The 48,631-nt window shown below is 71.8% G+C and carries 38 protein-coding genes; 13 read left to right on the top strand and 25 right to left on the bottom strand.

The window, feature by feature from the left end; translation table 11 throughout:
- Positions 1-129 precede the first annotated feature (129 nt).
- The 6 genes from ACFCZF_RS16175 to ACFCZF_RS16150 all read right to left on the bottom strand — a co-directional run bounded on the left by ACFCZF_RS16175 (position 130) and on the right by ACFCZF_RS16150 (position 6,338).
- On the bottom strand, positions 130-816 hold the full coding sequence (locus ACFCZF_RS16175) for an N-acetylmannosamine-6-phosphate 2-epimerase (protein WP_376672188.1): 687 nt from the start codon (positions 814-816) through the stop codon (positions 130-132).
- Complete coding sequence (locus ACFCZF_RS16170; RefSeq protein ID WP_376672187.1) at positions 813-1,760, bottom strand: ROK family protein; 948 nt, start codon at positions 1,758-1,760, stop codon at positions 813-815. The genes ACFCZF_RS16175 and ACFCZF_RS16170 overlap by 4 nt, the downstream gene beginning before the upstream one ends.
- The gene (locus tag ACFCZF_RS16165; protein WP_376672186.1) at positions 1,757-2,716 is read right to left on the bottom strand and encodes a dihydrodipicolinate synthase family protein; all 960 of its coding nucleotides are present in this window, start codon (positions 2,714-2,716) and stop codon (positions 1,757-1,759) included. Before ACFCZF_RS16165 ends, ACFCZF_RS16170 begins: the two co-directional genes overlap by 4 nt.
- A 98-nt stretch (positions 2,717-2,814) precedes the next feature.
- Complete coding sequence (locus ACFCZF_RS16160) at positions 2,815-4,296, bottom strand: exo-alpha-sialidase (RefSeq protein ID WP_376672185.1); 1,482 nt, start codon at positions 4,294-4,296, stop codon at positions 2,815-2,817.
- Positions 4,297-4,322: 26 nt separating this feature from the next.
- Positions 4,323-5,345, bottom strand: a complete 1,023-nt coding sequence (locus ACFCZF_RS16155; RefSeq protein ID WP_376672184.1) for an acetylxylan esterase — start codon at positions 5,343-5,345, stop codon at positions 4,323-4,325.
- 240 nt (positions 5,346-5,585) lie between these two features.
- Positions 5,586-6,338 (bottom strand): FadR/GntR family transcriptional regulator, encoded by a 753-nt coding sequence (locus tag ACFCZF_RS16150; protein ID WP_375921889.1) that lies wholly within the window; start codon positions 6,336-6,338, stop codon positions 5,586-5,588.
- Positions 6,339-6,524: 186 nt separating this feature from the next.
- Here ACFCZF_RS16150 and ACFCZF_RS16145 point away from each other — a divergent pair, with 186 nt between their 5' ends.
- The 6 genes from ACFCZF_RS16145 (at position 6,525) to ACFCZF_RS16120 (ending at position 15,209) form a co-directional block, all read left to right on the top strand.
- The gene (locus ACFCZF_RS16145; protein WP_376672183.1) at positions 6,525-8,078 is read left to right on the top strand and encodes an ABC transporter substrate-binding protein; all 1,554 of its coding nucleotides are present in this window, start codon (positions 6,525-6,527) and stop codon (positions 8,076-8,078) included.
- Between the two features lie 109 nt (positions 8,079-8,187).
- Positions 8,188-9,138 carry an ABC transporter permease gene (locus tag ACFCZF_RS16140; protein WP_376672182.1) on the top strand — a complete coding sequence of 317 codons (951 nt, stop codon included), beginning with the start codon at positions 8,188-8,190 and terminating at the stop codon, positions 9,136-9,138.
- Entirely contained in the window at positions 9,138-11,153 is a 2,016-nt protein-coding gene (locus ACFCZF_RS16135) for a dipeptide/oligopeptide/nickel ABC transporter permease/ATP-binding protein (RefSeq protein ID WP_376672181.1), read from the top strand. The genes ACFCZF_RS16140 and ACFCZF_RS16135 overlap by 1 nt, the downstream gene beginning before the upstream one ends.
- A complete protein-coding gene (locus ACFCZF_RS16130) occupies positions 11,150-12,169 on the top strand; it encodes an oligopeptide/dipeptide ABC transporter ATP-binding protein (protein WP_376672180.1) in 1,020 nt (339 codons plus the stop codon). The genes ACFCZF_RS16135 and ACFCZF_RS16130 overlap by 4 nt, the downstream gene beginning before the upstream one ends.
- Positions 12,170-12,264: 95 nt before the next feature.
- The gene (locus ACFCZF_RS16125) at positions 12,265-14,529 is read left to right on the top strand and encodes a hypothetical protein (protein ID WP_376672179.1); all 2,265 of its coding nucleotides are present in this window, start codon (positions 12,265-12,267) and stop codon (positions 14,527-14,529) included.
- The gene (locus ACFCZF_RS16120; protein WP_376672178.1) at positions 14,526-15,209 is read left to right on the top strand and encodes a DUF6215 domain-containing protein; all 684 of its coding nucleotides are present in this window, start codon (positions 14,526-14,528) and stop codon (positions 15,207-15,209) included. The genes ACFCZF_RS16125 and ACFCZF_RS16120 overlap by 4 nt, the downstream gene beginning before the upstream one ends.
- A 2-nt stretch (positions 15,210-15,211) precedes the next feature.
- Here the strand turns inward: ACFCZF_RS16120 and ACFCZF_RS16115 are convergent, their stop codons facing one another.
- The 4 genes from ACFCZF_RS16115 to ACFCZF_RS16100 form a co-directional block, all read right to left on the bottom strand.
- Positions 15,212-18,595: a CARDB domain-containing protein gene (locus ACFCZF_RS16115; RefSeq protein WP_376672177.1), complete on the bottom strand. Its 3,384-nt coding sequence runs from the start codon at positions 18,593-18,595 to the stop codon at positions 15,212-15,214.
- A 368-nt stretch (positions 18,596-18,963) separates the two neighbouring features.
- Complete coding sequence (argG, locus tag ACFCZF_RS16110; RefSeq protein ID WP_121750549.1) at positions 18,964-20,409, bottom strand: argininosuccinate synthase; 1,446 nt, start codon at positions 20,407-20,409, stop codon at positions 18,964-18,966.
- A 46-nt stretch (positions 20,410-20,455) separates the two neighbouring features.
- Positions 20,456-21,934 (bottom strand): NAD-dependent succinate-semialdehyde dehydrogenase, encoded by a 1,479-nt coding sequence (locus tag ACFCZF_RS16105; RefSeq protein WP_376672176.1) that lies wholly within the window; start codon positions 21,932-21,934, stop codon positions 20,456-20,458.
- A 20-nt stretch (positions 21,935-21,954) separates the two neighbouring features.
- The gene (locus tag ACFCZF_RS16100) at positions 21,955-23,223 is read right to left on the bottom strand and encodes an aspartate aminotransferase family protein (protein WP_376672175.1); all 1,269 of its coding nucleotides are present in this window, start codon (positions 23,221-23,223) and stop codon (positions 21,955-21,957) included.
- 222 nt (positions 23,224-23,445) lie between these two features.
- Here ACFCZF_RS16100 and ACFCZF_RS16095 point away from each other — a divergent pair, with 222 nt between their 5' ends.
- Positions 23,446-25,083, top strand: coding sequence for a PucR family transcriptional regulator (locus ACFCZF_RS16095; RefSeq protein WP_376672174.1), 1,638 nt, complete (start codon positions 23,446-23,448; stop codon positions 25,081-25,083).
- Between the two features lie 5 nt (positions 25,084-25,088).
- Here the strand turns inward: ACFCZF_RS16095 and ACFCZF_RS16090 are convergent, their stop codons facing one another.
- The gene (locus ACFCZF_RS16090; RefSeq protein WP_376672173.1) at positions 25,089-25,703 is read right to left on the bottom strand and encodes a DUF6629 family protein; all 615 of its coding nucleotides are present in this window, start codon (positions 25,701-25,703) and stop codon (positions 25,089-25,091) included.
- A gap of 204 nt (positions 25,704-25,907) precedes the next feature.
- Between ACFCZF_RS16090 and ACFCZF_RS16085 the strand changes: the two genes are divergently transcribed.
- A complete protein-coding gene (locus ACFCZF_RS16085) occupies positions 25,908-26,588 on the top strand; it encodes a GPP34 family phosphoprotein (protein WP_376672172.1) in 681 nt (226 codons plus the stop codon).
- Between the two features lie 9 nt (positions 26,589-26,597).
- On the opposite strand, the gene ACFCZF_RS16080 is transcribed toward ACFCZF_RS16085, so the two are convergent.
- Together ACFCZF_RS16080 and ACFCZF_RS16075 are read right to left on the bottom strand one after the other, a co-directional pair.
- The gene (locus ACFCZF_RS16080) at positions 26,598-27,602 is read right to left on the bottom strand and encodes a phosphotransferase family protein (RefSeq protein WP_376672171.1); all 1,005 of its coding nucleotides are present in this window, start codon (positions 27,600-27,602) and stop codon (positions 26,598-26,600) included.
- 28 nt (positions 27,603-27,630) lie between these two features.
- Positions 27,631-28,608: an LLM class flavin-dependent oxidoreductase gene (locus tag ACFCZF_RS16075; protein WP_376672170.1), complete on the bottom strand. Its 978-nt coding sequence runs from the start codon at positions 28,606-28,608 to the stop codon at positions 27,631-27,633.
- Between the two features lie 64 nt (positions 28,609-28,672).
- Here ACFCZF_RS16075 and ACFCZF_RS16070 point away from each other — a divergent pair, with 64 nt between their 5' ends.
- Positions 28,673-28,945: a helix-turn-helix transcriptional regulator gene (locus ACFCZF_RS16070; RefSeq protein ID WP_376672169.1), complete on the top strand. Its 273-nt coding sequence runs from the start codon at positions 28,673-28,675 to the stop codon at positions 28,943-28,945.
- Complete coding sequence (locus ACFCZF_RS16065) at positions 28,942-29,409, top strand: hypothetical protein (protein ID WP_376672168.1); 468 nt, start codon at positions 28,942-28,944, stop codon at positions 29,407-29,409. Before ACFCZF_RS16070 ends, ACFCZF_RS16065 begins: the two co-directional genes overlap by 4 nt.
- 100 nt (positions 29,410-29,509) lie before the next feature.
- On the opposite strand, the gene ACFCZF_RS16060 is transcribed toward ACFCZF_RS16065, so the two are convergent.
- Positions 29,510-29,689: a hypothetical protein gene (locus tag ACFCZF_RS16060; RefSeq protein ID WP_375925592.1), complete on the bottom strand. Its 180-nt coding sequence runs from the start codon at positions 29,687-29,689 to the stop codon at positions 29,510-29,512.
- Between the two features lie 197 nt (positions 29,690-29,886).
- Between ACFCZF_RS16060 and ACFCZF_RS16055 the strand changes: the two genes are divergently transcribed.
- Together ACFCZF_RS16055 and ACFCZF_RS16050 are read left to right on the top strand one after the other, a co-directional pair.
- Positions 29,887-31,209 (top strand): M16 family metallopeptidase, encoded by a 1,323-nt coding sequence (locus ACFCZF_RS16055; protein WP_376672167.1) that lies wholly within the window; start codon positions 29,887-29,889, stop codon positions 31,207-31,209.
- A gap of 11 nt (positions 31,210-31,220) precedes the next feature.
- Positions 31,221-32,543: a M16 family metallopeptidase gene (locus tag ACFCZF_RS16050; RefSeq protein ID WP_376672166.1), complete on the top strand. Its 1,323-nt coding sequence runs from the start codon at positions 31,221-31,223 to the stop codon at positions 32,541-32,543.
- 310 nt (positions 32,544-32,853) lie between these two features.
- Here the strand turns inward: ACFCZF_RS16050 and ACFCZF_RS16045 are convergent, their stop codons facing one another.
- From ACFCZF_RS16045 to ACFCZF_RS15995, 11 genes are all read right to left on the bottom strand, one after another.
- Positions 32,854-34,158, bottom strand: a complete 1,305-nt coding sequence (locus tag ACFCZF_RS16045) for an ABC transporter permease (RefSeq protein ID WP_376672165.1) — start codon at positions 34,156-34,158, stop codon at positions 32,854-32,856.
- Positions 34,155-35,153: an ABC transporter ATP-binding protein gene (locus ACFCZF_RS16040; RefSeq protein WP_376672164.1), complete on the bottom strand. Its 999-nt coding sequence runs from the start codon at positions 35,151-35,153 to the stop codon at positions 34,155-34,157. The genes ACFCZF_RS16045 and ACFCZF_RS16040 overlap by 4 nt, the downstream gene beginning before the upstream one ends.
- Positions 35,154-35,224: 71 nt before the next feature.
- Complete coding sequence (locus tag ACFCZF_RS16035; protein ID WP_376672163.1) at positions 35,225-36,025, bottom strand: class I SAM-dependent methyltransferase; 801 nt, start codon at positions 36,023-36,025, stop codon at positions 35,225-35,227.
- An 18-nt stretch (positions 36,026-36,043) separates the two neighbouring features.
- On the bottom strand, positions 36,044-36,703 hold the full coding sequence (locus tag ACFCZF_RS16030; RefSeq protein WP_376672162.1) for a flavoprotein: 660 nt from the start codon (positions 36,701-36,703) through the stop codon (positions 36,044-36,046).
- Entirely contained in the window at positions 36,700-38,541 is a 1,842-nt protein-coding gene (locus tag ACFCZF_RS16025; protein WP_376672161.1) for an ABC transporter ATP-binding protein, read from the bottom strand. The genes ACFCZF_RS16030 and ACFCZF_RS16025 overlap by 4 nt, the downstream gene beginning before the upstream one ends.
- Positions 38,542-38,603: 62 nt before the next feature.
- Positions 38,604-39,734: a T3SS effector HopA1 family protein gene (locus tag ACFCZF_RS16020; protein ID WP_376672160.1), complete on the bottom strand. Its 1,131-nt coding sequence runs from the start codon at positions 39,732-39,734 to the stop codon at positions 38,604-38,606.
- On the bottom strand, positions 39,731-40,903 hold the full coding sequence (gene lxmK / locus ACFCZF_RS16015) for a class V lanthionine synthetase subunit LxmK (RefSeq protein ID WP_376672159.1): 1,173 nt from the start codon (positions 40,901-40,903) through the stop codon (positions 39,731-39,733). Before lxmK ends, ACFCZF_RS16020 begins: the two co-directional genes overlap by 4 nt.
- A gap of 933 nt (positions 40,904-41,836) precedes the next feature.
- Entirely contained in the window at positions 41,837-44,218 is a 2,382-nt protein-coding gene (locus ACFCZF_RS16010) for a glycoside hydrolase family 3 N-terminal domain-containing protein (RefSeq protein ID WP_376672158.1), read from the bottom strand.
- Positions 44,215-45,033, bottom strand: a complete 819-nt coding sequence (locus ACFCZF_RS16005) for a carbohydrate ABC transporter permease (RefSeq protein ID WP_376672157.1) — start codon at positions 45,031-45,033, stop codon at positions 44,215-44,217. The genes ACFCZF_RS16010 and ACFCZF_RS16005 overlap by 4 nt, the downstream gene beginning before the upstream one ends.
- Entirely contained in the window at positions 45,030-45,986 is a 957-nt protein-coding gene (locus ACFCZF_RS16000) for a carbohydrate ABC transporter permease (protein ID WP_376672156.1), read from the bottom strand. The genes ACFCZF_RS16005 and ACFCZF_RS16000 overlap by 4 nt, the downstream gene beginning before the upstream one ends.
- 10 nt (positions 45,987-45,996) lie before the next feature.
- Positions 45,997-47,301, bottom strand: coding sequence for an ABC transporter substrate-binding protein (locus tag ACFCZF_RS15995; RefSeq protein ID WP_376672155.1), 1,305 nt, complete (start codon positions 47,299-47,301; stop codon positions 45,997-45,999).
- A gap of 137 nt (positions 47,302-47,438) precedes the next feature.
- Between ACFCZF_RS15995 and ACFCZF_RS15990 the strand changes: the two genes are divergently transcribed.
- Positions 47,439-48,494 (top strand): LacI family DNA-binding transcriptional regulator, encoded by a 1,056-nt coding sequence (locus ACFCZF_RS15990; RefSeq protein ID WP_376672154.1) that lies wholly within the window; start codon positions 47,439-47,441, stop codon positions 48,492-48,494.
- Positions 48,495-48,631 lie beyond the last annotated feature (137 nt).

The raw sequence follows: 48,631 nt of genomic DNA, 5'->3' as shown, positions 1-48,631 counted from the left end.
GTCGGACAAAACCTTCCTCGGTTGGGGCCCCCCCCTTCTCCCTCCCTCTTTCTCCCTGCCAAGAGGAGGGGGGGGGGGCGGGGGGGGTTGGTGGCCCCTCCCCCCCCCCCCCCCTTCCCCCGTGCCGGGTCAGAGCGCGAGACCTTCCACGAAGAGCTTGGTCAGGGCGGTCGGCGCCGTGATGGCGGTGCCCACGACGACGCTCGACGCGCCCGCGGCCAGCGCCTCGGCGGCCTGGGCCGGTGTCGCGATCCGGCCCTCGGCGACCACCGGAACCCGGACGGCGGCGGCGAGTTCGGCGACGAGCCGCAGGTCGGGCGCGGTCTGCCGCGGGGAGCCCGGGACGTAGCCGGACAGCGTTGTGGACACGAGGTCGGCGCCCTGCGCGGCGGCCTCCCTGCCTTCCTCCAGGGTCGAGACGTCGGCCATGACCTGGGCACCGGCCGCGTGGACCGCCGCGACGAGGTCGGCGAAGGTGCTGCCGTCGGGGCGTGGCCGGACGGTGGCGTCGGCCGCGACCACGGCAGCGCCCGCCTCCACGAGGGCGAGGGCGTGACGCACGCTCGGCGTGATGTAGACGCCTGTGTCGCCGTCCTTCCACAGTCCGATCACCGGCAGTTCCACGGCGGCGACGGTGGCCGCGACGACCTCGGGTTCGTTGACGCGGACGGCCGCGGCGCCGCCGGCCCGCGCGGCCCGGGCCATGCGGACCAGTGTGTCGGTGTGGCGCATCGGGTCGCCGGGAGGTGCCTGGCAGGAAACGATCAGACGGCCTTCCAGGGCGTCGGCCAGGGCCAGGGACGGGGGCGGGGTCATGACGGTACTCCGGTGGTGTGGGGCTGGTGCAGGGGCAGGGTGCGAGGCAGCACGGCCGCCCCGAGGACCGCGGCGTCGGCGCCTGAGCGCGGCGGCTGTGGGCGCAACGCACGCAGTGGGGGCATGAGTTCGGCGGCGAAGGCCGTGCACAGGGCGTCCCAGTACAGGGGGCCGATCCGGGGCACGCCGCCGGCGACGACGACGCGGTGCGGGCCGAGCGCGTTGGCGAGGCCGCCGAGGGCACGGCCGGTCGCCCGGGCGCCGAGCGTGATGGCCGACGTGGCGTGCGGGTCGCCGTGGGCGGCGCGTTCGGCGACGGTCTGCAGGCGGTCGGCCGGCTCCCCGCCGAGCCGCGCGCAGTGGGCGGTGATGGCGGGTCCGGCCGCGATCGCCTCCAGGTGGCCGATGGCCCCGCAGGTGCAGGGCAGCCCGTCCGCCTCGGGGCTCGGCAGATGTCCGAGGTGTCCGGCGATTCCGGCGGCGCCGTGCAGCACGCGTCCCGAGGCGGCGACGGCACCGCCGACGCCGGTGCCGACGGCGGCGTAGATCAGGGTGCCGTCGTCGCCCAGGTCGGCCAGTTCCGTCGCGGCGGCGGCGCGTACGTCGTTGTCGCAGGCCACCGGGAGCCCCGTGCGGGTGGCGAGGCCGGCGGCCAGGGCGGTGCCGGCCCAGCCGCGGATCGTGTCGGTGGCGCTGGTGACGGTCCCGGCGGCGGGGTCGATCACCCCGGCCGCGGCGACGCCGATCGCCACGGTGCCGTGGGTCCGCACCGCGCGGGCGGCCACGGCCAGGGCGTCCAGCACCGCCTCGGCGCCCTCCGTCGCCGGGGTGGGCAGGGTGTGCCGGGCCCGGACGGTGCCGTCGGCCCCGACCAGGGCGGCGGCGATCTTCGTGCCGCCCAGGTCGAGGCCGATCACCGGCGCGTCGAGGTGCGGTCCGGTCATCGGACCGGCAGCAACCCGGCGCCGCGCAGGTGCCGCTCGACGTGGGCGACCGGGGCGTCGCCCAGCTGGATCTGCGGGGCGGCGGTGGTGCCGTGCGCGATGACTCCGAGCAGCCGCAGTGCGTGCTTGAAGGCGCCGATGGCGGAGGAGTTGCGGCCCATCTCGTCCTCCGGGCCCGCGTCGACCAGGCCGAACAGCTCGACGAGCCGCTCCTGTTCCTTGGCGGCGCCGTCCGGGTCGCCGCCGCGTACGGCGTCGTAGAGGCGCACGTAGCCGGCGGGGTCCACGTTGCCGAGGCCGGGGACGACGCCGTCGGCGCCGGCCAGCAGGGCGGCGTCCACGGTCAGTTCGGAGCCGGTGAGGATGCTGAAGGAGGGGGCGGGGCCGTCGGCGCGGCCGTGGCGTCCGCCGAGTTCGACGAGGAGCCTGCGCAGTCCGCCCTCGTCCCCGCTGCTGTCCTTGAGGCCGGCCAGCGTGCCGTCCTCGGCGAGTTCGCGCACCAGGGCGGTAGAGAGCTTGCTGTGCACGGAGACGGGGAGGTCGTAGGCGTACAGGGGCAGGTCGACGGCGGAGCGGACCGTGCGGAAGTGCCGGGCGATCTCGCGCGGGTGGGTGCGGGCGTAGAAGGGGGCGGTGGCGACCAGGGCGTCGGCGCCGGCCTTCCGGGCGGCCTCGGCGTGGACGAGCATGCGCGGGGTGGTCATGTCGATGACTCCGGCGAGCACGGGCACGCGTCCGGCGGCGGCCTCGACGACCGTCTCCAGGGCCGCCGCCCGCTGCCGGTCGGTGAGGAAGGCGACCTCGCTGCTGGAGCCCAGGGCGAACAGCCCGTGCACTCCCCCGCTGACGAGGTGCTCGACGAGCCGGGCGAGCGAGGCGGTGTCGACCTCGCCCGACGCATCCAGAGGAGTGCAGACGGGCGGCACGACGCCGCTCAGGGGCTGGGACGAGGACATGGTGTCTCCTGGGCTGTGCGAGTGGTGGTACGGGGGTGGAACGGGCCGCCCGCCGCCGCGGGGCGGGGGTGCGGGCGGGCGGGCGACTCGTGGCCGGGCTACGGCGCGGTGACGTTGAGCGTCGTGTCGCCGTAGGAGTGCTGGGAGCCTCGGACCTGGTAGGTCGCGGTGCTCGCCACGCCGCCCGCGGTGGCGTTCGCGGGCACGGTGACGGGGATCTGGACGTTGGCGCCCTGGCCGGGCTTGAGCGCGGGCATGGTGACGCTCGGGGCGCTCCAGCCCTGCGGGAGCTTGAGGGAGACCGTGCCGGCGGGCAGGCCCACGTCGTTCTGGCTGACGACGCGGACGGTCACGTCGGTGGTCTTCCCGGCGGGCAGGGCGGTGGGCGGGGTGACGGTGACGGGCGCGCAGACTCCGCCGAGCCACTTGAGGTCGAAGGAGGAGTAGGTGATGTGCCGGTAGTCGGCGCGCTCCCACAACAGGCCCACGCGGGAGTTGGCGCCGGTGCCGTCGTCGAGCGGGGTGAGCGTGGAGTAGGCGGCGGAGCCGGCCTCGACGGTCTTGCGGACCGGCCAGTTCCGCCCGTTGTCGCAGGAGAGGCGGACGGTGAGGTTGCTGCGGCTGTTGGTGGTCGCGGTGTTGCTGAACAGCAGCCAGGAGGACCGCGGGTGGGAGGCGGCGACGTCCGGCGCGAAGCGGGCGACGGAGCCGTTGTTGGCGGGGTCGGGCAGTTCCCTGTCCTGCTGGAAGGGGGTGTAGGTGACGCCGCCGTCGGTGGAGTGGGCGACCGTGCGGTACGGCTTGGAGCGGTTGTTGAGCATGACGCGGCCGTCGGACAGCTCGACGGTCTTGTTCTCGTCGCCGCCGGGTCCGACCGGGGTGCCCATCTTCCAGGTGGCGCCGTGGTCGTCGCTGTAGGCGCTGACCGCGTGGTTGGCGCCGTTGTCGCGGATGGCGTACTGCTGGATGAGCCGGCCCTTGTAGGTGCCGTGCCGCAGCTGGATGCCCTCTCCGGAGGCGGCGAACATGCCGGCCCAGGCCGGGTTCTTGATCTCGGCGGTGATCCGCTCGTGCTTCCAGGTCAGGCCGTCGTCGTCGGAGTAGCTGTAGTCGGCCTGGAGGACGTCGGGGTCGCTCTCGTCGTTGCCGGTCGCCGAGCCGAAGAAGCCCTGGTTCACGGAGGCCGCGTAGAAGACGAAGATCCGTCCGGTCTCCCGGTCGACGAGGAGGCTGGGGTCGCCGAAGCCCTTCGGCGCGGCCTCCTTGCGCACCACCTGCTGGGCCTGCCAGGTGGTGCCGCCGTCGGTGCTGCGCCGCAGGACGACACCGAGGTTGCCGGGCAGGTCGCCGAGGGTGGGGCGGGCGTCGTAGGCGGCGATCAGGGTGCCCTCGGTGGTCCTGGTGAGGGCGGGGATGCGGTAGTAGGGGGAGCCGGTGCCCGCGGTGGCGATGTCCTGCGAGGTGAGGGTGCCGGCGGTGACGGCGGTCGTCGGATCGGGGGCGCCGTGGGCGGCGGGGACGGTGGCCCCCAGGACGACCAGGGAGGCGGTGCCGACGGCCAGGGAGACTCTTCGCTGCATGAACAGGCCTCTTCTCGGGTGAGGGGTCAGGCGAGTTGGGGGTCGTGCAGGACGGAGAGGTCGGTGGGTGCCTCGGGGCGGGGCGCGGAGAGCAACTCCCGTACCCAGGTGAGCTGTTCGCGCCGGTGGTGGCCGCCGCCGCCCTCGTGGCCGTTGAACTCGTCCACGCGCAGGTCCTTGCGGCCGCCGTAGCGGTGGTAGGCGGCGAAGCAGGTCGAGGGCGGGCAGACCTCGTCCATCATGGCGATGGAGAAGAGGGCCGGAGCCGTGGCACGGGCGGCCAGCAGGGCCGCGTCTACGTAGGACAGGGTGGTGAAGACGGTCTCGGTGCGATCGCGGTGCAGGCGCAGGTACTCGGCGATCTCCGTGTAGGGCGGCCGGGCGGCGATGCTCGCCCCGCGCCGGATGTCGCACAGGAACGGGACGTCGGGCATCACACCCGCCAGGCCCGGCACGAGCCCGGCGACGGCGAGCGCGACGCCGCCGCCCTGACTGATGCCGGTGACGACGATCCGGTCCCGATCGACCGCCGGGTGTTCGCGGACCGCCTCCACACAGCGCACGGCGTCGGTGAACAACCGCCGGTAGTAGTGGTCGTGGGGGCTCTCGACGCCGCGAGTCAGGAAGCCGGGCACGGTGCCGTTCAGGGCGGCGGTGTCGGGGGTGTCCCCGCCGGCGGTGGACCAGCCCTGGCCGCGCGTGTCCATGATGAAGTGCGCGTAGCCCGCGTCGGCCCAGAGCACCTGCTCATGCGGCAGGCCGCGCCCGCGTCCGTAGCCGAGGAACTCCACGACGCAGCCGAGCGGGCCCTTCGCCCCGGCGGGCAGGTGGAGCCAGCCCCGGACGGGCTCGCCGGCGAATCCGGACACGGTCGCGTCGTAGGTCGTCACCTGGGTCAGGCCCGACTCCACGGGCGTGAAGACGGGGGCCGTCGCGTGGGCCCCGGCCTCCCGCAGTGTCCGGTCCCAGAAGGCGACGAGGTCGGCGGGCTCGTCGAGGTCGGGCCGCAGTGCGAGGCACTGGGCGAGCGGGAGGTCCGTCAGTGGCATGAAGGGGCCCCGGTGGGTGAGGCGTGCGCGCGGCGCAGCGCGGAGATGGGGAAGGGAAGCGGCCGAGCCGACTCCCGGACATCAAGAGCAGACGTCTGATGTCTGTCGTCCTGGGACACTAGAGATCCGGACGACGACCGTCAAGTGGGTGCCCGCGTCACCCCGGTGGGGCGCCGGCCTCCCCCGCGCGTGACACGGGCGCCCTGCGGCCAGGACGCCCGTGTCGTGCGCGAAAGCCGGTCAGCGGCGGGCGCGGGCCTCCGCGATCCGCTGCCGCACCGGTGCGTAGTGCTCGGCCAGTGCCGCCGCGAACTCGACCGGGTCCCGGTCCTGTACGGCGTTCACGATGCGCTGGTGATTGGCGATGGTGGCCGCCTCGTGCTCGTGCGTGAAGACGTCGAGATGCGGGGCGACGATGACGTAGACGTCCCAGAACGCCGTGGAGAGCTGACCGATGAGGTCGTTGCCGAGCGGAGCCAGGAGCAGGGTGTGGAAGGCGCGGTCGGCCTCGACGAAGCCGTGCCCCTCCCCGGCGCCGGCTCTGCGCATCTCGTCGACGAGGGCCCCGAGGCGGCCGATCTGCTCCTCGTCGAGGGACGAGACGAGCCGGTCGGCCATGCCGCGTTCGAACAGCTCGCGCACCTCGATGAGGTCGGACAGCACCTGGAAGTCGTCGTCGGGACTGAGCAGCCCGCGGAAGGTCAGGCTCTCCACCAGGGCCGACAGGCTCAGCCGCCCGACATAGGTGCCGTGTCCGTGCCGCACCTCGACGATGTCGAGCGCGGTGAGGATCCTGATCGCCTCCCGCACACTGGAGCGGCTCGCGCCGAGCGCCTCGCACAGGGCGGGCTCGGTCGGCAAGGGGTCTCCAGGGCGCAGTTCGTTGCGCAGGATGTAGGCCTTGATTCCGTCCACGACCTCCTGTCGCAACGGTTGTCGTGCCGCTTTGGGCTCCGGCACCGTATGCCGAATCGCCCTTTGCCCCACCGCCACCTCTTGACCCCTCTCACTTGCCCAGCTACGTTCCCACGTTATCAAGCATCAGACATCAGACGTCTGATGCACCGTCGGTGAGGCGCCGACCACATTCGCCTCCTCCACCGCTCGACCATCTCATCTCCCCGCCTGGAGGACTCCTTGTCCGCGCGCAGTGCAACCGGCGTCGATCGCCGCACCTTCATGAGATACACCAGCGCCATCGGTGTGGCGACCGCGATCACCGCCGGCCTGTCGGCCTGCGGCGGCCCGGCCTCCAGCGGCGACGGTACCGGCGACTCGGGCAGCGGCGGCGACACCATCGAGGCCGGGCTCTCGTACCCGCTCTCCACGGGCTTCGACCCGATGATCACCTCGGGCGCCACCCCGTACGCCGCGAACATGCACATCTTCGAGGGCCTGGTGGACCTCGACCCGGCCACGCTCGTGGCGCGGCCGACGCTGGCCACCGAGATGCCCAAGAAGATCAACGCGACCACCTACCGGGCCACCCTGCGCGAGGGAGCGACGTTCCGCGACGGTTCGGCGGTCACCGCGGACGACGTGGTGTTCAGCTTCGAGCGCGTCCTCGACGAGAAGAACGCCTCGCTGATGGCGCAGTTCGTCCCGTTCATCGACAAGGTCACCGCGGTCGACGCGTCGACCGTCGAGTTCAAGCTGAAGCACGCCTTCGCACTCTTCCCGTCCCGCATATCGGTGGTGCGGATCGTGCCGAAGAAGATCGCGGGTGCCGACGCCAAGGCCTTCGACGCCAAGCCCGTCGGCTCGGGCCCGTACCGCTTCGTGTCGGCGGTCCGCGAGGACAAGATCGTCATGGCGGCGTACGACAAGTACAACGGCCCGCACCCGGCCAAGGCCAAGAAGATGATCTGGCGTCTCATGTCCGACCCGTCCGCGCGGGTCAGCGCGCTCAAGTCCGGGCGGGTCCAGGCCATCGAGGACGTGCCCTACATCGACGTCGAGGGCATCGGCGGCAAGGACAAGGTGGAGTCCGTCCAGTCCTTCGGGCTGCTCTTCCTCATGTTCAACTGCGCCGACAAGCGGTTCGAGGACAAGCGGGTGCGGCAGGCCCTGCACTACGCGCTCGACACCGAGAAGATCATCTCCACGGCGCTGCTGGGCAACGCCGAGGCCGCCACCGGATATGTGCCGGCCACGCACCCCGACTACCAGAAGGCCTCCACCGTCTACAAGCACGACGTGGCCAAGGCCAAGAAGCTGCTCGCCGAGGCGGGCGCGGGCAAGCTCTCCTTCACGCTGCTGCTCACCGACAACGGCTGGGTCAAGGACATCGCACCCCTGATCAAGGAGAGCTGGGCGGCGATCGGGGTCGACGCCACGCTCGACATCGCCCAGTCCCCCGCCCAGTACGCCAAGATCGACAAGGGTCGTTTCGACGCCCTGGTCGCACCGGGCGACCCGTCCGTCTTCGGCAACGACGCCGACCTGCTGCTGCGCTGGTTCTACTACGGCTTCTGGCCGGAGAACCGCTACGGGTGGCAGGGCTCCGCGGCCTACAAGCGGACCAGGTCGCTGCTCGACAGGGCCGCGGCGGAGGCCGACGCGACGAAGCGCGAGGAGCTGTGGAGCCAGGTCACCGACCTCGTCGCCGACGAGGCCGCCCTGCTTCCGGTGCTGCACCGCAAGCTGCCCACCGCCTGGCGGGACGGGACACTGACGGGCTTCAAGCCGCTGCCCACCACCGGGCTGTCCTTCATCGACGTCGGCCGGGCCTGACCCACCCGCCCAGGACGTCGGGCCCGACTCCGCACGCCCAGGCCGCCCGTGCCGCCGCCGCGCCACCACGGGCGGCGGCGGCCCCGCCCCAATCTCTAGGAACCTCACGATGGTTGCATTTCTCCGGCTCGCGCTGCGCCGCGTCGCGATGATGCCGGTGATGGTCCTCGGCATCGCGCTGCTGGTCTTCGTCGTCCTGCAGTTCTCGCCGACCGACCCCGCGTACAACGCGCTCGGCGACTCGGCGAGTCCCGCTGCGCGCGCCGCGTTCGCCGAGGCCAACGGGCTCAACGACCCTCTGCCGGTGCGCTACTTCGCCTTCCTGGGCGACCTGGTGCAAGGGGACCTGGGTGTCACGATGTCGCCCAGCCAGCCCGTCACCGACCGGATCGCGACCGCGTTCCCGCTCACGCTGCAGCTGACCCTGCTCGGCCTCGCGCTGGCCGTCGTGCTCGCACTGCTCTTCGGCGTCCTCAGCGCCGTCTACCGGGACCGCTGGCCGGACCAGATCTTCCGGGTGCTGTCGATGGCCGGGATCGCCCTGCCCTCGTTCTGGGTCGGCGTGCTGCTCATCCAGCAGTTCTCGCTGAACATGCCGCTCTTCCCGACCGGCGGCTACGTCAACCCGGCCGACTCCCTCTCCGGCTGGCTCGAGAGCATGACGCTGCCCGCGCTGTCCCTCGCCCTGCCCGTCGCCTCCTCGCTGGCCCGCCTGATCCGCACCTCGATGGTCACCGAACTCGACCGCGACTACGTGCGCACCGCCCGGGGCAGCGGCCTGCCGCCGTTCCTGATCATCCGGTCGGTGCTGCGCAACGCCCTGGTCACCCCGCTGACCGTGCTCGGCGTCAAGGCCGGCTACATGCTCAGCGGCGCCGTCGTCATCGAGGCGATCTTCGACCTGCCCGGCATGGGCAAGCTGATCCTCGAAGGCGTCAACGGCGGCGACGTCGGGCTCGTCCAGGGCACCGTGCTCACCATCGCGATCGCCTTCCTCGTGGTCAACGTCGTCGTCGACCTGCTCTACCTGCTCGTCAACCCGCGCATCAGGACGGTGTGATGTTCGCCCCAAGCTCCCTCGCCGCGCGGCTGTCCCAGCCCGGCGCCCGCCTGCGCCGCCTGCCGGTGCCCTCCCGGATCGCCCTGGGAATCCTGCTGGTGGTCGTGGTAGGCGCGGTGTTCGCCCCGCTGCTCACCCAGGACCCCCTGGCCACCGGCATACCCGCCCAGGCACCGGGCGCCGACCACTGGTTCGGCACCGACCGGGCCGGCCGCGACGTGTTCGCCCGGGTCGTGCACGGCGCCCGCTACTCCCTGGTCATCGGGCTCGGCGCGACCCTCCTCGCCCTGGTCCTCGGTTCGGCCCTGGGCGCGCTGGCGGCCACCTCGCGCAAGCTCGCCGACGAGTCGGTGATGCGCACCCTCGACATCGTGATGTCCTTCCCGCCGATCGCGCTCGCCGCCGTGCTCGTCGCCGTCTTCGGGCCCAGCGTCCCGGTCATCATCTTCACCATCGCCTTCGTCTACTCGCCCTCGCTCGCCCGGGTCGTGCGGGCCAACGTGCTGGAGCAGTACGGCGAGGACTACGTCGCCGCGGAGCGGGTCATCGGCGCCCGCCGCGGCTACATCGTGGCCCGGCACGTCGCCGTCAACTGCGCGGCGCCGGTTCTGGTGTTCGCGACCGTCATGGTGGCCGACTCCATCATCTTCGAGGCGAGCCTGTCCTTCATCGGCGCCGGTGTGCAGGACCCCGACCCCAGCTGGGGCAGCGTCCTGGCCTACGGCCGGCAGATCCTGCTCTCGGGCGGCTGGTGGGCGACCCTCTTCCCCGGCCTGTGCGTGCTGGTCACGGTGCTCGCGCTGAACGTCCTGTCCGAGGGCATGACGGACGCCGCCGCCTCTCCGGACAGGTCCCGCACCGGTGGCACCGATTCCGACTCAGACTCCGACTCGGACTCCGACTCGGACTCCGTCTCCGGCGAGAAGGCCGCCGCCGCGCCCGAGGCCGACACAGCCGACGTGGACGCCGCGCTCGCCGGGCTCGCCGCACGGCTCACGGCCACGGAGCCCGCCGTGCCGCCGCTGCGCGAGGACGCCCCCGAACTGCTCGTCGTGCGCGACCTGTCCATCCGGTTCCCCGACCGCTACGGCGACACCCGCGTCGTCGACGGCATCTCCTTCACCGTCCGCGAGGGCGAGACCCTCGGTCTGGTCGGCGAGTCGGGCTGCGGCAAGTCGATCACCAGCCTCGCGATCATGGGCCTGCTGGCCCGCAACGCCGAGGCCGAGGGCGAGATCCGCTACCGGGGCCGCGACCTCCTGACCATGTCGCCGAAGGAGCGCCGGGCGCTGATGGGCCCGGAGATCGCCATGGTCTACCAGGACGCCATGTCGTCCCTCAACCCGTCCGTGCTGATCGGCACCCAGCTGAAGTGGCTCACCTCCCGCGGCGGCACGCGCACCCCGGCCGAGCTGCTGGAGCTGGTCGGCCTCTCCCCCGAGCGCACCCTGCGCAGTTACCCCCACGAGCTGTCCGGCGGCCAGCGCCAGCGCGTACTGATCGCCATGGCGCTCTCCCGCAGCCCGCGGCTGCTCATCGCCGACGAGCCGACGACCGCGCTCGACGTCACCGTGCAGGCCCAGGTCGTCGAACTGCTCGTCGAGCTGCGCGACGAACTCGGCTTCGCGATGGTCCTCGTCTCCCACGACCTGGCGCTGGTCGGCGACCTCGCCCACCGGGTCGCGGTCATGTACGCCGGTCAGGTCGCCGAAGTCGGCGACACCCGCTCGCTGCTGACCGACCCGGCGCACCACTACAGCCGCGGGCTGCTCGGCTCGGTGGTCTCGCTGGAGTCGGGTGCGGAGCGGCTGCACCAGATCCGCGGCGTCGTGCCGGCACCCAGGGCGTTCGGCCCCGGCTGCCGGTTCGCGTCCCGCTGCGCCGCCGCCACCGAGTTGTGCGCCACGACCCCGCCGCCCGCCACCGACCGCGACGCCGGGCGGGACCATCTCTTCGCCTGCCACCACCCGGCGCCCGCGGAGCGTTCGGCCAAGTCGCTGGAGAGCGCCCGATGACCGCCCCGAAGGACACCGCCATGGACCCCCTCATCCGGCTCGACCACATCCACGTACGCCACCGGGCCCGCAGCGGCGGCATCCTGCGCCGGGACGCCGTGCACGCCCTCACCGACGCCTCCCTGGAGGTCCGCCGCGGGGAGATCCTCGGCCTGGTCGACGAGTCGGGCTGCGGCAAGTCGACGCTGGCCCGCGTGGTCACCGGGCTTCAGCGCCCCACCGAGGGACAGGTGCGCTTCCGGGGGCGGGACCTGTGGAGGATGAGCGCCGCCGAGCGCCGTGACGAGTTCGGTTCCGCCGTCGGCGTGATCTTCCAGGACGCCTCCACCGCGCTGAACCCCCGGCTGTCCGTCCGGCAGATCCTGCGCGACCCGCTGGACGTGCACCGTCGCGGCACCCGTGCCGAGCGCGAGCGGCGGGTCGAGGAACTCCTCGACCTGGTCGGCCTCCCCGGCCACACCATGGAGGCACGGCCCGGGCAGTTGTCGGGCGGTCAGCGCCAGCGCGTGGCCATCGCCCGCGCCCTCGCCCTGGAACCGGAGCTGATCGTCGCCGACGAACCCACCAGCGCGCTGGACGTGTCGGTGCGCGCCCAGATCCTCAACCTGCTGGTGGATCTGCGCGCCCGCCTCGGTCTGGGCATGGTGTTCATCTCCCACGACGTGCAGACGGTGCGCTATCTGGCGGACCGTATCGCGGTGCTGTACCTGGGCCGCGTCGTCGAGGAGGGCGGGGCCGCCGAGGTCTCCGGCGCCCCGCGCCACCCGTACACCGAGGCGCTGCTCTCCGCCACGCCGAGCCTGCTGGAGCGCCCCGAGCGGATCGTCCTGCACGGCCCGGTGCCCTCGGCCACCAACCCGCCCTCCGGCTGCCCGTTCCGCACCCGCTGCTGGAAGGCGGACGACGCGTGCGCCACCGCCTTCCCGGCGGCGACGGACGGCCCCGGCGGACATCGCTGGCACTGCGTACACCCCCAGCCGAGCGTCGCCGTGGAGGAAGCCCTGAGCGGAGGCTGACCGGCATCGGCCGACCGGGCCGGGGCATGAGTGTGATGGCGTTCTCCGCTCGGACGCCGTGTCGCACGACGGTCGGCCGAAACGAGAATGGGGCCATGGACGCACTGGTTCGGCGCTCGCCCTGGGTCGAGGTGCTGGTCTGGTGCGTCGCGGTGCTGAGCCTGACCGTCCTGGCCGCGGCCGCCGTGGTACGCAGCACCGTGCTCGATCCGAAGTTCTACGGCCAGGTGCTGGAGGACGAGCGGGCATACCAGCGGTTCTACGACGAGGTGCTGGTCGACCCGGGCAGTACGCCACTGGCCCGGGAACTGCTGGACCGGCTGCCCGTTCCGCAGTCGACCATCACCTCGAACCTCAAGGTCGTGATTCCGCCGGAGACGCTGCGGGCCATGGGCGACCGGCAGATCGCCGAGGTGATCCACTATCTGGAGGGTGACCGCGACCGGGTCCGGATCACGGTGGACCTCGAACCCGTCGTCGCGAACGTCGAACGGCTCAGCCGGGCCTACTTCGGTGATGCCGTCGCCGCCCTGCAGCAACGGTCCGAACCGGACTTCCAGGCGTTCGTGCAGCGCCTGTCCGAACTGGTGGCGCAGGTGGTGGCCGGTGAGGCGCCGCTGGAGGGCCTGCCGTCGCTGCCGCTCTCGCACAGCCAGGCGGTCGCGGCCACGGACGCGCTGATGCGCCTGGTGCCGTCGGACGCGCGCGCCGTCACCAGACCCACGGTGCAGACGGCGCTGGACCGGGGTGACGTGGCCGCGGCGCTGGCCGCGATCGCGCCGGTCGCGCTGACGGACCAGGTCCGGGCGGCCGCCGCGGAGCTGCTGCGGGATGCGGACAGGGGCGCCTGGGTCATCACCGTCGACCTCGATCCCTCGCACGAGGCGCTGGCCCCGGTGGACCGCGCGCGTTCCGTCACCCGCCTCTTCCAGGAGGTGGTGGAACCGGCGGCGGCCGTGCTCTGCGCCGCCGCGCTCACGCTGCTGTGGTTCGCCACGCCCTCCCCCGCCAAGCGCCGGCTGATGCCGCTCGGCTGGGTGCCGGCCGCCGCCGCCTCGCTGATGGCGCTGTCGGTGCTCCTCCTGCGTCTCACACTGGGGGACGCGCTGTTCGACACCCCGTCGTCGTGGCCCCCGGCGGCGTCGGATCTCCTCGGCGACATCCAGGCCACCGCTGTCGACCAGCTCCTGACCACCGCCACCGTCGTCGCGGTGATCCTGCTCGCCGCCGGCGCCCTGCTGATCACCGTCGGCTGGGTCTGGCAGACCAGGCCCGGCGTGCCGGTCCTCACCGATCCGCGGCACGGCCCCACCCTGACCTTCGCCGTCACGGCGTGCGCGCTCGTGGGCACGATGCTGGCGCCGGTGGCGATCACCGGCTCCTCACCGCGCATCTGCCAGGGCAGCGCCGAGTTGTGCGACGCCCGCTACGACGAGATCGCCCAGCTCGCGTCGCACAACGCGATGGCCACGACGGCGGACCGGTTCATCGGCCCCCTCCAGGACCCGGACATCGTCGGTCAGCTCAACGCCGGGGTGCGCGTCCTGCTCCTCGACACCCACCGCTGGGAGCGGCCCGAGGAGGTCGCGGAGCGACTGAGCACCTCGGACTTCTCCCCGTCCCTGCGCCGCCGGCTCACCGGAATCCTGGAGCGGGTGAACCCGCCCCACCCCGGCCTGTGGCTGTGCCACTCGGTGTGCGGCGCCGGGGCTCTCGAACTGACGCCCACACTGCGCCAGATCGGCGACTGGCTGCGCGCGAACCCCACCGAGGTCGTCACCCTGATCCTGCAGGACGGCGTCAACTCCGTGGCGAGCCAGGACGCCTTCCTGCGGGCCGGGCTGTCCGACCTGCTGTACGAGCCGGACGCGGACCCGGAACGGCCATGGCCGAAGCTGGGGGAGATGATCGACAGCGGCCGGCGTCTGGTCGTGTTCGCGGAGAAGGCCGACGGGCCCGCGCCGTGGTACCGGAACCTCTACCGGTACGGCATGGAGACGCCGTTCGCGTTCCGCAGTCCGGACGAGATGTCCTGCCTGCCGAACCGGGGCGGCGCCGACAAGCGGCTGTTCCTGCTCAACCACTTCGTCACGGCGGGCGGCGGGCTGCGGCTGGACGCCGGGCTCGTCAACTCCCGGCAGCGGGTGCTGGAGCGGGCGCACAGGTGTGAGCGGCAGCGTGGCAGACCGGTCAACTTCATCGCGGTGGACTACGCGACGATCGGTGACGCGCTCGGCGCGGTCGACGAGCTGAACGCCGAACGCCTTGCGGACGATTCGCGCTTCCCCGTCGGACGATCACCGGATAGGCTCCGCGACGCGCAAGGAACGCGCACGTCAGACGGGGGACAGGGGACATGACGGACGATTCCGCGAGACCCGAGAAGGGCATGAGCGCGGCGGCCCAGGCGATCACCGCGGTGGTACTGGTCGGTGCGCTGGCGGGCGGCATGTGGACCATCGCGCGGGCCGACGCGCAGGGCGCCGGGAAACGGGGACCGGCCACCTGTTCGGCCACGGACGACGCCCCGCCGTCGAAGCGCGTGTCCGGGATGCAGCTGTGCAGGGCGCTGAACCGTCCGGACCTGCCGGCGCTGCTGGAAACGCCCGAGGAGCCGGCGCAGAACGCCTACGGCAACGACGAGCCGACCGAACTCGCCGACGGCAGGAGGATCCCGACGCCCGAGGCGACCGTCAGGTTCGAGACCTACACGGTGAAGCTCTCGGTGTCCTACGACGATCTCTCGGTCGCCGGGACGGCCGACATCCTGGGAGAGGCCGCGCAGGCGAAGAAGGTCCTGGGACGCGCGGCGGCCCTCTACTCGAACCCGACCATCGCCATCTCCTTCGGCGGCGACCAGGCGGACGCCGGCACGGGCGGCATCGCCCGCAGCCTGCTGGTGGCCCGGGACGCGAAGGACAGCGGCGGCTCCTACGAGCTCTCCGTCTGGCGCGAGGACGGCATGCCGCCCGACGACGCGATGGTGCTCCGCGTCGCCGAGCGGGTGCTGCCGACGGTCCCGGGCTGGACCGCCGGCTGATCTCACCGGTTGATCTTGAACTGGGATCCCGGTTCGATCGTCACGTCCTCCTCGGCCGAGTTGGTGATCGTGACGTCGGTCAGGGTGGCGCTGCCTCGGGCGCCGCCCATCGCGAGGATGCCCGATCCGTTGTTGGACTTGTCGATGCGGACGTTCTGGATCTTCACGTCCGGCATCACACCGCCTCCCGTCTTGAACTGGATCCCGTCATAGGTCGAGTCGAGGATCTCGGTGTCCCGGATGGTCACGCCGGGAATGTCCTGCCCCTGCGCGAAGAGGGTGATGGCGCCGAACTCCTGGTCCTCGTTCCAGAACGCGCCGCCCGTCCGGTGCAGGGCGTTGCCCGCGATGAGGGTCTGCCCGGAGAAGGGCAGCGGGTCGTGGTCGGTGGCGAGCATGATGCCGGGGTAGTTCATCGTGTCGGAGATGACGTTGTTCTCGATGGTGTTGCCGTAACCGCCGTACACCGCGATGCCGTTGGCCCGCCACGGCAGCTGGATCGTGTTGTTGCGGAAGTGGTTGTCGTGGCCGACGTCCACGGCGGTGTCCTTCACGTACTTGCTGGCCCACACCGCGAGCGAGTCGTCGCCGGTGTTGCGGAAGGAGGAGTTGTAGACCGTGGAGTTGCGGGTGCCGTTGGCGAAGTTGATGCCGTCGGCGTAGGTGTTGCGGATACGCATGCCGGTGAACTCCAGGCCGTCACCGGGTCCCCACAGCTCGGGGATGTTCGAGTAGTCGCGGCCGGCCCAGACGCCGACGTTGGCGTGCTCGATCCACACGTTGGTGATCTTGGTGTCCTTGCCGAAGCGGCCGTTGAGGCCGACGCCGCCCTCGTGGTTGCCGTCGCCGCCGCGGATGGTGCCCGAGCCGAAGATGGCGATGTCGGAGATCTGGGTGTTGTCGTCGATGTCGAAGCCGAAGTTGCCCTCGTGCGGGTGGTTGATGCCGCCGGCCTCGTGCGGCGGGGTCAGGGTGTAGAGCTGGGAGTGCCACATGCCCGCGCCGCGGATGGTGACGTCGCGGATGCCGACCTGGTTGTGCTGGCCGCGGTTCTGCGGGTCGTCGGTGAGGATCTTCTGCTCCTGGCGCCACTGCCCGGCCGGGATCCACACGCAGGGGATCTGGCCCTCCTGGTCGGCGGTGACGGCGCGCTGGATGGCGTCGGTGTCGTCGAGTCCGTCGCCGGGGACGGCCCCGTACTCGGTGATCGAGGTGCAGTTCGCCGGCTTGGGCGCCGGGGGCGCGACCTGCTCCAGGTCGATCAGGTCGATGACGTGGAAGGCGGCCGAGTCGCTCGCGTCGCGCTGGAGGCGGAACTCGGTGCCCTGCGGGAAGGTCCTGGACAGCAGCGCGTGGGACTCGTCGAACAGCCGCCGCGCGTCGCCGCCGGGCCGGTTGGTGAGGCCCTCGGGGTCGTCGGTGTTGCCGTACAGCCAGCTGTGCTTGGACGACAGGTTCAGCTTCTGTACGAAGGCGCCGTCGGCGTAGAGGCTGATCGTGGCCTGCGCTCCGCCGCCGCCGGGGGCGTCGGGGATGGAGTTGCGCACCACGATGGAGTTGGTGGGTGTGGTGGAGGTGAACTCGACGTACTCGCCGGTGGCGTCGAGCCGGACCGACTTGCGGCCCGAGGACTCGGTGCCGAAGTTGGTGTGGCCGAAGGTGCGCTTGGCGTCGGTGGTGAGCAGGGTGCCGTTGTGACGGCCGTCCTCCGCCTCGTACTCGGTGTACGGCACGGCGGCGCCGCGTCCGACGACGAGGGACTTGGCGAGCACGTTGTTGTTCTCGTTGGTCTCGGTGACGAGGCCGGTCGCGTCGGCGGTGGCGGAGAGCGTGACGCCACCTCCGGTCGCCGTCCAGGTGCCGCTGATCGGCACGTTCACCGTGGCACCGGCCGCCACTGCGCCGGTCGTGCCGTTCAGGGTGGTGGTGCCGGCCTGGAGCCGGGTCACCGAGCCCGCCTCGACGGCGCTCGTGCCGCGGTTGTGCACGGCGACGGTGAAGGAGACCTTCGCGCCCACGGCCGGGTTGGCCGGGTCGCTGGTGATGGAGCGCACCTCCAGGTCCGGGCCGGGTGCCCGGTCGACGACGAGCCGGTCGGTGGCGGTGCGGCTGTTGTTGGTGTCGTCCAGTTCGGCGACCGTGTCGCGCGGGTCCACCACCGCGGCGACCGCGTAACTGCCGGTCGCGTGGGTGCCGGTGGAGACGGCGACCTCGGCGGACTCACCGGGGTCGAGGGCGGGCACCTCGGCGCTGCCGGCTGCCGTTCCCTCCACGGAGACCTCGGCGGTCGTCGCGGCCGAACGCGCGGTGCCGGCGTTGCGGACCGTGGCGTTCACGGTGACCTTGTCACGCTCGGAGGGGTCCGTGGGTGACCAGTCGAGGCCGGTGACGGTCAGGTCGGGCGCGGGCGCGGCGGTGCCGACGACCTGGAACTCGGCGACCTGGCCGCCGGGCGCGCCGGTGTTGGAGAAGAACCTGAGCCGTACGTCGGAGACGCGGCCGGTGACCGGGATGGTCACCGTGTTGTCCTTGCCCGGACTGAAGGAGTAGTCGGCGCGGGCGCGCAGCGAGGTGAAGTCGCTCTGCCCCTGCTCACGGCCGAGTACCTGGATGCTCTGGGTCCGGGCGGCCCAGACGGGGTCCGGGTTGAGCTTGACGACCGCGGCGCTGATGTCCGCGTCGGCGCCGAGCTTCACGGTGAGGTCGGCGGGGTGGCCGGCCGCTTCCCAGTAGGTGGAGGTGGAGTCGTCGGTGGCGTTGGCGGCGACGTAGGAGTGCACCGACGAGGTGGCCTCGACGGGCTTGTTGCGGGCCAGGTTGGTGCCGGTGGGGGGCGGCTCGGTGACCACTTCCTCGCCGTACACCTCCAGTTCGGAGAGCTGTGCGGCGTTCCAGCCGGTGTTGCCGGTGACGTGGACGCGGACGTAGCGGGCGTCGGAGGGTGAGGTGAGGTCGACGGCGACGGTGTTGGTCCGGTCCGGGCTGAACGCCCGCGCGGCCGAGCCGGCGAGCGCGCGGAAGGTGGCGCCGTCGGTGCTGCCCTGGAGGGAGAGGGTCTGGCTGCGGCTCTCCCAGCCGGCGGGCAGTTTGAGGACCACCCGTTCGACGTCGCGGGCCTCGCCGAGGTCGACCTGCACCCACTGGGGGAAGGAGCCGGCCGGGCCTTCCCAGTAGGACGCCTGGGTGCCGTCGGTGGTGTTGCCGGCCGGGTAGGCGCCGTGCGAGCCGCCCGCGGTGGCCGGACGGCCGAGGGCGAGGTTGACGTCGGCGGCGGCCGTCGCGGCGTGCGCGCCGGCCGCGAAGGGCAGCGGGAGCAGCCCGGCCGTCATCAGCCCGGCCACGACGGCGCCCGTCAGCGACCGTCGGCCGAGGGATCTCCATCTCATGGGGGTCCTCTGTTCCGTGGGGAGTCGGGGAGCGCGACTGGCCGGCGGGGAGGGGAGTACCGACCATGCGCGTCAATTGAGCAGGACAGTCGATTCTTTGCGGAAAGTGCGTCATCAGGTTTCTATCGCGTCACCTGTTTGTCAACGGTCTTCGTTGTGACGGGATTTGGCACGTAAACAGCTTGCGTTGCTTCCAAGTCCCTTGCGTTCACGTTGAGCTGGGAAGTAGCCGCCGCCGGAACAAGAAGGTGCCGTTCGAACCTCATCGCGCACGCAAGTCATGCACGGGGACGAGAAACAGAAGGGCCGGCCCGACGCCCGTAGGCGTCGAGCCGGCCCTTGCCGGTGAGAGGGTCCCGAGGGACGGGTCAGTCCGTGCCGAACTCCATGGCGGCGCGGTCCAGCAGCTCGTCGTCGCCGGAGACCTCGCCGCGGGAGGCGATGGCCTGCGCGCCGCCCTCCGGCATGGCGCCGATCAGCCCGGTCGAGGCGGCCTGGGCGGCACCGATGGCGGGGTTGGCGGTGCCGATCAGACCGAGCCCGGCGTACTGCTCCAGCTTGGCGCGCGAGTCGGCGATGTCGAGGTTGCGCATGGTGAGCTGGCCGATTCGGTCCACCGGGCCGAACGCGGAGTCCTCGGTGCGCTCCATCGACAGCTTGTCCGGGTGGTAGCTGAACGCCGGGCCGGTGGTGTCGAGGATCGAGTAGTCCTCACCGCGCCGCAGCCGCAGGGTGACCTCGCCGGTGACGGCCGAGCCGACCCAGCGCTGGAGCGACTCCCGGATCATCAGCGACTGGGGGTCCAGCCAGCGGCCCTCGTACATCAGCCGGCCCAGGCGCCGTCCCTCGGTGTGGTACTGGGCGAGGGTGTCCTCGTTGTGGATCGCGTTGACGAGGCGCTCGTAGGCCGCGTGCAGCAGGGCCATGCCGGGCGCCTCGTAGATGCCGCGACTCTTGGCCTCGATGATCCGGTTCTCGATCTGGTCGGACATGCCCATCCCGTGGCGGCCGCCGATGGCGTTGGCCTCCATCACCAGGTCGACCGGGGAGGCGAACTCCTTGCCGTTGACCGTCACCGGGCGGCCCTGGTCGAAGCCGATGGTGACGTCCTCGGCGGCGATCTCGACCGACGGGTCCCAGAACCGCACGCCCATGATCGGCTCCACGGTCTCCACGCCGGTGTCGAGGTGCTCCAGCGTCTTGGCCTCGTGGGTGGCGCCCCAGATGTTGGCGTCGGTGGAGTACGCCTTCTCCGTCGAGTCCCGGTAGGGGAGGTCGTGGGCGAGGAGCCACTCCGACATCTCCTTGCGGCCGCCGAGCTCGGTCACGAAGTCCGCGTCCAGCCAGGGCTTGTAGATCCTGAGCTGCGGATTGGCGAGCAGGCCGTACCGGTAGAACCGCTCGATGTCGTTGCCCTTGAACGTGGAGCCGTCGCCCCAGATCTGGACGTCGTCCTCGAGCATCGCCCGGACGAGGAGCGTGCCGGTGACGGCACGGCCCAGCGGCGTGGTGTTGAAGTAGGCACGCCCGCCGGAGCGGATGTGGAACGCCCCGCAGGTGAGCGCGGCCAGGCCCTCCTCGACCAGCGCCGCCCGGCAGTCGACCAGGCGCGCGATCTCGGCGCCGTAGGTCTTCGCACGGTCGGGCACCGAGGCGATGTCGGGCTCGTCGTACTGGCCGATGTCGGCGGTGTACGTGCAGGGGACGGCGCCCTTGTCACGCATCCACGCGACCGCGACCGAGGTGTCGAGGCCGCCCGAGAAGGCGATACCGACGCGCTCGCCGGTGGGAAGGGAGGTGAGGACCTTGGACATAGGAAGAGTATGCATGACAACGCATGGCCATGCAAAGCCTGGGTGGTCACCGGGCCGGCATCGCGACGTACTGGTACTCCAGGAACTCCTCGATCCCCACCGTGCCGCCCTCCCGGCCGAGCCCGGACTGCTTGACGCCGCCGAAGGGCGCGGCCGGGTTCGAGACGAGCCCGGTGTTGAGGCCGACCATGCCCACCTCCAGGCGTTCGCTGACGCGCAGGGCGCGGTCGAGGCCCTCGGTGAAGACGTAGCCGACGAGCCCCCAGGGGGTGTCGTTGGCGCGGCGCACCACCTCGTCCTCGTCGTCGAAGGTGAGGATCGCCGCCACGGGGCCGAAGATCTCCGTACCCATCAGGCGGCTGTCCGGGCTGACGTCGGTGAGCACCGTGGGCGGGTAGAAGCAGCCTGGGCCCTCGGGCGTGCGGCCGCCGCAGAGGACCCGCGCGCCGCGCTCCACCGCGTCGGAGACCAGGTCCTCGACCTTGGCGCGCCCGGCGGTGTCGATGAGCGGGCCGACGTCCACGCCGTCCCGCGTGCCGGGGCCCACGACCAGCGCCTCCATCCGCCGGGCGAGGCGCCGCGCGAACTCCTCGGCCACCGAGCGGTGGACGAAGAAGCGGTTCGCGGCCGTGCACGCCTCGCCCATGTTGCGCATCTTGGCGATCATCGCGCCGTCCACGGCCACGTCCAGGTCGGCGTCGTCGAGGACGATGAACGGCGCGTTGCCGCCCAGCTCCATCGAGGCGCGTACGACCGTGTCGGCGCACTGGGCGAGCAGGAGCCGGCCGACCTGGGTGGAGCCGGTGAAGGAGAGCTTGCGGATCCTCCCCCAGCCTGCGGCCGGGGGGACCCCCACCTCGCTCCGCTCCCCGCGCAGGAGCGGTTCGCACACCTCCCCCGCCCGAGAGGTGGTGACGACGTTCAGCACACCGTCCGGCAGTCCTGCCTCCTTGAGGATCGCGGCGAGGGCCAGGCTGGAGAGCGGGGTCTGCGGGGCGGGCTTGAGCACCATCGTGCAGCCGGCCGCGATCGCCGGGCCGATCTTGCGGGTGCCCATGGCCAGCGGGAAGTTCCACGGAGTGATCAGCAGACAGGGCCCGACCGGGCGCCGGGAGAGCAGCATGCGGTTGCGTCCGTCGGGGAGGATGCCGTGACCGCCGTCGATACGGACGGCCTCCTCGGAGAACCAACGGAAGAACTCGGCCGCGTAGGCCACCTCTCCCCTGGCCTCCGCCAGCGGCTTGCCCATCTCGGACGTCATCAGGTGGGCCAGCTCGTCCGTGCGGTCGAGGATGATCTCGTAGGCGCGGCGCAGGATCTCGCTGCGCGCCCGCGGTGCCGTACGGGCCCACTCCTCCTGGGCCTGGAGCGCCGCGTCCTGAGCGAGCCGGGCGTCCTTGGGGCCCGCGTCGGCGACCTGGCAGAGGATCTCGCCGGTCGCGGGGTCGTCCACGGGCATGACGGCGCCGTCGGCGGCGTCCGTCCAGGCACCGCCGATGAACAGCTGGGTCGGTGTGTCGGTCATGAGGTCCTTTCGTGCCGTGCTCATCGGTCCGCCGCTCCGGACGTGCCCGCCTCGACGGCGGCCGTCCACGCCCGGAGCCCCTCGTCGACGTCCGACTCGCCGATCACCAGTGCCGGGATCATCCGGACCACCTGGTTCCAGGCCCCGCAGAGCAGCAACAGCAGGCCCTCGTCGACGGCGGCCCGCTGGACCCGGGCGGCGGTCTCGGGGTCGGGGGCGCCGTTCTCGGTGACGAACTCGCTGCCCAGCATCAGCCCCAGCCCGCGTACGTCCCCGATGGCCGGGGTCCGGGCCGCCACCGCCTCCAGCCCCTGGCGCAGCCGCGCCCCCATCGCCTCGGCGTTCTCGACGAGCTTCTCGTCGCGTACGACGTCGAGCGTGGCGCAGGCCGCCGCGCACGCCACCGCGTTGGCGCCGTACGTGCCGCCCTGCGAGCCCGGCCACGCCTTGCGCATCAGCTCCTCGGAGGCGGCGATCCCGGACAGCGGGAACCCACTGGCCAGCCCCTTGGCGGTGACGAGGATGTCGGGGGTGGTGCCGAAGTGCTCGTGACCCCAGAACCGGCCGGTACGGCCCACGCCGGTCTGCACCTCGTCCAGGATCAGCAGGAACCCGTGCCGGTCCGCGCGTTCCCGCAGGCCCTCCATGAAGGCGCGGGTCGCGAGGACGTACCCGCCCTCGCCGAGTACCGGCTCGACGATGACGGCGGCGGTGTCGGCGGGCGAGGAGATCGTCTGGAGGGTGTAGTCGAGCTCCCGGAGGGCGAAGCGGGTGGCGGTCTCCTCGTCCCAGCCGTAGCGGTAGGCCGTCGGGAACGGGGTGACGACCACGCCGCTCATCAGCGGTGAGAAGCCGGACCGGAAGCGGGTACCGGACGTGGTCATGGAGGCGGCGGCCACGGTCCGGCCGTGGAAACCGCCGTGGCAGACCAGGACATTGGGCCGTCCGGTGGCCTGCCGGGCCAGGCGCAGCGCCGCCTCCACCGCCTCGCTGCCGGAGTTGGTGAGGAACAGACTGTCCAGGCCGGCCGGCAGCACCTCGCCGAGCTTGTCGACGAGTTGCCGCAGCGGCGGGTGCGTGACGGTCGTGTACTGACCGTGGATCAGTGTGCCCACCTGCTCCTGGGCGGCGGCCACGACCCTGGGGTGGCAGTGCCCGGTGCTGGTGACACCGATGCCGGCGGTGAAGTCCAGATAGCGGCGGCCGTCCTCGCCATGGATGTGGACGCCCTCGCCCCGGACGGCCACCACGGGCGTGGCCTGGCGAAGGTGCGGCGACAGTGCGGTCATGCTCGTCTCCCCGGCCTGATCGTCGGTCGTACTGCGGTGCCCCGAGCATGCCCGCGGTCCACGGCCGGACAACGCGTGATCTGTCCGGCCGGGGCGCGGTATCCGGACGATGTGTCAACCGATTCGGTCCCACCGCGTCCCCCACCCGCGCCACGGGCGCCCCATAAGCGCCCTTGCGCAGGTCAGCACGGCTTGTCAGAGTGGCGGGTGCAGGGAGGCACCGTGAGCGAGAACCAGCGCAGAGCCCCAGTACCGGCAGGCCGTCCGCTCACCGTGGCCGACGTGCTGGCGCTGCCCGTCCTGGCCGGTGGAGATCCGCAGGTGGTCACCGGCCTGGACCACGTCGACCGCCCGGTCCGCTGGGTGCACATCACCGAGCTGACGGACCCGGCCTCCTTCCTCAAGGGCGGCGAACTCGTCCTCACCACCGGCATGCCGCTGCCCGACGACCCCGCCGGTGTACGCCGCTACGTGGACGAACTGGCCGACGTCGGTGCCGCGGCCCTCGTCATCGAACTCGTCCGCCGCTACCACCGGCCGCCCGACGCCCTGGTCCACGCCTGCCGGGCCCGCGGCCTGCCCCTTGTCACCCTCGCCAAGGACGTCAACTTCCTGGAGGTGACCCAGGTCGTCCACACGCTGATCCTCGGCAGCCAGGCGGACGCGATGCGCAGGACCCAGCGCGTCCACGAGGCGTTCACCGCGCTCACCCTGCGCGGCGCGGGTCCCGAGGACGTGCTGCGCGCCGCGGCGGAGATGAGCGGGCACACGGTCGTGCTGGAGAACCTGGTCCACCGGGCGATGGTCTGCGAACCGTCCGGCGGTACGACGGAGGCCGCGCTCACCGACTGGGAACGGCGTTCCCGGGCCGTCCCGCCCGCCGACCACACCGGTCTGCGCGGTCCCGAGGGCTGGCTCGTGGCCCCGGTGGAGTACCAGGGCGAGGGCTGGGGGCGGGTGGCCATGCTCCCCGGCCGGTCCGGCTCGGCCGCGTCCCCGGTCTTCGGGCCCGAGGACGTCACCGTGCTGGAGAGGACCGCGATGGCCCTCACCATCGCCCGTCTCACCCACCCCACGCCCTGGGAACGCACCGCGCACCGCAACGCCCTGCGCGACCTGGTCGAGCAGCGCCACCGCTCCCCCGCGGACGCGTGCGCCCGGGTCGCGGCGCTGGGGCTGCCCACGGAGGACGCCCGCTTCGTCGCCGTACTCGTGGACGTCCCGGCGGAAGAGGACACCGCCAGGACCGAGGTCCGCCTCGCCGAGGAACTGAGCGCCACGGCGACCCCGGCGCTCGTCGGCCTCCTCGGCCCCGCCCGCCTCGGCGTCCTGCTGGCGCTGCGGCCGTCCCGGCCCTGGCGGCAGGCCGTCGAACGGCTGAGCCGCACCGCGCTGGGCCCGACCCCCGGCACGACCGTGAGCGCCGGTTCCCCGGCCGCGGACCTCGCCGACGTCGCCCGCTCGTTCCGCGAGGCGGCCCGGGTGGCCGAGGCGACCGGACCGGGACAGCCACTCCCCCCGGACCGCTCCTTCCACGAACGCTCCGACATCGGCCTGCGCCGCCTGCTGTTCGCACTCCGCGACGACACCCGGGTCCAGGAGTACGCGGAACGGCAGTTGGGCCGGCTCCTCGACCACGACGCCCGTCACGGCACCGACCTCCTGACGACTCTGCGCGGATACCTGGACTCCGCCGGCAACAAGACCGTCGCCGCCCGCTCCGGCGGTGTGTCCCGGGAGACCGTCTACCAACGACTGCGTACGATCGAACGATTGATCGGCCGCGACCTGGAATCCGGCGAACAGCGCACCGAACTCCACGTGGCGCTGCAGGCACTTGACGCCCTGCGGGGGCGTTGACCCGCTCAGCGCGCCCTGCGTGCGTTCACCCAGCCGAGCAGGACCACCGAGCACACCGCCGCGAACGCGCACCAGGTCGAGACGAACTCCAGCCGCCACAGGGCCCAGCAGATCAGCGCGCCCGCGCCGGCCAGGATCCCCAGCAGGCGCAGGCCCCGGTCGCCGGACAGCAGCAGCGAGCCGACCGTGGCGACGAGGTAGCCCGCGATCAGCAGCGGGGTGTAGGGCAGGTCCACGACGTAGCCGATGGTGTGGCCGCGGATCTCCGCCCGCACCGGACGCGTGGCGAGTACGTACGCGAGCACCGCCGCGGTCGCGACTCCGGCGGCGAGCGGCACGGTCAGCCCGCGCCGCGCGGACCGGGGCGCGGCGCACAGCACGCCCGCCGGGACCCAGAGCGCCAGCAGCGGGAGGGCCATGACCGTCCAGGCGAGGGTGGCCGGGCCGCTCCCTCCGTCCGAGGCCCAGACCACCGCCTCGACCATCTGGTGCACTCCGAGCAGCAGGGGCAGCGCGGCCAGCGGAAGGTCACGGCCTCGCCGGGCCCGCGTCACACAGGCCACCCCGACGGCGGCGACCCCGACACCCGCGACGAGGTCGGCCTCCGCGCTCCAGCACATCCTTGCGTCCTCGGGTCGGCCGACGGGCCCTTCATCCTCACCGATCCGGTACGGCACGGCCACACCGACACGGCCGCGCCCCGTCGGCGAGGAGAAGAGGGGTGGTGCGGGAACGGAAGTACGGGTAGGGGCGTCCCAGAGAACGGTGGCGAGGATCTTCGCCGCCGACGCCCGGCCCCACCCGGACACCGGAGGAACCGACACATGGAAGCCCCCACGGAAACCCCCACCACCCTGGGCGAGCAGCTGCTGCTCATCTCGCTGGACGACGAGTCCGGCACCGCCAAGGAGTCGGCGAAGGTGGCCCCGGCGATCGCGGCGGCCTCGCTGGTGGAACTCGCGCTGGCCGGCCGGATCGACGTGACGGACGACAAGGTCACTGTCGTCGACGCCACGCCGCTGGGCGAGCCCGCCCTGGACGCCGCGCTCGAAGCCGTCGCCGGCAAGGACCGGCCGGGCAGCACCAAGGACTGGATCAACCGGCTCAAGACCGACGCCGTGGCCGGGGCGAACACGGGCCTGATCGAGAAGGGGCTGGTCCGGGAGGAGAAGAAGAAGGTGCTCGGTCTCTTCCCCGTGCGCCGCTATCCGGAGGCCGACGGCTCGGTGGAGGCGGCGGTGCGGCAGCGCCTCGACGCGGTCGTCCTGTCGGGCGCGGCGCCGGACGAGCGTACGGCGAGCCTGGTCGCCCTCCTGCACGGAGCGAAGCTGCACCGTCTGGCCTTCCCCGACGCCGACGCGCGCCGGGTCGAGGCGGCCATGGAGTCGGTCTCGCACGGCCGGTGGGCCGCGGCGGCGGTGCGCCACGTGGTGAAGGCCGCGGAGGACGCGCTGACGGCGATCATCGCGGTGACGGTGACCACGACGGTCGTCACGAGCGGCTGACTTCAGTCGTCACGAACGGCCGACGCCCCACTGAAGGGCGGGGGCGCCGTCCTCGGTGAGCGTCTCCGCCAGCAGGTCGCAGTAGCGGCGCAGGTCCTCGTGCCAGCCGACGAACGAGGCGAAGTCCCGCATGTGGACGGCCAGCCGGAGGGTGGCCGCGCGTGCGGTGCCGGGCGGGAGGGCGGGCGCACCGGCACCGCCGGTGTACCCGGAGAGCAGGGCACGGGCCGCGGCCGGGTAGTCGACCGGCGGGCCCTGTCCGGCGGCGCCGAGGCCCCGTGCGGCGGCGGTGCGCAGTTCGTGCAGTTCCCCGAGGATCCAGCCGAGATCGAGGGCCGGGTCGCCGCCGGTGACCTCCTCGCCGGTGAGCAGGGCGGCGTGGCCACCGGCCGGGGAGGGGACCAGCCAGCCGGTGCTGGGCGCACCGTGCAGCAGGACCGCCTCTCCCCCGCCGGGCGGTTCGTTCGCGGCCTCGGACCAGTCCGTCAGCCGCGCCCACAGCGAGGGGCCGAGCCGGGTGCGGGCCAGCGCGCGCAACCGGGCCGCCCCGGGGCCGGCCTCCTCCCCCTGGATCCAGGCACGGAGCCGTCGCATACCGGGATGCGGCGGTCGCTCCGGGAACTCCCACGGTTCCCGGTGCAGTCGGCGCAGTGTCCTGCCCGCGTCCGCCAGCGCGCTCACCGAGAACCGGAAGGCGGTGTCGTCGCCGGAGGGCAGCAGCCGGGCCACCGAGACCGCGCCGGGCACGCGGTAGAGCACGCCCGGCCGCGCGGCACGGTCCGGCTCCGGGCCGGCGGCCCACTCCCCCAGGGCGAGCCGGGCACCGCGCGGGTCTTCCGACGCGTCACCGACGGCGGCGTCGACGCGCCGCAGTGCCGCGCCGACCGCCACGGGGGGAAGTCGCTGCGCGCGGGTGTGGGCCGGCCCGGGTGTGCGCAGCCAGCTGAATCCCGCGTCCCCGTGGTAGCGCACGGTGATCCGCAGATAGCGGGTGCCGTACTCGCGCACGGTCACGGGCTCGGCTTCCGAAGCGGCGGACGGCTCAGCCACCGTGCCGCCGCCGGACCGCCTCGATGATCTCCGCGACGTCCCGGAACGCCGCGTCTTGGCCCTCGGTGAAGAGCACCCCGCCGCAGTTGAGGACCACCTCGTCCACCCCGGCGTCCCGGTACTCGTCCAGCCGGGCGGCGATGTGGTCCGCCGAGCCGAACACATAGGTGCCGCTGTCCACCAGGGAGACGGCACCGGCCCTCGGGTCGGCGGGATCGGCCGGTACACCGGCCCGGCGCAGCATGTCCGTGTAGTGGTCGGCGGCCAGGTGCCCGGCGGCGGCCGTGTGCGCGAGGACGTACGGGTCCCGTCCGCCGCGCTCCACCGCGACATGGACGACGGTCGCGACACGGCAGCGGGCGTCCCTGTCCTTGGCCCCTTCCTCCAGGGCGGGCAGCAGGGTGTCGGCGACGTATCCGGGCGGGGTCATCCAGGTGATGGCGACATCCGCGACGCCGCCCGCGGTGCGGGCCATGTTGGGGCGCAGCACGCCCACGCCGACCTCCACCCCGGGGTGGTCCATGGGGATCAGGCGTCCGCGCAGCGCGTGGTAGTCGCCCGCGTGGTCGACGATCTCCCCGTCGAGCAGGGAGCGGACCGTTCGCAGGTAGTCGGCGGCCATCGTGCGCGGGCTGGCATAGGGGCGTCCGTTGAGGCTGCGTACGAACGCCGGTGCGCCGACGCCGTATCCGGCCACCACCGTCCGGCCGGTCATCAGGGCCAGGGAGCGGGCCTGGAGGGCGGCCTCGTACGGATGGCGCAGCGGCATCAGGGTGACGCCGGTGCCCACGGGGACGCGTATCCCGGCGCCCGCGAGATGGGCGAACGCCTGGTGGGTCTCGACCTTGAGCGACTGGCCCGTCCACAACCGGCGCGCGCCGGTGTCCCGCACCAGTTCGGCGTAGGGCCGCAGGGCGTCGGGGGTGTCGGGCATGTTCGGCACGAGCATGCTCGGGAGCACAGCGGTCACAGGTAGGCCCTCCCTTCTGTAGCGGTTTCTTGACGACCTGTTGTGTTACTACTACATTTCTCACATGAGCCCAGTGAGTCATCGCGAGGGAATGCCGATCTACAACCAGCTGAGAGTGCTGCGCGCCGAGCGCGGTCTCAGCAGGGTCGCGCTGGCGGAACTGGTGGAAGTGCATCCGCAGACCATCGGCGCCATCGAGCGGGGCGACTACTTCCCGAGTCTCGATCTGGCGTTCCGCTTCAGCGACGTGTTCGAACTTCCGGTCGAGGCGATCTTCAGTCGTCAGCCCTTCGTCCCGCTCTCCGCCCAGGTGTACAAGAAGGAGGAACGCTCGTGAGCCGGGAAGGTTCTGACGTGACGGCGGGCCCGGTCCGCAGCCCCATGCGCCCCGTGGCACTCTCGCTGTGCGCGCTGAGCGCCGCCATGGTGGTGCTGTCACTCGTCTCGGACGGCAACGCGTTCTCCGACTCGTGGTGGCTCGTGGGCTTCGTCCTCTGGCTGCTGCTGTGGGGCGTACTGCGTTCGATGACCCGCGGTGTGGCCGAGCGGCCGGTGGCGGGACTGGACGAACGCGAACGCGGACTGCGCGACCGGGTCTCCTTCATCGGATACCAGTGCGCGATCGCCTCGGGCATGGCCGTCGTCCTGCTCATGGTCGTCTTCCAGAACGAGCCCGGGATGATCGAGCGGATGCCCGGGCTGCTGACCACGCTGATGCTGACGTCATCGGCGCTGCCCTCCATCATCCTGGGGTTGTCGGACACCGGCGTCGAGGACGCCGAGGCCGGTGCGGACGAGTGATCCGACCGCCGGAAACCGGCGACCGGCTATCGTGCGACAGGGCGGGTGCCCACCGATTGCGGCGGTGGGCACCCGCCCTGTTCTCAACGGGTCACGCGGTTCAGCAGGAGTGGTCGAAGGTGTTGTCGACCGACACCGCCGAGACGGCGGACGCGGCGGAGATGCAGGCCTGCGACGAGGTGGTGATGGTGATGGTGGCGCCCGGGGCCTCGACCGCCGGAACGATCTCGTCGGCGGCGGCGTAGGTGGAGTAGCCGCTGATGAGGGACTGGGTGTTCATGATGACTCCCGTTGGGTGTGAGCGGAATCGAATGGCGGCCGGATCGGCGATTTACGCAATCGCGTTCTCCGGCCGTGGCTGAACCATTTCCCGGCCGGTGCCGCGATGGCAATGGAGTTGGCCGCATGCGGACACTGGCCGCAATCGGTCAACGTCTCGCGTTGAGTGGGCACTTGACCCGGCCTATGCTCGCCCGGATGATCCGAACTCAGCTGCGCCGCCTGGTATTGGACAATGGATTGCGGGTACTGCTGGCACCGAATCCCGTGGGCGCCTCGGTCGGCGTCGCGGTGCACTACGGCGTCGGTTTCCGGACCGAACCCGAGGGGCGTACGGGCCTCGCGCACCTCTTCGAGCACCTCGTGTTCCAAGGCGGTTACGGTGCCGCACCCGAGGGATACCTGCCCCGGGTACAGCGCGCCGGCGGCTTCGGTGACGCCAGGACCCGCCAGGACGTGACGGTCTACTACGCCGCCGCCCCGGCCTCCGCACTCGAAATGCTGCTCGCGCTCGAAGCGGACCGAATGCGCTCACCTCGTATTTCCGCGCCGACCCTGCGCACACAGACCGCGGTGATCGACGAGGAGATACGCCTCATGGTCCGCAATCGTCCGTACGGCGCATTCCCCTGGGTACTGCCGCGCGTCCTGCACTCCCGCGCGGAGAACATCAGGGACGGGTACGGCGAAACCGCCGACCTGGCGGCCTTCGACGTCCCGCTGTGCGAGCGGTTCTTCGCCGACCACTACGGTCCCGGCAATGCCGTGCTGACACTGACCGGAGCGTTCGACCCGGGGACGGCGGAGCGTCTCGTACGCGGGCACTTCGAGGCGCTGCCGGCGCGTCCGCCGGTGGCCGCGCCCGACACGCACGAGCCGTTGCCGGACCGGGAGCGGCGGCTGACGGTCACCGACCCGCACGCCGGTCCGCCCGCCGTGGCGGTGGGCTACCGGCTGCCGGACCCGGTGACCGAGCGCGCCGACTATCTCTCCCACCTGGTCCTGGCCGCACTGCTCGGGCAGGGCAGGCAGGCCCTGCTGCGTCGCGGGCCGGCCGCCGCGGCGGAGGTGTCGAGCCTCTCGGTGGGCTGCGGACTGTTCGGGCTGCCGCTGGACACGACGGGGCCCGATCTGCTGACCCTGTTCGCGGTGCACGAGAACGAGCACGGCGCGGAGGACGTCCTGGCCGCGCTGGACGGCACGCTGGAGGCGCTGGCCGAGGACGAGGTAGAGGCCGGCCTGCTTCGTGCCACGACCGCCCGCTGGGCCGCCGGGGCGCTGCGCGAGCTCGGTGACCCGGGCACCCGGGCCCAGTTGCTCGGCCTGCGCGAAGCGCTGTTCGGCGAGGCCGAGTTGACGTCGGCGCTGCCGGAGCTGGTACGGACCGGGGTGAGCGGCGAACAGGTGAGCCGCGCCGCCGCCCGGCTCGCCTCCTCGCACCGGGCGGTGGTGCGCTTCGTGCCTGCGGGGGCCGCACCGCAGGGCACCGCGCGTGCCGCGCGGGAGAAGGCGGCGGCATGACGGAGGGCGCGGTGACCAGTCTGGACAGTCCCCTTCGTCACGCCCCGGACGCGCGACTGCCGCTGCCCGACGCCGACATCGTCCTCGGCAACGGGCTGCGGGTGGTGGTCTGTTCGGCTCCCGTTGTTCCCCTCGTCGAGATCAGGCTCACCGTCCCGTACGCCGCGACGGAACCCGATGAGGTGACGCGGTGCCAACTGCTGGCCGCCGTCCTGCTGCGAGGCACCGCGCACCGGGACGCGGACGGCTACGACGCGGCACTCGCGGCGCACGGCGCGTCCCTGAACGCCGCCGCCGACGCACACAGGCTCACGGTCGCGGGGCACGCCATGGCGGAGGCCCTGCCCGCCGTACTCGCCCTGCTGGCCGAGACCGTCCGCGAACCGAGGTTGACCCAGGACGTCGTCCTCCCCGAACGCGAGGCACTGGCCCGCCGGGTACGCCTGGCCGCCCACCAGCCGGCGGCCCTCGCACAGCACGCGCTGCTCCGGCGGCGGTACGGCGAGGAGGCCGCCGCCCGTCGGCAGCCGGCGCCCGAACAGGCCGCCGCCTGCACACCGGACGACCTGGCCGAGTCACACGCGCGGCACCTGGGCGCGCGGGGCGCGGTGCTCGTGCTGGTCGGAGACGTGCGGCCGGAGGAAGCCGTCGCCGCGGTCGCGGACGCGTTCGGGTCGTGGGAGGCCGGGCCGACGGGCGAGGTGCCCGAGACGCCGTCGTGGTTTCCCGGCGGGCCGCTGCGCGGGGTGGAGCGACCGGGCGCCGTCCAGAGCGTGATCCGGCTGGCCGCCCCCGCGCTGCCCCGCACGGACCCGGGTTACCCGGCCCTGCATCTGGCGCAGTTGGTCTTCGGCGGGTCCTTCGCCTCCCGGCTGGTCACGCGCCTGCGGGAGGAGAAGGGGTACGCCTACCAGCTCGGGTCGGGCGTGGAGTCGGTGCCGGGCGCCTCCACGCTGATGGTCGAGGCCGACACCGCCGCCGAGCACACGGTGCCGGCCCTCGCGGTGATCAAGGCGGAGCTGGAGCACATGGCGGCCGAGCCGCCGTCGGCACGGGAGGTCGACGCCGCCCGGAGTTACGCGGCGGGCTCCACGGCGACCGCGATGTCGTCGCCGGGCGCGCTGGCGTCCGGCCTGGCGAACCTGCTGCACGTCGGCGTCGGTTCCGACTGGCTGCACCACTGGGGGCCGCTGCTGGCGGGCGTGCCGTACGACGCGGTCGTCGAGGCGGCTCGCCGGTTCTTCCGGCCCGAGGGTTTCACGGGTGTGGTCGTCGCCGACGAGGCGGCGGTGGCGCCGCTGCGCCTGGGCGCCACCGGCGAACTCGTCTTCTGACGGCTCGAAGGGGCTGTGCCGCCGAGTGGTTCGAACTCGGCGGCACAGCCCCTTTCGCGTCGTGAGCGGATCGGGCGGGTCAGCCCCGGCTCTTCCTGATCCCCGCGATCACGGCGACCAGAAGGGCGATGCCGATGGCGATCCAGAGGGCGGTGCTCATGAGGGACTCCTCGTTGGTCGGGCGGCCCGGCGGGCCAGGTGGTGGTGAGTTGTGTTCCGGACAGGGATGGGGGCGGGCGGAGGGGAGCGGGCGGAGGGGAGCGGGCGGAGGGGGACGGATGAAGGGGGACGGTTGACGGGGGGCGGCTTCCTAACGCAGCCGCAGCGCCTCGGCGAGCGGGACCCTGGAGCCGCTGCGCAGCACGCTGTTGGCGTACATCCGTCCGGCGATCCGGGTCATCCCGGCCAGAGCGGCGACCGCCAGCACCAGGGAGAGGGCGATCTGCCAGACGGGAGCGATGCCGAGCAGGATGCGGGCCGGCATCAGGATCGGGCTGAGCGGCGGCACGAGCGACAGCCACTCGATCAGCGGGTCGTGGGCGTCCTTGCTCAGCAGGGCTATGCCCAGCACGAACGGTGTGGTGATGAGCAGCATCACCGGTTGGACCACGCCCTGGAGGTCCTCCTGCCGTGAGACCCGCGCGGCCGCCGCGGCCAGCATGGCGGCGAAGAGGAAGAAGCCGAGGAGGAACCAGACGCCCAGCGTCACCAGCGTCCCGCCCACGGCGGACGGCAGGGTGACGGCCCCGGTCCCCTGGGCGAGCGCCACCGCCGCGCCGCCGAGCAGCACGAGCTGGGTCAGGCCGGCCACGGCCACGCCGATCAGTTTCCCGGCGAGGAGTTGCCAGGGGCGGATGGTGGACAGGAGCAACTCCACGACGCGGCTGGTCTTCTCCTCCACCACGCCCTGTGCGAGCACGATCCCGTAGAAGACGAAGAAGAAGTACAGCAGGCCGGTGGAGGCGAGGATCAGCGCGAACTGCTCGGCGGCGCTGTTCTCCGAGGGCTCCAGCGCGGCGACCCGCACGGTGGACGATGCCACGCGTTCCCTGAACTCGGCGGGGTCCACGCCCGCGCGTTCCAGTTCCCTGGAGGTGCGCTCCTCGGCGGCCGCGGCCCGCACCACGGCGAGCAGTTCCTCGTCCGCCTCGTGCTCCACGGAGAGCGTGAGCTGCCCGTCGGCGCTGCCGATCACGGCGGAGAGTTCCCCGTCGCGCAGGATCCGGTCGGTGCGGTCGCCGTCGACGGTGACGAACTCGAAGTCGCCCGTCTTCTCGGCCATCGCGGCGAGCGCCGGGCGCAGTGCCGAGGCCTCCCGCTCGACGCCGACCCTGGCCGGGCCGTCCTCGGAGACGATGATGATCAGGGCGTAGACGCCGAGTCCGAGCAACAGGCCCAGGGTGCTCAGGACGAAGGACTTCGTCCGCATCCTGCTGCTGATCTCCCGCCGTGCGACCAGGCCGACCGCTCGGCGGGCCGACAGCGCGCCGGGGCCGGGCCGCGGGCCCTCGGTGTCCCGGTCCGGAGCGCCGGCCCGCTCTCCGTCCGGTGCGTCCTGGCCGCCCGGCGCGTCCTGGCCGCCCGCTCCGCCCGGCGCTCGTGCCACCGTGCTCATCGCTCCCCGCCTCCGGCCCGGTTGTCCGGCGTTCGTCCGACGGTCGTCTTCGGGCCCGCGCCGGCCGTCACTCCGGCGTCCTCCTCGGGCTCGCCGGTTCTGGTGACCAGGTCGCGGTACAGCTCGGTCAGCGGCGGATGCTCGGACACGAAGGCGGAGACCGGCCCGGTGGCCAGCGCGGCGTGCAGCACCCGCTGGTCGTCCGCGCCCTTCGCCAGGCGGAGCCACGTACGGGTGCCCTCGCGGCTCACGACCTCCACGCCCGCCAGCCCCTCCGCCCAGTCCTCGCCCGCCTGCGGGGCGTCGACCAGCAGTCGGCGGTCGGCGTTCTCGCTCAGCTCCCGGACCGTCCCGCAGGCGATGAGCCGGCCGCCGCCGACGATGCCCACCCGGTCGCAGACGCGCTCGACGAGCGACAGCTGATGGCTGGAGAACATGACGGGCACCCCGTCGGCCGCCCGCTCCGCGAGCACGTCGCGCATGACGTCCACCGCCACCGGATCGAGGCCGGAGAACGGTTCGTCGAGCACCAGCGCCTTCGGTCCGTGGACCAGCGCCGCGGCCAGCTGGACTCGCTGCTGGTTGCCGAGGCTGAGGTTCTGGACCTCCTCCGAGGCGTACGGGGAGAGCTCCAGCCGCTCGATCCACCGGCTCGCGGCAGTCCGCGCGGCGGCCGGCGACAGGCCGTGCAACTCGCCCAGATATCGCAGCTGTTCGGCGACTTTCATCCGCGGATAGAGTCCGCGCTCCTCGGGCATGTAGCCGAACCGCCTGCGGTCGGCGAAGCCGACCGGACGGCCGAGCCACCGGACCTCGCCCGCGTCGGGCGTGAGGACTCCGAGGACGATCCGCATCGTGGTGGTCTTGCCGGCCCCGTTGCTTCCCACGAAGCCGAACAACTCACCGGCGCGGATGTCGAAGGTCATGTCGTCCACGGCCCGGCGTCTGCCGTAACTCTTCCGCACGCCATCGACCTCCAGCGCCGGCACGGCCATGTCACACACCTCCCGATGCAATGCGTTAACTGACTGGAGTATTGCGTTAACACAACAGTCCGTCAAGTTGGTCAGACGCTTTGGCGCTCCACCACATAGACGTGCTTCTCCGACTGATCCGTGACGGGACCGCGGTCCCAGTCGGCCCAGCGGCCGGTCACTCGCAGGCCGGCGAGCCGGGCCATCACGTCGAACTCGGCGGGCCAGGCGTACCGGCTGACCTCCGGCACCTTCCGCAGCCGACCGGAGCCCATGACCGTGTGGACGACCAGTACGGACTGGAGCGACTGGTTCACCTGGATCGTGTCCAGCAGCAGCGCGTCCGGAGCCAGGTGCCCGACCCTGGTCGTCGCCTCGGTGAGCCGGTGGTAGACCTGCGGGTTGTACGTCTCGAAGACCGCCGCCCCGCCGTCCGCGAGCGCGTCGTGGATGCCGCGCAGGCAGCTGATCTGCTGCTCCTGGGTGGGCAGCATGAAGAAGGTGTTGAGCGCGGTGAGGACGAGGTCGTACCGCTCCTCGACGGCCAGCGCGGCGAAGTCGCCCACCGCGGTGGTGACTTCGCCCGTCGGGTCGTTCTCATGGAGTTTCGCCAGCATCGCGGGGGACGCGTCCACGCCGTGCACCCGGTAGCCGTGTGCGGCCAGCGGGATCGCCAGGCGGCCGGTGCCGACGCCCAGTTCGAGCAGCGAGGCGGGGGCGGGGCGCAGCTCCTGGAGGAAGGCGACCATGGAGTCGACGGCGGGTCCCGACGCGGGGTAGAGCGAGTCGTAGATGTCCGCCAGCGACTCCCCGTAGGCGCTGCTGTCGCTGCTGGCGCTGCTGTTGTCGGACCTCGGCCGCTGCCGGGTCTGCCGGGGTGTTTCCGTGGTCATGGTTGCCTCCGTGAGGTGTCAGACGGGTGCGTGTTCCTGCTCGGGCCCGGCGTGGCCCTCGGGCCCGGCGTGGCCGCCGAGGTCGGGTGCCTCCAGTTCCGCCCGCAGCCCGTCGGCCGCGGCCAGCACTTCGGGGAAGGACGCGGGCGCCCACGCCTCGCGCTTCCCGCTGGTCGTACTGCGGCCGGGATGCGGTGGTACGACGACCACGTTGCGGCGCGCGCGGAGCCGGGCGGTGTGTTCCGCGTACGCCACGCTCTCCGCGCCACCGGGTGGCAGCGCGGGTGCCAGCGCGATCGCGGCCCGCGTGCACTGGAGTGCGAGGACGGAGGGCGAGTCACCCAGTCCGGTGGCCAGCCTGGCCAGGTAGTTCAGCGTCGCCGGCAGCACCACGACCGCGTCGGGCCACTGGGCGAGGTCGACGTGCCGGGCCCTGGGCTCCGGCTCCTCGGGCCACCGGTCGGTCAGTACGTCGCAGCCGCCGATGGCGGTCAGCGCCTCCCGGGTGACGAACCTGGTGGCCGCGCCGGTCAGTACGTACCGGACCTCCGTACCGGGGTGGCCGGCCTTCAGCCAACTCGCCCAGAAGGGGAGATGGGCGGCGGTCACCGAGCCCGTCCCGATCACCAGCAGGCGGCGCGCCCCCACCGGCTCGACGGCGTTCGCCGCGCCGGTCACCGGGCCATCGCCCCGGCCACCGGTGCGGACGCGACCTGCCCGACGGACGGGGTGGCGGCGGAATCAGCGGGGCCGGTGCCGGCCGCCCGCCGCGCCGGGCCGCGCAGCGACTGTCCGTGCACCAGCTCCTGGTAGAGGGGGGAGCGCGTCAGCAGTTCCTCGTGCGTACCCCGGTCGACGATGCGGCCCTCGTCCACGACCACGATCAGATCGGCGTCCTGCACCGTGGAGATGCGGTGCGCCACCACGATCACGGCACGCTCGGCCGCGAGCGTGCGCATCAGCGCCCGCAGCCTCTCCTCGTTCTCGCTGTCGAGCTGGGAGGTCGGTTCGTCGAAGATGACGATGCGCGTGTCCCGCAGCAGGACGCGGGCGGCCGCGAGCCGCTGCCGCTGGCCTCCCGACAGGTCCTCGTCGCGGCCCAGCTCGGTGTCCAGGCCGTCCGGCAGCGCCTCCACGGCGCCGCGCAGGGCCAGCGCCTCAAGCGCTCGCCACAGCTCCGCGTCCGGGACCTTCTCGTCGTCCCGCCCGAGCTGGAGGTTCTGCCGCACCGTGCCCTCCACCAGGGTGAAGCTCTGGTCGACGTAACTGATCTCGCCGCGCAGTTGGTGCAGGGGCCACTGCTCGACCGGGCGCCCGCAGACGGAGATACGGCCCGACTCCGGCAGGAGGAAGCGCTCGGTGAGTGCGAGCAGCGTCGTCTTGCCCGCCCCGGACGGCCCGACGATGGCGGTGAGCCCCCGTGCGGGGGCCGCGAAGGCCGCCTCGTGGATGATGGTGCGCCCGCCGTCCGTGTAGGTGACCGCGTCGAACTCCACCGCGGGCGCCGTCGGTGACGGCTCGACCGGGGAGGTGGCCCCGGAGCTCTCGGGGGCGACGGTGAGCACGCTGTTGAGCCGTCCGCGCGCGGCCAGGCCGCTCTGCATCCGGGCCACACCCGAGACGAGCATGGTCAACGGCGCGACGAGCTGCAGCAGATAGACGATGAAGGCGGCGAACTCGCCGATGCCCAGGTCCCCGGAGGCGAGCCGGGCACCGCTGGTGACCATCACCGCGATGATCGAGAGCTGCTGGCCGAACTGCATGGTGGGTCCGACCAGGGCGGTCATCCGCGCGACCGATACGGCGGCCCTGCGCGCGTCCTCGACGCTGTGGCCCAGCGTGGACGCCACCTGGCGTTCGGCGCGGAACGCCTTGACGGTGGGCAGGGACAGTACGGCCGCCGTCATCTGCTGCGACATGGTCCCGATGGCGTTCTGCTGGCGTTCCACACCGCCGCGGATCGACCGTACGCACAGGAAGATGCCGGCACCGGCGAGCGTGAAGGTGGCGAGCACGACGAGCAGCAGGACCCAGTCCAGCACGCCCATGGCGATCAGGGTGCCCACGGCCAGGAAGAGGGAGGACGGTATCTGCGCCACTCCGACGTCCACCACGGAACGCAGCTGCGTGCTGTCGGAGTTGGCGCGGGCGACCAGGTTGCCGGCCCCTTCGCGGCGCACCCTGCGCAGCGGCAGGGTCAGGATGTGCGAGACGATGCGGAACCGGGCCTCGGAGACCAGGCCCTCACCGGCACGGGCGAGCAGGTAGGAGGAGAGCGCCGACGCCAGCCCCGCGCCCACCGCGAGGCCCGCCATCATGAGCAGCGGGCCGACGGGGCGTTCGTCCTCCGCGAGCGTCATCACCAGGTCGCGGACCTGGAGCGGGAGGACGAGGGTGGCGGCGGCGGACAGGAGACTCAGCACCACCGCGGCGGCGACGGTGGCCTTGCGGCCTTTCAGGAGCTGTGTGAAGACCCGCAGTTCGTCGGTGCCGTCCGGGCTTGGTTCTCTGGCCATGGTGAGGGCCTTCCTGCAGTGTGCGGTCGGGTCGGGCCACCGTCGTTCGCACGGCCGACGGTTCAGGTCGCGGCACCCTGCGCGGCCGGTGACGCGTCGCCGGGGGCCGGGACGGGGGTGACCGGGGCGGGGCCGGCAGGAACGGGGTCGGCAGGGACGGGGGTGGCCGGGTCACCGGCCGGCGTGGACGTGGACCGGAGGGCCGTGTGCCAGGGCCAGAGGCCCGAGTCGAGGTTCCGGGCGGGGTCGGTGGGGTCGACGTTCGCCGCGACGCACGCCGCCGCCAGCTCGGCGGCCGTCGGACGCTCGCGGTGCTGCTGCGCCGCTGCCACGAACGCCCGCGCGACGACGTGCGCCCGGTGTTCGCCGAAACTCAGTCCGCGCATGCCCGTACGGTCGTCCTTCGGCTCCCACGCAGCCGTCACGCCGGGCGCGACGACGTGGGCGAACGCGGGTGCGGGCCCCTCCGGCAGGCCGATGGCCAGGGCACTTTCGGTCACCGCGTCGACCGCGTCCCAGGAACCGGAGCCCAGATAGACGACCATGCCGTCGTTGCGCGGCAGGCTCGACGGATTGGAGATGATCTTCGCGCGATACGTCACGGAGCGGCTCTCCAGGGCGCTCAGTACACCGTGCCACAGCTCGGGCGCCGCGTCGGCGTCCGCGACCCGCAGATAGAGCCGCAGCAGGTCGCCGCCGCCGCTGGTGCGGCCCGTACCGCTGTCCACGAGGAAGAAGCCGGGCGAGACGAGCGGGCGGGCCGCCGGGAGGTTCAGCAGCACCACCGGGCGCCCGGCATCGCCCGCCGTACGCCCGGTCTCCCGGAGCGTCACCGAGTCCGGGACGCCCACGCGCAGGCCGTCGATCTCCACGACCCGCCGGCCGGCGGCCGACCGACGCTCGGTGAGGAGCCCCGCGGCGACCGTCTCCGGGTGCGGGGTGGCCTTCGCCAGCCGGGCCTCGTAGTCCGGCGCGCGCAGCGTTCCGGGCGCCTCGCGGTCCTTGACGCCGCGCCCGGTGTGCAGCACCTCGTAGAGGGTGCGGGCGAGCGCGAAGCGCATCGCCGACGCGGACTCGGCGGTCACCTCGTCGTCCCGTACCCAGGCCGTTCTGCCGTCCGGCGCGATCCGCACGTCCGCCAGCGCGAGGCGCAGCCCGGACGCGAGCACGGTCTCTTCGGTGCGCGTGGTCATGAAGCCTCCCCGAGTCCGACCGTGGAGACGAAGCTCCGCGGGTCGAGTAGCGCGGTCCTGCCGATGCCCGCCGCCGCCCGGACGATGGCCGACAGTCGGCCGTTCTCCCTGGTCGAGGCGATCAGCCGGTCGATCAGATGCCATCCGGCGTAGGACGTGGCACGCACCACGAGCCCGTCGTCGTCGGGGCCGCCGCCCTCGCGGTAGCCGCGGTGGAACGCGGAGACCAGCGGCAGCACTTGGGCCAGCTCCTCGCTGCCGCGCGCCACGACCTCCTCATGGGTGAGGACGGCCGAGAACGCGTCGTCCGTCTCCTGCGCGGGGATCCTCAGCACCGCACGATGCAGCCATTCGCCGACGTACGCCCCGACGTCGCGCGCCGGGTCACCGAGCCGGAACTCCTCCCAGTCGTTGACGTAGAACTCGCTGTCCGTGAGCAGGAACTGATCCAGCCGCAGGTCGCCGTGGACGGGGACGCGGGCGACTTCCGCCTCGGTCGCCCGCAGCCGCTCCAGTCGCTCGAGCAGCGCGGAGTCGCGCTGCAACAGCCCCCATGCCTGGACGAAGGCGCCGGTGGCGTGGACGTACATCTCCAGCGGCAGTGATCGCAGGTCGTCGACCGGCGGGAACGGATGGGGATCCGGTGCGGGGAAGTCCTCGTCCCGGAAAGGGAGTCGGTGCAGAGCGGCCAGTGTCCGGCCGGCCTGCGCCGACATGGACTCGGTGAACTCCTTCTCCGCGGCGAGCTCGCTGCCGGACCTGATGTCGTCCAGCATCCGGAACACCAGCAGCCGCCGCTCCTCGTCTCCCCCGAGGAATTCGGGGCGGGGGAAGGGCCGGACGCCGCCGTTCGCGAGGCGCTCGAACGCCACGATCCTCCGGTAACGCTTCAGGGATTCCTCGGGGCTCCCTTTGAGCCGTTTCACGAATACCGAATCGCCGGTGTCCGTGATGCCGGACCAGTTCTCGTTCCGACCGGGATAGGAATAGACCTCCGAGGCACTCAGTGAACCCAACCGGAGCTGTCCCAGAAGTTGTTCGACCGATGCACCCACGGGACTGTCGACAGCCGACGCGGAAGGCCGGCCCTGCGGGTATGTGATCTTTTCGCCTGCCACAGACGCTTTGTATCGTGGGGCGACGCCGCCGGACAACGAAGTGACCGGCATCGGCCATCGCCGGCGAGGGCGCACCGGTCGCCGTACAGGACGACCGGCGGCGGTGCGGCGGGCGGCGACGGGTGACGGTCTCCTCCGCGAACCGTCACCCGCCGCCTTCTCCGCCCTTTCCGGCGTCCTTGCTCAGATTATTCTTCGGCGCACGGCCCACACCACTGCTTCTATCGGTGTTTCCACGTCCACACGGTCACATATAGACCGTAATTTGCGTCTCAGCGTGCGGTCGCTCATCTCCATTCTGCGGGCGACCTGCGACATGGTGCAGCCCTGGGAGACGAGTTGCAGGATTCTCATGTGATCGTTTCCTAGTTCGAGGTGGGGGTCTCTTAAGGAAATACTACGATTCACCTATCAACCTCATGGTCGTCCGACGGTGGGGCGCCGGATTCCGATGTACCAAAACATTGAGGGAAGAGGCTGGTTCGCGGCCGATTCAGAGATGCTCCGAATGCCGGACAGGGAGATTGGATCAACGATCCTGTCGGTCAGCCGCCCGACGAGCCGGAGGGGTCATGACGTTCTGATCCACCTTGCCCAGCATGAACTTCCCCCTTGACTGAGACCTCGTGAACTGCGCGGGGCCCGCGGCGGCCACACCTGGAGGGTGAGCGATGAAGCGGCGGTCAATCCGCGGCACCGGGCGCGCCGTCAGTATATGAACCATCAGATCCGCTTGATCAAGTCTTTACCAGTGTGATCGGCGTCACATCGCGATTGTTTGGGCGGAATCTGAGGTTCCGAATGTGTCGGCCAAGCTCTCCGAGGCCTACTATTCAGCGCCGGGCTTCTCGCCATCAACGAACGACACACCCGGCTTTCCCGTCGCCCATTCACCCGAATAGCAAGACGAATTCCCAACGTAAAGCAGCGAGCGGTGCTCCCGGCACTGTCACCGGGTGCACCGCTCGTGGCACTGCGGGCGGATCAGTTGTCGGCGGTGTTTCCCTGACCGAATACGGCGTGCAGTCGCCGCGTGTGGTCGACATGGCGTGCCGGGCCGGTGAGGGTGACCGTCGCCGTCAGGAGCGGGGCGGTGCTGGACGCCGCGAACCGCAGCTCCAGATCGCCCGGCTCGACGAGGCGGCGGCCGTCGCGGCCGGTGAAGGAGGCGAGGTCGGCCGGGACCGTGACGCGCACCCCGCGGGCCTCGCCGGGGGCCAACCGCACCCGTGTGTAGCCGATGAGGCGCTGAACCGGCTGGACCACGGAGGCGACCGGGTCGTGCAGGTAGAGCTGGACGACCTCGGTGCCGTGCCGTTCGCCGGTGTTGCGGACGGTGAACGCCAACGAGAACTCGCCGTCGGTGGCCGCCTCCTTGGTGTACGTCACGAGGTCGCTCCAGGCGAACGTGGTGTACGTGAGGCCGTGCCCGAACCCGAAGGCGGGCGTCGGGTCGATGTTGGACACCTCGCTGGCCTGGGCGAGCCGCGCTCCGAGATAGGTGGTCGGCTGCGCACCCGCACCGCGCGGCACGCTGACCGGCAGCCTGCCGGAGGGGCTGGTCCGCCCGCTGAGCACCCCGGCGATGGCGGCGGTGCCCTCCGCGCCGGGGAAGAACGACTGCACGATGGCGGCGGACTCCTCCACGGCCCGGCCCAGCGCGTAAGGGCGTCCCGCGAGCAGTACCGTCACGACGGGTTTGCGGGTGTCGATCAGTGCGTCGAGGAGTTGCTGCTGGGCGCCGGGCAGCGCCAGCGACTCGGCGTCGCAGCCCTCCCCGCTGGTGCCGCGGCCGAAGAGACCGGCGCGGTCGCCCAGGACGGCGACGACGACATCGGCGTCCCGGGCCGCCCGGACGGCCTCGGGGATCCCGAAGGCGTCGCCGTCGTCGACGCCCGTGCCGCGTACGACCGTGAACTCGGCCTCGGGGAACTCGGCGGCCAAAGTGTCGCGCAGGGTGGGCAGTTCGATGCCGACCGGGGTCTCGGGGTGGTGCACGCCGATGTGCTGGGGAAAGGAGTAGCAGCCCAGTACGGCGGTGGCCTCGTCGGCGTTGGGTCCGACCAGGGCGATGCGGCGCGGCCTCTCCAGCGGCAGGGTGCCGTCGTTGCTCAGCAGCACGACCGCTTCCTCGGCGACCGTGCGGGCCAGCTCGCGGTTGGCGGGACCGTCCAGGTCGATCCTGCCGCGCAGGGCGTCCGGGTCGTCCAGGTCGGCGCCGTCGAGCGCGGGCGGCACGGGGTTCCAGTCCGGGTCGAGCAGCCCCAGCATCGCCTTCTGGATGAGTACCCGGCGCAGGGCGCGGTCGATCACCTTCTCCGGTACGCGGCCGGCGGTGACGGCCTCCGCCAGGGGCGCGCCGAACGTCTTGACGGTGGGCAGTTCGACGTCGACGCCCGCCCGCAGCGCGGCGCCGGCGGCGCCGGCCCAGTCGGCGGCGATGCCGTGCAGCGTCTTGAGGAAGGCGATACCGAAGTAGTCGGCGACGACGGTGCCCTCGAAGCCCCACGTGTCGCGCAGCAGCCCGGTCAGCAGGTCCTCGTCGGCCGCGGCGGGCACACCGTCGATGTCCGTGTAGGCGTGCATCACCGACCGTGCGCCGCCCTCGCGGATCGCCATCTCGAAGGGTGGCAGCAGGACGTCGGCGCGCTCACGCGGACCCACGGAAGAGGGCGCGAGGTTGCGTCCGGCGCGGGAGGCCGAGTAGCCGACGAAGTGCTTGAGGGTGGCGACGATCCCCGCGCCCTCGAGTCCGCGTACATAGGCGGCGCCGATGGTGCCCACGAGGTACGGGTCCTCGCCGATGGTCTCCTCGACCCGGCCCCAACGGGCGTCGCGCACCACGTCCAGGACGGGCGCGAGGCCCTGGTGGACACCGACGGACCGCATGTCGCGGCCGATGGCGGCGGCCATGCGGTGGATCAGGTCCGGGTCGAAGGTGGCGCCCCAGGACAGCGGGACGGGGTAGGCGGTCGCGCCCCAGGCGGCGAAGCCGGCCAGGCACTCCTCGTGCGCGACGGCGGGAATGCCGAAGCGGTTCCTGGAGGCGATGCGGGCCTGGGTGCGCGACAGGGAGAGCGCACCGAGTGCCGGGTCGACGGGAAGGGTGCCGAACGGCCGGGTCAGTTGCCCCAGTCCGGTGGGCAGGAGTGCGTCGAGGTCGACGGCCTCCTCCATGTCGTGCTGATGGGGGGCCACGTCGCCGCCCTCGTCGGACGCGCCGACCCACACGCCGTACAGCTGGGCGATCTTCTCCTCCAGGGTCATCGCGTCGATGAGCGCGGACACCCTGGCGGTGACGGAGTGGGCGGGGTCGTTCCAGAGGGGGACTTCGGGGGTGGTCTCAACGGCCACGTCGGCGATCACTTTCCTCCGACGCCCATCAGACCCTGGACCAGGGCGCGACGGGCGAACAGGTAGACGAGCAGGATGGGCACCATGGACAGCACCACGGCTCCCAGCAGACCGGGGATGTCGATGCCGTGCGCGGTCTGGAAGTTGTACAGACCCAGGGTGACCACCTTGGTGGAGTCGGACTGGGTCAGGACGAGCGGGAACAGGAAGCCGTTCCACGCCTGGAGCGCCGAGAACACCACGATCGTGGACACTCCGCCGCGGGACAGCGGCATGACGAGCTGGAAGAACATGCGCCGGGGGCTCGCGCCGTCCATCGCCATGGCCTCGTACAGCTCCGTGGAGATGTCCCGCATCGCGCCGCTGAGGATCAGCGCCGACATCGGCAGACAGAACGCGGCCGTGGGCAGGATGACGCCGAGCAGGTTGTCGTACAGCCCGGCTTCGCTGATCAGGTAGAACATCGGCACGATCACGGCCTGGGCCGGGATGGCGAGGCCGAGCAGGAACAGCCGGAAGATCGCCGACGTGGCCCTGCCCCGGCTGCGGACGATCGCGTAGGCGAGCGGCGGGACCAGCAGCAGCACGATGCCGATCACGCTGGCGGTGACGATCAGCGTGTTGAGGAAGTACTGGCCGAAGCCCGAGTCGAAGGCACCGGTGAAGTTGTCCAGCGTGAAGCTGTCCGGGATGGAGACCGGGCCGTTCTCGGCGTAGTCCTGGCGGGTGCGCAGGGTCGCGGCGAGCATCACGTACAGCGGCAGGCCGACCAGGAGCAGCCAGACGAGCGAGCCGGCGCCGGCCAGGTAGTTCGGTCGGCGCCTCATGACACACCCTCCGCGGAACCGCGCATCTTGTCGTAGCCGGAGACCCGGACGACGATCAGCGAGATGATCGTGGCCGCGACGACCAGGGCCAGGGCGATCGCGGAGCCGGTGCCGTAGTCGAAGCTCTTGAACGCCTTGTCGTACATGTAGTAGGCGCTGATGGTGGTGTCGGTGCCGGGGCCGCCCTGGGTCAGGATGAGGACCGTCTCGAACGTGGTCAGACCGCCGACGATCATCAGGATCATCGAAGTGATCATGGAGGTGCGCAGCTGCGGCAGGGTGATGTGGAAGAACTGCCGGTAGCGGCCCGCCCCGTCGATCTCCGCCGCCTGGTACAGCACCGGTGGGATCGCGCGGGCGGCGCCCTGGTAGATCAGGGTGTGGAACGGGGTGAACTGCCAGGTGCTCACGAACGCCAGCACCCCGATGGCGGTGGCCTGTTCACCGAACAGGTTGCCGTCGCCGAACAGCCAGGCGGCGTCGGCCGGGATGCCGAAGTTCGGGTCGAGCAGCGCCCGCCACAGCACGGACACGGCCGTCGCGGACAGCAGCAGCGGGATGAAGTAGATGACCGACAGCACGGCGCGGTTGCGCTGGTGACCGGCGGCCCAGACGCCGAGCAGGATGCTCAGCGGGGTCTGTAGGACCACGCCGAGCGCGGTCAGCAGCAGGGTCAGCCAGATGCTCTTGAGCATGACCGGGTCGTCGATGAGGCGCGACCAGTTGTCCGTGCCGACGAACTCGGGCGGGCTGATCCCGTCCCAGCTCATGAAGGACAGCACCGCCACCATGATCAGCGGGACGATCGCGAAGAGGGCGAAGAACACTGCGGCGGGCAGCGCCCAGGCGAAGCCGGGGCGGCCTACCTTCGTTGCGGACGAGGCGGGCGGCCGCCGCCGGGACTCCTTGCGGGGTCCGGCGGCGGGCCGGGCGCTCGTGATCTGTGTGGTCATGAGCCCTTCGTCACTCGGTCGGGAGGGCCTGCATGGCCTTGATGAAGCCGTCCGTGTCGAGCTGTCCGTTGAAGAACTGCTGGACGGCCTTGTGCATGTCCGAGCTCGCCTTCTGCGGGTACGCCTGGTCCCAGGACAGCTGGAACGACGGGGCGTCCGCGACCAGGTCGTACTGGAAGCGCGAGTACTCGGGGGTGCCCGAGGTGTCGATGAACTTGTCGGTGTTGGTCGTGGTCGGCAGGTTGCCGATGTCCAGCTGCGCCTTGACGAACTCGTCGGAGTACATGAGCTTCAGGAACTCGGCGACGGCCTCGGGGTGCTTGGTCTTCTTCATCACCGAGTAGTAGTTGTTGGTGTTGCCGGCGACGTTGCCGGGGTCGCCCTTGCCGCCCGCGACGGCCGGAAAGGCGGTGTAGCCGAGTTCCTTCTCGGCGAACTCCTTGTGGTCCGTCAGCTGTTGGGAGTAGTACCAGGAGCCCATCAGCTCGAAGCCGGCCTTGCCCGAGGCCACCAGCTGGACCGAGCCGCCGTTGGTGTACTTGACGGAGTCGTAGTTCTTGCCGAAGGCGCCGGTGTCGACGAGCTCCTTGATCATGTCCAGGGCCTTCTTGCTGTCCGCGCTCTCCCAGGCGCTCTTGTCGCCCCCGACGGCCTTCGCGAACAGCTCCGGACCGGCTATGCGGTCGTAGAGGTACTGGAACCACATCTGGGTGGGCCAGACGTCGCCGCCGCCGAGCGCGATCGGAGTGACGCCCTCGTCCTTGAGCTTGTCCACCGCGTCGAGCAGCTCGTCCCAGGTCTTCGGCGGCTGGACGCCCGCCTCCTGGAGGACCTTCTTGTTGTGGAAGAGCAGGACCGGTTGGGTGCCGCGCATCGGTATGCCGTACGGCTTGCCGTCGACGACGGCGCTGTCGAAGACGGACGGCAGGAACTTCTTCTTCAGGTCCGGGTCCTTCTTGATGAAGTCGTCGAGCGGCAGCAGCAGGTCGGCCTTGACGAACGGCTTGATGCTGCCGCCGCCCCAGTTGAAGAAGACGTCCGGAGCCTGGGGGGTGTTGATGATCGTCTGGAGCTTCGTCTGGTAGTCGGCACCGGGAATGGTGTCGAGGACCGCCTTGACGTCGGACGTCTTGTTGAAGGTGTCGACGATCTGCTGCTCGACCTTGTTGCTGGCGTCCCCGTAGACCAGGACATGGATCTTGCCGTCGTCCGACGAGGCCCCGCCGCTCCCGTCGCCGCAGGCCGACAGGCTCAGCGCCAGGGCGAGCGTCGCGCCGGTGGCGACCAGTCTGGGCAAGCGCGCACGTGTCTTCATCGTTCGCCTTTCGAAAGTTTCGGCACCATCACCGAAAGTCCATGCTGTCGGACAGTAAAGTCAGACGGGATTTCCGGTCAATGGCCGTGCGGGTGCCGACTCAAAACGTTATCGATCGCATCACCTACCCTGCCTGTATGCACGGTGAAGTTGAGTTGGGCGCCAGGGTGACCCTTGCCGAGGTGGCGAAAGAAGCGGGGGTATCTCTTTCGACAGTTTCGAAGGTCGTCAACGGTCGTTCGGATGTCTCCGGCGCCACCCGGGTCAGGGTCGAGCGGCTTCTGGAGGTCCACGGCTACCGTCGCCGGAACTCGAACCCACCGCGCTCCCCGCTCGTCGAACTCGTCTTCCACGAGTTGGACAGCGTCTGGGCGATGGAACTGGTCCGGGGCGTGGAGAACGTCGCCAAGGCCAACCGGGCGACCGTGGTGCTCACCAGGAGCGGCACCCGGCACGCACCCGACCCGGGCTGGGTCGAGGGTGTGCTCCGACGCAGGCCACTGGGTGTCGTGCTGGTCTTCTCGTCGCTCCCCGCCGAGACGAAACACCGGCTCAGGTCGCGGGACATCCCCTTCGTCATCGTCGACCCGGCCGGCGACCCCGATCCCGACGTACCGTCCGTGGGCTCCGCCAACTGGGCCGGTGGGCTCGCGGCGACGCGCCATCTCACCGACCACGGACACGAACGCGTCGCGGTCATCACCGGGCCCGGGGACATGCTGTGCTCACTGGCCCGTCTCGACGGGTACCGCTCGGCGATGACCATGGCGGGTCTGACGGTCGACCCGCGTCTCGTTCGGTTCGGCGACTTCCAGGTGCGGGGCGGCTTCGAGCACGCCATGGACCTGCTGGGCGCTCCCCACCGGCCGACGGCGGTCTTCGCGGGCAGCGACCTCCAGGCACTCGGCGTCCTGGAGGCGGCCCGGATCACGGGGCTGAGCGTGCCGGAGGACCTCTCGGTGGTCGGCTACGACGACGTACCGCCGGCCCAGTGGTCGAGCCCGCCGCTGACCACGGTCCACCAGCCGCTGCGCCACATGGCCGCGGAGGCGGCCCGCATGCTCTTCCGCCCGGACGACCCCGGCAGGGCCGCCCAGCGCATAGAACTGGCGACCCATCTCGTCGTACGGCAGAGCACTGCGCGACGACGGCAGCGCGGAATCCCGGCGGAGACCGTCAGCGCGGACGCGTGACGAGGACCTGCCGGTCGCGGGCGGTGGAGGGCTCGTCCAGCACGCTCACGCGGTACCTCGTCGTACGCCACGGCCGGGCCGTGCGCGTCGGGGGCCGGGCGGGCCGAACGCCGGCCTCTGGTCGACGGTGCGGGCGG

It is taken from the genome of Streptomyces sp. NPDC056296, from assembly GCF_042268605.1.
Taxonomy (GTDB): domain Bacteria; phylum Actinomycetota; class Actinomycetes; order Streptomycetales; family Streptomycetaceae; genus Streptomyces.
The sequence above is the reverse complement of the archived record's forward strand: the minus strand, read 5'-3'. Positions and strand labels throughout refer to the sequence as shown.

What these genes read in the sequence shown, in the direction of transcription:
- ACFCZF_RS16175 (WP_376672188.1), bottom strand. Translation starts at nt 816, where the DNA reads ATGACCCCGCCCCCGTCCCTGGCCCTGGCCGACGCCCTGGAAGGCCGT.
- ACFCZF_RS16170 (WP_376672187.1), bottom strand. Translation starts at nt 1,760, where the DNA reads ATGACCGGACCGCACCTCGACGCGCCGGTGATCGGCCTCGACCTGGGC.
- ACFCZF_RS16165 (WP_376672186.1), bottom strand. Translation starts at nt 2,716, where the DNA reads ATGTCCTCGTCCCAGCCCCTGAGCGGCGTCGTGCCGCCCGTCTGCACT.
- ACFCZF_RS16160 (WP_376672185.1), bottom strand. Translation starts at nt 4,296, where the DNA reads ATGCAGCGAAGAGTCTCCCTGGCCGTCGGCACCGCCTCCCTGGTCGTC.
- ACFCZF_RS16155 (WP_376672184.1), bottom strand. Translation starts at nt 5,345, where the DNA reads ATGCCACTGACGGACCTCCCGCTCGCCCAGTGCCTCGCACTGCGGCCC.
- ACFCZF_RS16145 (WP_376672183.1), top strand. Translation starts at nt 6,525, where the DNA reads ATGAGATACACCAGCGCCATCGGTGTGGCGACCGCGATCACCGCCGGC.
- ACFCZF_RS16140 (WP_376672182.1), top strand. Translation starts at nt 8,188, where the DNA reads ATGGTTGCATTTCTCCGGCTCGCGCTGCGCCGCGTCGCGATGATGCCG.
- ACFCZF_RS16135 (WP_376672181.1), top strand. Translation starts at nt 9,138, where the DNA reads ATGTTCGCCCCAAGCTCCCTCGCCGCGCGGCTGTCCCAGCCCGGCGCC.
- ACFCZF_RS16130 (WP_376672180.1), top strand. Translation starts at nt 11,150, where the DNA reads ATGACCGCCCCGAAGGACACCGCCATGGACCCCCTCATCCGGCTCGAC.
- ACFCZF_RS16125 (WP_376672179.1), top strand. Translation starts at nt 12,265, where the DNA reads ATGGACGCACTGGTTCGGCGCTCGCCCTGGGTCGAGGTGCTGGTCTGG.
- ACFCZF_RS16120 (WP_376672178.1), top strand. Translation starts at nt 14,526, where the DNA reads ATGACGGACGATTCCGCGAGACCCGAGAAGGGCATGAGCGCGGCGGCC.
- ACFCZF_RS16115 (WP_376672177.1), bottom strand. Translation starts at nt 18,595, where the DNA reads ATGAGATGGAGATCCCTCGGCCGACGGTCGCTGACGGGCGCCGTCGTG.
- argG (WP_121750549.1), bottom strand. Translation starts at nt 20,409, where the DNA reads ATGTCCAAGGTCCTCACCTCCCTTCCCACCGGCGAGCGCGTCGGTATC.
- ACFCZF_RS16105 (WP_376672176.1), bottom strand. Translation starts at nt 21,934, where the DNA reads ATGACCGACACACCGACCCAGCTGTTCATCGGCGGTGCCTGGACGGAC.
- ACFCZF_RS16100 (WP_376672175.1), bottom strand. Translation starts at nt 23,223, where the DNA reads ATGACCGCACTGTCGCCGCACCTTCGCCAGGCCACGCCCGTGGTGGCC.
- ACFCZF_RS16090 (WP_376672173.1), bottom strand. Translation starts at nt 25,703, where the DNA reads ATGTGCTGGAGCGCGGAGGCCGACCTCGTCGCGGGTGTCGGGGTCGCC.
- ACFCZF_RS16085 (WP_376672172.1), top strand. Translation starts at nt 25,908, where the DNA reads ATGGAAGCCCCCACGGAAACCCCCACCACCCTGGGCGAGCAGCTGCTG.
- ACFCZF_RS16070 (WP_376672169.1), top strand. Translation starts at nt 28,673, where the DNA reads ATGAGCCCAGTGAGTCATCGCGAGGGAATGCCGATCTACAACCAGCTG.
- ACFCZF_RS16060 (WP_375925592.1), bottom strand. Translation starts at nt 29,689, where the DNA reads ATGAACACCCAGTCCCTCATCAGCGGCTACTCCACCTACGCCGCCGCC.
- ACFCZF_RS16055 (WP_376672167.1), top strand. Translation starts at nt 29,887, where the DNA reads ATGATCCGAACTCAGCTGCGCCGCCTGGTATTGGACAATGGATTGCGG.
- ACFCZF_RS16045 (WP_376672165.1), bottom strand. Translation starts at nt 34,158, where the DNA reads ATGAGCACGGTGGCACGAGCGCCGGGCGGAGCGGGCGGCCAGGACGCG.
- ACFCZF_RS16040 (WP_376672164.1), bottom strand. Translation starts at nt 35,153, where the DNA reads ATGGCCGTGCCGGCGCTGGAGGTCGATGGCGTGCGGAAGAGTTACGGC.
- ACFCZF_RS16035 (WP_376672163.1), bottom strand. Translation starts at nt 36,025, where the DNA reads ATGACCACGGAAACACCCCGGCAGACCCGGCAGCGGCCGAGGTCCGAC.
- ACFCZF_RS16025 (WP_376672161.1), bottom strand. Translation starts at nt 38,541, where the DNA reads ATGGCCAGAGAACCAAGCCCGGACGGCACCGACGAACTGCGGGTCTTC.
- ACFCZF_RS16020 (WP_376672160.1), bottom strand. Translation starts at nt 39,734, where the DNA reads ATGACCACGCGCACCGAAGAGACCGTGCTCGCGTCCGGGCTGCGCCTC.
- lxmK (WP_376672159.1), bottom strand. Translation starts at nt 40,903, where the DNA reads ATGCCGGTCACTTCGTTGTCCGGCGGCGTCGCCCCACGATACAAAGCG.
- ACFCZF_RS16005 (WP_376672157.1), bottom strand. Translation starts at nt 45,033, where the DNA reads ATGAGGCGCCGACCGAACTACCTGGCCGGCGCCGGCTCGCTCGTCTGG.
- ACFCZF_RS16000 (WP_376672156.1), bottom strand. Translation starts at nt 45,986, where the DNA reads ATGACCACACAGATCACGAGCGCCCGGCCCGCCGCCGGACCCCGCAAG.
- ACFCZF_RS15995 (WP_376672155.1), bottom strand. Translation starts at nt 47,301, where the DNA reads ATGAAGACACGTGCGCGCTTGCCCAGACTGGTCGCCACCGGCGCGACG.
- ACFCZF_RS15990 (WP_376672154.1), top strand. Translation starts at nt 47,439, where the DNA reads ATGCACGGTGAAGTTGAGTTGGGCGCCAGGGTGACCCTTGCCGAGGTG.